This window comes from Nocardia vaccinii NBRC 15922 (assembly GCF_001613305.1).
Classification (GTDB): domain Bacteria; phylum Actinomycetota; class Actinomycetes; order Mycobacteriales; family Mycobacteriaceae; genus Nocardia; species Nocardia vaccinii.
Map to the genome: position 1 here is coordinate 1 of NZ_BDCC01000073.1, position 57,671 is coordinate 57,671.

The following is a 57,671-nucleotide window of genomic DNA, read 5'->3' on the forward strand; positions in this document are numbered from 1 at the left end:
CAGGCGCGACGACAAAAGTGTAGAACACCGGATTACTGGTCCCACCAACCGAAGTCACGGTAACCGCAGCAGTACCCGTACGCGCAGGCACGACCGCAGTAATCTCGGTATCGGACACCACCACGAACGACGGAGCCAGGGTTACACCGAACTGCACGGCGGTGGCACCGGTGAATCCGGTGCCGGTCAAAGTGACTGTGTTACCACCGGTTTCGGGCCCCTCGCTGGGCACGATCGAAGTCAATGTCGGCGGGAGGGCATAGGTGTAGGGCACCGGAACGCTGGCGCCGCCCGCGGTGACGACGGTAATGCCCACCGCCCCGGCTCCGGCGGGAGCGACCGCGATGATCTCGGTATCGGACACCACCGTGAACGACACCGCCGCATTCGGACCGAAAAAGACCGCGGTCGTACCCGTGAATCCCGTACCGGTGAGGATGACGGTGTTGCCACCGGTTTCGGGCCCCTGGTTCGGGCTGACAGTCCCCACAGCGGGCGTTGGGACGAAGGTGTAGGTGACCGGGTTGCTGGTGCCGCCAACGGTCGTGACGGTCGTGTTGACCGAGCCCGTCCCCGCGGGCACGACCGCGGTGATCTCGGTATCGGACACCACGGTGAACGACGTCGCCGGCGACGCGCCGAAGTGCACGGCGGTGGTACCGGTGAAATCGGTGCCGGTCAAAGTGACCGTGTTGGCACCGGTTTCGGGCCCCTGATTCGGCGTGACAGCGTCCAGAACAGGCGCGGCGACAAAGGTGTAGAGCACCGCGTTGCTGGTGCCGCCGGGAGTGGTGACGGTGACCACGACCGTCACCGGAGAGCCGGCGGGGACGACGGCGGTGATCTGAGTGTCGGACACGACCGTGAAGGAGGTCGCCCGGGTGGTTCGGAAAGTCACCGCGGTGGCCCCGGTGAAGCCGGTGCCGGTCAATGTGACGGTATTTCCGCCCGCCGCCGGGCCGGAATCCGGTGCGATGGTCGCGAGGGTTGGGGCAGGTATGTATGTGTAGGTGACGCCATTGCTGGTGCCACCAGATGTGGTGACTGTGATACCGACCGTGCCCGTCCCCGCGGGCGCGACGACCGTGATCTGGGTATCGGACACGACAGTGAACGACACCGCCGGAGTTCCGTCGAAGTCGACTACCGTGGCGCCGGTCAGATGCGTGCCGGTCAGCGTAACGGTATTGCCACCGATCACCGGACCTTGGTTCGGAACCACCGAAACGAGTGTCGGCACAGGCACATACGTGTAGCCGAGACCATTACTCGTGCCGCTGGGTGTGGTGACCGTGACATCGACGGTGCCGGTACCAGCCGGCGCCACCGCGGTGATCTGGGTATCGGACACCACCGTGAACGACGCCGCGGCAGCACCGAACCGCACCACGGTCGCCCCGCTGAATCCCGTTCCGGTCAACGTGACCGTATTGCCTCCCGCCGACGGGCCGGAGTTAGGAGACACCGAAACCAAGCTGGGAACCGGCGTCGGCGTGTAGGTGTAGATCACGCCGTTGCTGGCGCCATACGGAGTCGTAGCGGTGACCAGAACTGTGCCGGAACCAGCGGGAGCGACAACCGTGACAGCGGTATCGGAGATAACCGTGATCGACGTGGCCGCGGTAGCACCGAAACGCACCGACGTAGTACCCGTCAAGTTCGTCCCGGTCAAGGTAACCGTATTCCCTCCCGCACCAGGACCCGAATTCGGCGAGAGCGAGATCAACGTGGGAGCCGGCGTGGTGGTGTAGGTGTAGGACACCGCATTACTCGTGCCGCTCGGTGTGGTGACCGTGACGTCGACGGTGCCGGAACCAGCGGGCGCCACCGCGGTGACCTGGCTGTCGGAGACAACGGTGAACGATGTCGCCGGCGTGGCACCGAACCGCACCGCGGTCGCCCCGGACAGTCCTGATCCGCTGAGGGTGACCGTGGTCCCACCCGGCCCCTGGGCGGGACTGATCGTGGTCAGGGCCGGACCGGCGACCCCGTAGGTGTAGGGCAGCGCATTGCTCGTACCGTCCAGCAGGGCGGCGACCGTGACCTGCACTGTCCCGGTCCCGCCAGGGGCGATCGCGGTGATCCGGGTATCGGAATCGATGGTGAACGTGGTCGCCGTCGCACCGAACCGGACGTTCAGCGGACCGACACCGCTGAATCCGCTGCCGGTGATCACTACGCTGTTCCCCCCGGACGTCGGGCCTGATATCGGCGAAACCGCAGTGATCGTGGGCATCGGGGCCGCCTCCAACCTTGCTACCGGTAAAGAATCACGGTGCCGACTCGGCGCGTGTCTCTCCAGTAGTCCTCTGCGCGAGGCGTTGTCGCAAGGTATAGCCAGTTCGTTTCAGTCCGTTTCCCAAGATGGCTGTGCCGCAGCATGTTCGACGCCCCTGTGACGCGTCCGGCTCGGACGCGGTGCAGCCGAACGCGGAGGCCGACCGGCGACCGCACCCATTGTCCGAACACGCGGTGGCGGAGGAATTACGGCATCCCCGCGCACCTGCGCGAGCCGCCGCGATGTGTCGGTATGCTACAAGTTTGCGAGCTGCGTGGCACGGCGGGCGATCTCCGGGCGCGCGCCCGTTTCGGAGCGAAGTAGGCCACTGGTTCGACAGCTCGATGCCACAGGAAAGGCCGCCGGATGTCCAGCTATTTGTATCGCTCGGCGAAATGGTGCCTGCACCATCGCAGACTGGTGCTCGCTGTGTGGTTGCTGCTCGCGGTGGCCGCGATCGTCCTCGGCACGGTGAGCGGCGGGAAGACCAACGACAACTTCACGATTCCGGGCACCGAATCCGATCGTGTGGCAACACTTCTGACCCGGGAGATGCCCGCGGCGGCCGGTGGGCAGACACAGCTGGTACTGGCCACGCACGGCAACGCGAAGATCACCGACGCCGAAAACGTGGCCTCGATCGGCATGATGGTCACGAAACTGAGGGCGATTCCGGGCGTCGTCGCGGTCGGCGACCCCTTCCAGACCAGGATGATCTCACCGAGCGGACAGGCGGCCATCGCGACGGTGCAGTACGCGCAGGCCCCCGCGGACGTGCCGGACTCGACCTTCGGTGCCGTGCGCGCCGCGGTCGAACCCGCACAGGACTCCGGTGTGCAGGTGGAGTATTCCGGCAGCGCCTATCCCGGATGGCTCATCTCGGTATCCGAGGTGCCCGAAATCGTCGGCATGATCATCGCGTTCGTGATCCTGCTGGTGACCTTCGGCGCCTTCGTGGCCGCGGGCCTGCCGATCCTCAACGCGATCGTCGGGATCGTGGTCACGTTGATGGGCGTCACCGCGCTGGCATCGGTCATCACCATCGCCTCGGCGTCGACCACCGTGGCGATCATGCTGGGGCTGTCGTGCGGCATCGACTACGCGCTGTTCATCCTCTCGCGCCACCGCAACAACCTGATGACGGATATGAGCGTCGAGGATTCTGTTCCGCTGGCGGTGGGCACCGCGGGCAGTTCGGTGGTGTTCGCCGGGATCACGGTCATCGTCGCGCTGTGCGGGCTCGCGGTGGCGGGCATTCCGTTCCTCACGGTGATGGGGCTGGCGGCGGCGGCCGCGGTCCTGGTCGCCCTGCTGATCTCGCTCACCCTGCTGCCCGCGCTGCTGGGCTTCGCGGGGTGGACGGTGGCGAAATTCCTGCAGTCCCCACTGCGTCCGGGGCACCCCGAGGCGATCGCCCGCCAGGCCGTCGAACGGCCCGAACGCACCGCGGGCGCGGTCTGGGCGAGATTCGTTGTGCGGTGGCGGTTTCCCGTTCTCGTGCTCGGCATCGCACTGCTCGCCGTGATCGCGGCGCCGGCGACGCAGATGAATCTCGGCCTGCCCAGCGGATCGTCCAAACCGACCTCGGACACGCAGCGCCGGGCCTACGACATCGTCGCGGAGAATTTCGGACCGGGATACAACGGGCCGCTGCTGGTCGTCGTCGACAAGGTCACCGATCCCGCCCAGCTCACTCCGATCGCGCGGGCTCTGAGCAAGCTGCCCGATGTCGCGGCCGTCATTCCCGGACCCGCCGGCGGCGTCCTGCACACGATCCAGGTCATTCCGAACTCCGGCCCGAACGATCCGAGGACCGCCGATCTGGTGCACTCGATTCGAGACCAGCGCACCGCGATCGAGGGGTCCACCGGCACCAGGATTCTGGTGGGCGGGCCGACCGCATCCAATATCGACGTCTCGGCCAAGTTGTCCGCGGCGCTGCCGCTGTTCCTGGCCGTGGTGGTCGGGCTGGCGTTCATCCTGCTCACCTTCGCCTTCCGCACCATCTGGGTGCCGATCAAATCGATCATCGGCTTCCTGCTCTCGGTGGGCGCGGCGTTCGGGGCCGAGGTGGCGTTGTTCCAATGGGGTTGGGGCCAGCGCATTTTCGGTATCGCGCCCAGCGAGGTCATCAGCTTCCTGCCGATCGTGATGCTCGGCATCATCTTCGGATTGTCCAGCGACTACGAGGTTTTCGTCGTCTCCCGGATCAAGGAGGATTTCACCAAGAACGGCGACGCGCGCCTGGCCGTCGAGCGCGGCACCGGCTACTCCGCGCGCGTCGTCACCGCCGCCGCGTTGATCATGTTCTCGATCTTCGTGGCGTTCGTGATCAACAAGGATCCGACCATCAAGGCGATCGGTTTCGGCTTCGCGGTGGGTGTGCTGCTGGACGCCTTCGTGGTCCGCCTGACCCTCGTCCCCGCGGTGATGGCGATCGCGCATCGCCAATTCTGGTATCACCCACAATGGTTCGCGAAATACGTCCCGGATCCGGATATCGAGGGCGAGCGGCTCGAGCAGCGACTGGCCGCCGCGTCCGAGCGTTCCGAGAAGCCGGACGCGGTCGCACCGTAACCTCGGAACCATGAGCTTTTTCGCCCATTCCCCCGACGATCTGGTCGACCGCGCGCTGGCCGGTTTCGCCCGCGCGCATGCCGGCCTGGTCTCGCATACCGCGGACCCGGGGTATCTGAGCGCCGTCGACCCCGCGCCGGACAGAGTGGTCGGCCTGGTCTCCGGCGGCGGTTCGGGACACGAGCCGATGCACGCCGGATTCGTCGGCCGCGGCATGCTCGACGCCGCATGTCCGGGAAGGATTTTCGCCTCACCGCATAATCGGCAGATCTACGAGGCGTCTCGCGCCGTCGCGAAATCCGATGGGGTGCTGCACATCGTGAAGAACTACACCGGGGACCGGATCAACTTCGGCATCGCCGCCGAACGTCTACAGCACGATGGCATCCCGTGCGAACGCGTGCTGGTGGACGACGACGTGGCCACCGACTCCGAGGATATCGCGGTGGGGCGCCGCGGGACCGGCGCGACGGTGATCGTGGAGAAGCTGCTCGGCGCCGCCGCCGACGAGGGACGCTCGCTCGACGAACTGGCCACACTGGGCAAGCGGATCGTCGATGCGAGCCGCAGTATCGCGATCGCCTCGGCCGCGCAGACCGCGCCCGGCACCGGCCGACCGGCATTCGAACTACCAAGCGGCGCAGTCGAATACGGCGTCGGAATTCATGGCGAACGTTCGGAGCGAGTATATCCGGACGCCGAGATCGACGCACTGGTCACCGAGATGACCGGCGCACTGGTGTCCGCGCTGAACCTGGCGTCGGGGTCCACCGTGATCGCCCTGGTGAACGGTCTCGGCGCGACCACGCCGTTGGAGCTGTACGGCGTATTCGACCGTCTCGCAACGGTTCTGGCGCGAGATGGCGTCGTACTCGAGCGCCAACTGGTCGGATCCCTGGTAACCGCGTTGGATATGGGAGGCTTCTCGTTGTCGTTGACCCGCACCGATCACGAGCTGACCCGGCTGTGGGACGCACCGGCCCACACCGCCGCCTGGACCACGAACCCGCGACCCGGCGAGGACGTACGATGACCGCAGCCACCGCCCGCGATTGGATCCTCGGCTTCGCCGACCGGGTCACCGCCGCCGAACCCCAGCTGACCGCCTACGACCAAGCCGCCGGCGACGGCGACTTCGGCAACAATATCTCCGGCGCGGTCGCGCTGGTTCGCACCGAACTCGCCGGCCTGTCCGAAAACGCCCCCGCGAGCGAGGTTCTGAGCACGACCGCGACCGTATTCCTGGACCGGGTCGGCGGCACCAGCGGCCCACTGTTCGGTCTGCTGTTCCAGGCCCTGAGCGGGGCCGTCGGCGACACCCTGACTTCCGCGGCCCTGGCCGAGGGCGCGAGCGAGGGGCTGGCCGCGATCCAGCGCGTCGGCGAGGCTCAGGTCGGGGACAAGACCCTGGTGGACGCGCTCTCCCCCGCCGTCGACGCCCTCGCATCCCTGGCGCCGGACACCGGATTGGACAGGGCATTCGAGGCCGCTGCGACGGCAGCGGTCGGCGGCGCGCGCAGCACCAGGGGTATCCGCGCCCGGCGAGGCAGGGCCAGCTACGTCGGCGACCACGCCGTCGGCGTCCCCGACCCCGGCGCGGTCACCATCGGCCTGCTGTTCGGCGCGTCCGAGGTCGACTGAGCTCGCCACCGCTTCGGCATTCGACACCAGTTCGCCTGTGGTGTAGTGGGATTCGACGCACCGGTGGGCTGCGCGCGGTCCGGCGCTGATCATCCGCGGGCTGGTTACGATGATCGCGCCGGGTACCGGGCGGGCCGCAATCGAGCAGGGGGCGACAGTTCGGTTCGGGGACGGCCCACACGATCAGTCGCCCAGCGCACGCCCCGAATCGCCGATCACGCCGACGGGTCGCGCGGGCGCGGGCGGGGGCCGATCTGGTCCAGCAGGGCGTTGACCTCGTCCGGGAAACCATTGGTGACCGGTTTCGCGGTCTTGTGCGGAAACCGCCGCGTGACATGCTCTTCCGCCGCCGAACCGGACAGTACGTAGACCGGTTCCGCCTTGTTCTGCAGAGGGCGCACGACCTCATCGAGATGTTCTCGTCGATTGTCCAGGAAGGCTCCGATGACGTCCTCGCCCGCCGGGCACACCGCCATACAGTAGCCGGCCTTGTAATTGGGCTTGAACGACAGGCTCTGCCACATCGAGAACGATTCGCCCGTGGTCACCCGCTCTCGATACTCGTCGCGGTCGGCGCTGTCGGCGATGGTCTCGGCCCAATCGGTGAAGCCGCCCATGAACTCCCGGTAGTTGTGGGTATAGCACGCCTGGAAGTCGAAGCCGCCCTCCTCGGCGATCGCGCCCACCGGGCAGGCGGATACGCACAGTTTGCACTCTAGACACGGATTGAATTCCAACGCCGCGCTCGGCTCGTCGACCACCGCATCGGTGACCACGGTGCCGAGCAGGATGAAGTTGCCGAACTTCGGGTGAATCACGTTGCGGTGAATGCCCATGACGCCCAGTCCGGCGGCCTCGGCCACCACCTTGTGCGCGATGACCCAGATACGTCCCGGGAACTGGTCGACCTCCATCGGATACCCCGGCGCGGGATACACCGCGCGGTATCCCGCATCCTGTAGCGCTCGGGTGATCCGGCGGGACACCTCGTTGGTCTCGTCGTCGGCGTGATTGAACTCGGCATTGGCCAGGCTGCGCATCGGGGTGCGCAGGTTGTCGCGGTTCATCCGCACGCAGAACGACACGAAAGTCTTTGCGGTGGGCAGAATCCCACGCGCATGCTCCAGTTCCGGAGCCACCCGCGGATCATCCACGGCAACGAATCCGGCATCGTCCGCACCGGCCTCCCGGCAGATCTCACGCAGCCGCGCGGCACTCAGCACGGCAGCGGGCCGCGCCCTCTCCCGCTCGGCCATCCGCCTGACGGTCGGATGCTCCGCCAACCGCCGCGGTCTCGTGGGTTCGGAATCCATCACCATCAGGGTCCTCCTCGCCTGTTTCCCCGAGACCGTCACGGCCTCAACGAGATAGACGCCGCGGCGCGCGGAAACTCATCGCTCGCGAGTGGGTCGGATCGCCACTCTTGTTTATTGCAATTGCGATTACCCATTGACGAGAGTGATATTCTCGTCGCAATCGCATCCACGGAGAGCCGCTGGCACGCGTCGAAGCGGCTCGGCGAAAGGACAAGGGACAGTGAGTAACGCCATCGAGGTCGATCCTGCGGTCGAAAGCCCGAACTCCGGGATCATCCCGGTCTACGACCCTTCCACCGAGGAGTTGATCGCGGAGGTCCCCGATTCCGACCAGAAGGCCGTCGACGAGGCGGTGGCCCGGGCCCGCGAGACGTTCGATTCGGGTGTGTGGCGCAAGCTGCCCGCCGCGCATCGCGCCGACGTGCTCTTCCGGGCCGCGAACATCATCCGGGACCGCATCGACGAACTTTCCGAGCTCGAGGCCCGGGACAACGGCATGAACGCCACGGCCGCGAGCCACATCATCAAGGTGTCGCTCGAGATGCTGGTGTACTACGCCGGTTGGGTCGGCAAGATCCACGGCGAGTCGGCGAATCTCGTATCCGACGGCCTGCTGGGCGAATTCGAGACCTACCACACGTTCACCCAGTACGAGCCGGTCGGCGTCGTCGGGCTCATAATCCCCTGGAACGGGCCGTTCTTCGTCGCGATGCTGAAGGTCGCCCCGGCCCTGGCGGCCGGATGCAGCGCCGTACTCAAGCCCGCCGAGGAGACGCCGCTGACCGCACTGAAGCTGGAGGAGATCTTCCGCGAGGCGGGGCTGCCCGACGGTGTGCTGAACGTCGTCACCGGCTACGGCGAGACCACGGGTGCGGCGCTCACCGCGCACCCGGACGTCGACAAGATCTCGTTCACCGGCTCGACCGAGGTCGGGCGGCTGATCGTGCACGCGGCCGCCGGTAATCTCAAGCGCCTCACGCTCGAACTCGGCGGCAAGTCACCGCTGATCATGTTCGACGACGCCAATCTGGACAAGGCGATCATGGGCGCGGGTATGGGCCTGCTCGCCGGTTCCGGACAGAACTGCTCGTGCACCTCGCGCATCTACGTGCAGCGCGGCATCTACGACCGGGTGGTGGAGGGCCTGGCCGCCTTCGCCCAGATGCTGCCGATGGGCGGCAGCGACGACCCCAATTCCGTTCTGGGACCGCTGATCAGCGAGAAACAGCGCCAGCGCGTGAAGGGCATCGTGGACGACGGCGTCGCCGCGGGCGCGCAGGTGGTGACCGGCGGGCAGCCGCTCGATCGCCGCGGCTACTTCTACCAGGCGACCATCATCACCGGCACCACGCCCGATATGCGCCTGATCCGCGAGGAGATCTTCGGGCCGGTCGGTTCGGTGATCCCGTTCGACGACGAGGACGAGGTGATCGCCGCCGCGAACGATACGCACTACGGGCTCGCCGGTTCGATCTGGACCGAGAACCTCGGTCGCGCCCACCGCGTCGTCAACGAGCTTCGCGCGGGCCAGATCTGGGTGAATTCCGCCCTCGCTTCGGACCCCTCGATGCCGATCTCCGGACACAAGCAGTCGGGTTGGGGCGGCGAGCGGGGACGCAAGGGGATCGAGGCCTACTTCAACCTCAAATCGGTCTACATCGGACACTGATGACCTGTTCGGGGACCGCCGCGCGACGGCGATCCCCGAACACCTCTCACGTCCGCGCCCGGAATACGGGTGGATCTACTTCGGCTCGACGGCGAAGTCGGCCAGCGCCGTGGAGATCGGCTCGGGGCGATGGTTGTTCTGCTCGGCCGAAGCGGTAAGCACATCCAGATGGTGATAGCCGGGCGCGACGACCAGGCGGCCCGAATGCGGTGCGCCGTTGGAGATCACCAATCCTGAACCGCCGAGGAGATTGATCGCCGGATTCGCCGTGACGCCTTCGGGATGGACGAGCAGCCGCGATATCTGCGGATCGTCGACCTGGAAGATATCGGTCGCCAGCTTGGTCGGGAAGTAGTCCTCGGTGAACGGCAACGGCTGCTCGGCCAGGCTGCGCGCCAATTCGCCGATATCGGTCACCTCGGTTTCCGGTGTGGCGTAGGGCTTTCCGGCTCGGCTGCGGTAGACCGGCGCGCCGGGCGCACCGATCCGGTCGTAATTGCGCCAGGTATACAGCGGAACGTACGGCCGATCCGGGATGCCCAGGGGGTCCGGGCCGAGCGCCGCGCTGGTCAGCGGGGTGAGCGCCGGATTGTGCGCGAGATCCTGGGGTAGTGGAAAGTCCTTGTCGCGCATCGGTCCTCCGTCGAAGAAACCGGGACTGGTCTGCAAGAAGGCCAGCGGTTGGGAGGCATTGCCCAGGAGCGCGCCCAACACCGCGGCGTTGGTGAGCCGGAATTGCCGGACCGAGGGCGATCCCGTGGCGAACGCGGTCGCGTCCCGGGAGAACAGGAATCGCAACGTAGTGTCCAGATTCGGGGTCAGCGGCAATGCCGTGGCGAGGTGACTCTGCCCCTCGGGGTCCACGTCGGCGGCCAGGCCGACGATGCCCAGCAGGGTCATGGTCTCGGGGCCGATCAGCACCGGCAAATTCAGTGTGCGCGGCGCGGCGCCCGAACGCAGCGCGGCCTGCGTCGCCTCGTAGTCCAGGCCGCCGCTGGGCAGGATCGCCGACGGCGACGGCAGCCCCGACAGCGCGGACAGTGACGGTGAGATCGCGGTGTCGAGTGCGAAATAGCCCGCGCACTGCCGGTAGCCGGGAGTGCCGCCGAAATCCGCGTCGGCGAAGAACGCCGTCACCACCCCACCCAGGGAATGCCCGCCGCACAACACCTTCCGTTCCCGCAGCGCGGGATCGGGCAGTTCGCGGACCAGCAGGTCGTACTCGTCGGCGACCGTCTGCGCGATTCCGACGTTCGCCAGCCAGCCCACCTGGTCGTTACCGAGGAAACCCGCGAAGGTGTGCCCGTCGACCGGCCGATGGTGATAGTAGTAGTCGACCGCGACGTCGTAGTTGTGTGCGGCCAGGCCCGCGCGCACACCGCTGTGATCGTCGAGACAGTTGGAGCGCCGGTCCAGCGCCCAGAATTCGATGTGCCGGCCGCCTCGGGCGGCGGCGGCCACGGTGTTGCGGGCGACGCTGTCGAATGCCCCGGCACCCTCCAGGATTCCCGGCTGGGCGATGAGAATCCGATCCGCGGCGGCCGAGGCGGACGGTCCGTCCGCATCCCGATATCGCAGATAGGACAACCAATCACACGCGGCGGGATGCGGGCCGATCGATTCCGGCAACGGAATGCGCACGCGCACAACCGATTCGTCCACGGAGGTGATCGGTGACGTGATGTGCACCGGCGTCTCCGCCCGATCCGCGCCCGGCGGCTCGGCCCCGGCACCGGGAACGACCGGTAGCGCGGCCGCGATCACACTCGCCGCAACGACCAGACGCCTGGACACCGGCCCGGTGATGCCTCGTCGCATCGCGCCACACTCCTCATCGCGATCGTCACGGGCTTCGCCCGCCGCGGCCAGCGTACGATCGACGGCCCCGGTAGCGGTCCGGAGTCCCGCGCTGCTGTCGGATCCCCGGACGAGGCTCCCCGCCACTGTGATCCGCCACAAACCGCGCTCGACGGTCAGGCACCGCCGCCAATCTCGATGCGCCACATGAAGACTCTCACCGCTCGGCTGCTGTCCAACCGCGGCGCCCGGGTGACGGTCCTGGTCATGCCGCCCTCCCGAGGGTCTCGATATCGGTGTTGCCGTGGTATTCGACGGAATCCCGGGACAGGTCCATGACCGCCTGCTCCAGCGAGACGGTCCGCGCGGTCAGCTCGTACAGTGCGATGCCGTGTTCGGTAGCCTTGGATCCGATTGCGCGCGTAAACAATCCACTCACCTACCGGGTCTCCGAGCCGGTTCGTCCGGTGACCCGCACTCCCGGTGCGGCCAGCGCTTCCCGCAACCGCGCCGGGTCCGCGCCGGCGACGGTGACGGTATCGCCACCGGCCTGGCGGACCAGATCGGCCACAGTGGTGTCGGCGAGCGGTCCGCCGACGATCATCCGCATGGTGGTGGATTTCCCGGCACCGTTGGCCCGAGGAATCCGGTCACCACCCCGGGACGGACGGTGAAGTCCAGCCCGTCCACCGCCGTCCTCGCGCCGGATCTCTTCGTGAGCCGATATGCCTCGATCATCGCGCCCTGTGTCCACGCGGTCCGGACGATCCGGCTCGCCTCCATATCCCGAGGTAGGAGCGCCGCGGCCGCGGTCGGTGGTACCACGGCAGGAATTCCGGGCGGGGTGTGGCACCGCGGTGCGACGTGTCACTGCCCGGCCACCGCGTTCACCGAGTTCCGGGGCGGGGATGTGAGGGCGGCCGGCTCGGACCCGAAATATCCGGCGCGAGCGGGTAATACGGGTGTGTTACGGGATAGGCGTATTCGTGGGGAGGTTGACGAAGCTGGGGGCCGCCGGGTCCAGGTCGAGGTGTTGGGGGGCGAGCTCGCTGGCGTTCAGCAGGGGGCGCAGGGCAAGGGATTTGGGGAAGTTTCCGGCGAAGACATCGATGCGCAGGCGGTGGCCGGGCTGTAGTACCGCGTCGGTGGGGATGACGGCGATGTCCAGCGGAGTCGGCTGCCCTGGCACGGTGGGGCGCAGGCTGTCGAGGGTGAGCAGGTTGTAGGGCTGGGTGTAGTCGCCGTTGGGTGAGCGCAGGCTCTTGGCATCGTCGGTCGCGCGCAGGGACGCGGTCAGCTGGCCGGTGGTCAGGACGGTGGAGGTACCGTCCGGGGCGACGTCGTCGACGGTGACGTCCCAGTATCCGTCGGTGGTGTCCTGCACGGTGTTCAGATGAATGCTGATCGGTCCGGAGATCACCGTCGCCGCGGCCACTGGTCGGCTGGTGAACGTCAGACCGTTCATCTCCGCGACGCGATTGTCCTTGGCGCACAGGTCGAGTACCGCGGTGATGCCCATGAAGCCCTGCGCGGCGTCACGCGAGCACACGTTGGTCATGCCGGGCGTCACGGTCAGGCGGGCGGGGCCAGGGGCGGCCGGGGCCAACGAGCCGTCGTGCACGCTGCGCGGCGCGGTGCCGCTGGCCGCCGCCGACAGGTAGACCCGCCGATATTCCATGCCCGGTTCCGGGAACTGCCTGCTGGTCACCCAGCCGCCGCCCTGCCGGCGCATCGTTACCGGACCGAACGAGGTGATGCCGTTGTCGACGCCTTTGAGCCAGTGGTCGAACCACGCACGCTGCAGCACGTCCAATGACGGTGGCCCGCCGGGCATCCCGGTGCCCGAGCCGGGATTCATGTGATAGGTGTCGCCCATCAGGAACTGCTTGTCGCCCGCGGGCAACGTGACGGCGTTGTAGATGTTCGCCGCGCTGTTGGCGAAGATGTCGTGCCACCCGTCGTAGACGAACGTCGGCACCGTGATTCGCTCCGGATGCCCCAGAACCCCTTGGCGGAACGGGGAATCGGAGCGCAGCAGGGTCGCCAACGTCGGCGGCACGGCATCGATCGACGGCACGGTGAGCGCAGCCAGCAGGGCGTCGAACATGGTCAGCGGATCGGCCACCCGGTCGGCCAGCCACTTCCAGTCGAAGGTTCCGGTCACCATGGACCGCAGGTCCGGCACGAGTTTGACCACGTTGACCAGCGACAGCCACAGCGGCATGAACGTGGTGCCCAGGCCGCCGCCCGGGGCGACCACGTCGCGGACCAGATCGCTACCCGGTTCGACCGGGAAGATCGCCTTCAGCGACGCGGGCGCGTTCTCGGCCGCCTGCAACTGGTTGATCCCGGAATACGACATGCCGCTCATGCCGATCCTGCCGTTCGACCAGGGCCGGCGGGCGGCCCAGTCGATCACCTCGCGGGTGTCCAATTGCTCACGCGCACACAGTGTGTTCCAATCCCCCTGGGAGAAGCCGGTTCCGCGCACATCGGCGACGACTACCGTGTAACCGCTGCGGATCAGGTTCCGGTCGACGCTGAAAACCGTGATCGCGCCGCCGTTGATCGCGTGCACCAGATCGCCGAAGCCGCTGATCGGCGTGCCGGTCAGGTTGATCGATCGGGCCAGTTCGACCGCCAGCGGCTGCAACTTCGGCACCGCCATCGCCGAATCGACCAGATTGGTCACGAGTTTGGTGTACGGCGTCATGTTCACCACGGTCGGCAACGGATCGGACACGATATGACCGGCCGCGTCCATGGGGCGATAGATGTTGGCTTTCAACACCACTCCATCGCTCATCCGGATCGGCACATCCCAGTCGATGTGTACGCCGGCGTAGCGCTGCGGCCCGCTTGCCGTGGCCGTCCACGCGGCCGATCCCGTGGAAACCGGCGACGCGGATGCGGCCCGCAAACCCCAGGCCCCACCCGCGACCAGCAGCATCACACACGCCAGCACACCGACCCGACCTGCCACCCTGCGACCGGAGGTCGAGCGAATTGCCCACCGCGACACCATTGTCTCCTCGTCCCCTCCCCGGCACGCTGTCCAGGCAGCGGGGAGCGATCAACCTGAGATTTGCTCGAACCTAACGTCAGGTCCCCGAGCCACATACCTCCAGCGCGACAATTGAGTCCATTCCTTGCCGTGCGTCGGAAACCTTGGCGTCACTCACAACGGCCACCGCCCCGCAGCCCCCTAGAATGCGCCGGTCCCACCCGACCGACTCAGCCACGCTCGGCCGAAGCCTCAGCGTAGTCGCGGAACATCCGCACCGCCGGTGATAACGGACGATCCGCGGACCAGACCAGACCGATCTCCCGGAAAGCCGCTGGACGCAAGGGGATCTCGACCGTGCCCGGGTTGGGCAGCGGTTCGGACTCCGGGAGGATCGCGACACCGAGATGGGCGGCCACCATACCGCGCAAGGTATCGGCCTCCTCCCCCTCGAACGAGACCCGCGGCGTACAGCCCGCCTGCACGAACAGATCGTCGATGATCCGGCGCAGGCCGAAACCCGGTTTGAGCGAGACGAATTCCGATTCGGCGAGTTCGGCGAGCCCGACCCGCCCGCGGGCGGCCAGTGCATGTCCGGTCGGAACCACGGCCACCAGTGGCTGTTTCGCGATTGCCGAGGTCTCGAAGCCGGGATCCTCGACCGGCAGGGGCGCGGTGAGGACCAGATCCGCCTCGCCCATACTCAACCGCTGCAACAGGTCCTCGCTCGCCCCCTGGACCAGGGTGAACCGGACGTCGGGATGGGCGGTGCGGAATCCGGCCAGCAGTTCCGGGACGCGCACGCCTCCCATGGTGTGCAGGAAGGCCAGCGAGACATGTCCCCGCTCCGGATCCGCCTCCGCGAGCGCAGCCCGCAGGCCCAGCCGCAGCTCACCCGCCGCCCGCCGGGCGGATTCGGACAGTTGCCGGCCCGCGTGGGTCAGCCGGATGCCCCGGCCGATGCGGCTCACCACGGGAGTCCCGAGATTCTCGGCCAGTTCGGCGAGCCAGCGGCTCGCGGTCGGTTGCGGGACGCCGACGAGCGCGGCCGCGCGAGTGAGGTTGCTCTCATCGACCAGGGCCTCCAGCAGCGCCAGGCGCGGTGCCAGGGATATCAGGTTCGTGGTCAGTGCGTCGTCCATCGAAATAATCCACCAATGGATGGTTTAAGGGATTTCTGCGTATTGGACGAATAATATGTCACTGCTTACGGTCAGTACACGTGAGAAGTACGCCTGCCCAGCCCACCGCGCTTCGCCACCTGCACGGCACGCCCGGTTTCCGCCGCATCACCCTGGCGCTGTTCGCGTCCGGACTGGCGACTTTCACGACGCTCTATTGCGTACAGGCGCTGCTGCCCGCGCTGAGTGCCCGATTCGGGCTGACACCGGCCGAGTCGAGCCTGGCCGTCTCGCTGGGGACCGCGGGGCTCGCGGTCGGCGTGATCCCGCTGACGGCACTGTCGGGAGTGATCGGGCGGACCTTCATGATGACCGCCTCCCTGTTCGCCGCCGCGGTGCTGGGGATCGCCCAGGCGTTCAGCCCGACGTTCGCGGTGCTGCTGGTCCTGCGCGCGCTGCAGGGCCTGGCCCTGGCCGGACTACAGGCCACCGCGATGTCCTATCTGGCCGAGGAGATCGACCGCCGCTCACTGGGTTTCGCGATGGGCCTGTACATCGCGGGCAACGGCATCGGCGGGATGGCGGGCCGTCTGATCGCGAGTTTCGTTCTGGACCTGTCGAATTGGCGCTGGGCGCTGGCGGTGGTCGGAGTCCTCGCACTGCTGTGCGCGGTGGTGTTCCGGATGAATATCGTGCCTTCGGCGAATTTCGTCCCGAGTCCGCCGCGCGTGCGGCATCTGGCCGGCGGGGTGGGCCGCTCCTTCACCGATTCCGGTCTGGTCCGCCTGTTCGCCTGCGGCTTCCTGCTGATGGGCTGCTTCGTCACGGTGTACAACTACCTCGGATTCCGGCTGCTGCGCCCGCCGTTCGCGCTGGCGCCGGTCATCGTCGGATTGATCTTCGTGGTGTATCTGGCCGGTTCGGTCTCATCCACCGTCGCTGGACGCCTGGTCGACGTTCTGGGACGACCGCGCATGCTGCCGGTCACCGCGCTGATCACCCTCGCCGGTATCGCCCTGATGCTGCCGTCGAACATCGTGTTCGTCGTGATCGGACTGGTCGTCACCACGGCCGGTTTCTTCGCCGCCCACTCGGTGGCCAGCGGCTGGGTCGGTCCGCGCGCCGCGACCCTGAACGTCCAGGGCCCCGCGGTCTACCTGTTCTGCTACTACCTCGGCTCGAGTGTCGGCGGGTCTCTCGGCGGCCTGGCGTACGGTTCGTGCGGTTGGCCGGGCGTCACCGTCTATGTCGGCGCGCTCGTGCTCGGCGTGCTTATCCTGGCGTTCACCCTCCGCAAACTTCCCCAGGCACAACCTCGGCGACTCACGAACTCCGATGTGGGGCAACGGTCACAGTGACCGCGAACCGCCGGCGATCGTCGCGCCGGACACCCCGTCCGTAACGACCGAACTCGGCGGCCCGACGCGGATGCCTTTACGATCGGTCACCGAGTGCCCGGACATTGCGGGCCCGGCGGACAGAGGTAGGTCGCGTTCTCGTGGGCGACGGTTGTCGCCTGTTTCATCAGCGGCTCGTCGCTGGACGGCCGCAGATGGTTGCCGAGCCAGCCGAAGACCGTGGGATACATGGCCTGCCAAGTTCCCCAGTTGTGGCCGCCGTCGCGGAGGATGAGCGGGGCGGCGACGCGGGTGGGTGTCCGGGCGGCCTGGAACAGGTCGCGAGCGTTGGCCGGACTGCTGGACGGGTCGTTCGTACTGGTGGCCACCATGATGGAGACGGGTGCGCCGCGGGCGGCCAGCTGCGTCGGATCGTTGGCCGCACGCAGCGCCGGATCGTCGATGACGGCGGGATCGCCGTGGAAGTCGTCGGGGCTCAGTGCGAGTCCGGTCGCGAACACCTTCGGATACTGCAACGGCAGCTTGGCCGCGCAATAACCACCCGTGGAGTCGCCGGCCAGGGCCCAGCCCTTCGAGTCGGCGCGAACCCGGAAGTGGCGGTGCATCATTCGCGGGACGTCATGCGCCAGCCAGGTCGCGGTCTGGGCGCCGCCGGGAACGTTGATGCAGTCGGTGTTGCTGCCCGGATTGATTCGCGGCATGACCAGTATCGCGGGCGGCAGCGTCCCGTCGCGCATCAGCGCTCCGATCAGTTCCGGAGCGCGGCCGCCCCGCACCCACGCCAGCGGGCTGCCCGGCACGCCGTGCAGCAGCATGATCACCGGAAACCGGTGGTCGCGGTAGGCGGTCTGATCGTATTGCGGTGGCGTCCAGACCAATACCTCACCGGTGAGCCCGGATTCGGGACCCTCGTAGTCGGTTTCGACAACCCGGTTGTCGAGATTCCGGAAGACCACCGGCGCTTCCGCGGTGGCATCGGCGGCGGTCACCGTCGGCACCTGAGTCCGGCCCAGCAGGTCGTTCCACGAGGTGTACAGGCCGTTGGCGTCGTTGACCCAGACCGCGACCGAAATCACCGCGGCAGCCTGACAACACACGATCATCGACAGTCGGGTCAGCGACCGCACCGCGCGGGGCCCGCGCAATCGGTTCCATCCCACCAGGGTGACCCCCACCGCCACCACCGCCGTGACGACGACCGTGTAGAACAGCGCGTCACCGGTCAAACTCAACACCACAAGCCTCGCATCGATGCACTCGGGCTGCCCGGCCCAGCCGATGATCGTCGCATGCGGACAGCGGCCCGCATAATACCGTCCTCGACCGGCGCTCGGACTTCTCGATCCTCGTCCACCCGAATCCGATGCGCCCCGATGAACTCGCGCATCGAAACTCCGCGGGGGCACGCCCGGCGAACCGCGCGTCCCGCAAATCTGTCTCCCCGGGACCGTCCGGCCGGGTCAGCGCGCCGTCAAAGCCGTTGCGCCGCAGAGGTGCACGGTGACTCCCAGCGCGTCGAAGCATGCGGCCTTGGCCAGCAGCGCCTTGTCTGCCGTTTCGGCGTCGGGTGCGTAGACCACGTTCGCGTGATTCGCCTTGTGGCGGGCCATGAACTGGTCCCGGGTGACGCCGTGCAGCACCGCGTTCATGATCGGCCACTCGGGATTGGTCGCGTTCTTGCGCCGCAGACTCTCCGCCAGCGGAAGCTCGACCACGGTTCCGCGCCCGATGTCCACATTGAGTTGCCCCTCGGCGAGATACACACGGGACCACACGATTTCGCCCGGTTTGGAGATGCCGTTGATCGTGGCGCCGCCCGCGGGGAAGAACATGTGTCCCTGCCGCCAGCCCTCGGCGTCCGCGTAACCGTTCGCGAAGTGCGACGGCGGCACCGAGCCGGAGATCTCGAGCACCCAGACGAACTGCCCGTCGTATTCCTCGCCCCACCGGATGTCGTGCAGGGTGGTGGCCGGGTCCAGCCCCATGGCCGTCCAGATCCGGTTGGTCACCAGCGAGTCGACCGCGACCCCCTCGTCCACCTCGTTGAAATTCGGAATCGCCCGGCCCTGCCACAACACTCGCAGCCCGTCACGACTGCGCACCGGTGGACGCTCGACGTTGTTCATCAGCCCTTCGACCAGGTCCGAGGCCGGGGCGAGATCCTTCAGGCCCTGCTGATATTGAATTCCGACGGCGTCGACGCCGAAGTCGTCGGCGATCCGCAGTGCCGCGATGTACATCTTGTACTGCAGGTCCAGTTGATCCTGAGTCAGTTCGGTTCGCGGGTCCGCGCCGAGCACGAAGGTCATCCCCGCGTCGAGCAGCCAGCGGCCGATCTCGGCGGCCTCCTCGTCGCCCACGGTGAGCATCTCGGCCCACAGCGCGCTCTGTGACAGGCGCTCCTTGTAGATGCCGATCCGGTTGAGCACCTCGTCGTCGAAGATGGCGTTGTACATACCCATGCAGCCCTCGTCGAAGATTCCGATGATGGCCTTGTCCCGCAACAGTTGCCGGGCCAGCGCGACGCCGAGATCGCGTTCGGGGCACTCGGGCAGTTCCGGCAGCGGATGCACGTGCGACGCGTCGTGCACGATCGTCCCGGTCTCGATCCAGCTGCGGATCCCGTCGCGGAACCACTGGTCGGTGCCGTCCACCGTCCAGATCGTCGAATACGATCTCCCCATCTTGGTCAGTCCGGCGTTCAAATTCAGCAATCCGACCAGCCCCGGCCACTTACCCGCGAAATTCGCCACCGTCAGGATCGGTCCCTCGTGCGTCCGCAGCCCGGCCAGCACATGGTGGCTGTACTGCCACACCGCCTCGGCCACGATCAGCGGCGCATCCGGCGGAATCGTGGCGAACACATCCAGCCCCATCCGCTGACTGCTGATGAACCCGTGCCCGGTGTCCGGATCGATCTCGTTGCCGCGCACCACATTCCAGCCGAACTCCGCGAACGCACCGCCCACGATCCGTTCCAGCTCGACCTGCGTGGGCCACCCCATCTCGTTCGCCGCCGGCCGCAGATCCCCACTCGCGATCAGATACGCCGTCCGCGCCGGAGCCGGCGCGGGAGTCTCGACGGCCGGAAAAGTGTAGGAACTACGCACACGAACTCCTCTGCGGATCGAGAACGCCGACGCGAACACCGACGCCGAGAACTACCGTCGCTGTGACACAAGACACAGTCCCAGATATCGCTTACCGCCGCAATACCACTTGGCCGAGATCGACACCACGCGGTCATCGGCTCCGCCCGGGCACCCCGCTTCTGCCCTCGCCACCGGCATACCGTTCGCGTGCCGAACCTGCCGCCGGGGAAATTCTCCGCCGCCGCGCCGGTCGCGCATTCTGTTGCGCCGCATGCGTTGACGCATGCCCGCCCGACTCCGGGTTGCCGGCAGCGCTCGAGCTACCTCGCCAACCCGATTCCGGATTCCCGCACTACCCCAACCACATTGCCATCCGCCCCCGCGACCGACCGATGCGGCTGGCCGTGCGAGCAATCCCGCCGATCAAGGTTGCCGCCGACTCAACGGCCTCCGTGCCGATGTCGGCCCCATCGCCGCAGAGCACGAGATCACCCGCGGATCTCGATCCCCGGCCCGGACGTCCCCGCAACGTCCGGGCTCGGCAGATCAGGTCAGCGAGTCGCCGGACGCCGCACGTAACGGCCCTCGGGCCGGCCGATCACCTTGCCGTCGGCGAAGATTCGCGTGCCGCGCAGGAAGGTGTCGGTGACCGTGGCACCGACCTCGAGCCCGCGGAACGGGCTGTATTCCTGGGTGGATTCGGAATCCTCGGGCCGCACGGTCCACGAGAGGTCCGGGTCGACCAGTGCGATGTCCGCGTCGAAACCGGGGGCGATGTCGCCCTTGGTGTGCAGGCCGTAGCGCTGCGCCGGATTCCATGCGGTCAGCTCGGCGACCTGTCGCATCGACAGACCGCGCTTGCGGCCCTCGCCGACGAGACCGGCCAAGAGGTATTCCGCGCCGCCGAATCCGGACTTGGCCTCGAAGATGTCGGTCGGGTCGTCGCCGAACTTGGTGGCCTCCTTGCAGCATGCGTGGTCGGAGACCACCCAGCTGATGTCACCGGCGAGCAGGTGCTCCCACAGCGCCTCGACGTCATCGCGCGGGCGCAGCGGCGGGTTGACCTTGCCGCCGACACCGTCCGCGGTGGTGATGTCGGTGAGCAGGTGCCCGATGGTGACCTCGCGCCGGAAGTCGACGTGCGGAAAGGTTTTCGCCATCAGCATGGCGGCCTCGAGCGCCTTGGCCGAGGACAGGTGCAGCAGGTTGATATTCGGCAGCTGGGTCTCGTGCGCCAGGTAGGAGGCGATGGTGACCGCGAGTCCTTCGGAATGCGGCGGCCGCGACGCGCTGTACGCCTCGAGCCCGGACAGCTTGCCTTCCCGCTCCACGATCTTCGTGTAGGCCGTCATGATCTCGGCTGTCTCACAGTGCAGCGACAACGAGATCGAGTCCGCGATCTCCGGGAAACGGTCGCGCGCCGCCTGCACTCCGCGCATGACGAATTCGAAGTGCGCGATGTCGTAACGCTCGCCCTCGGGAATCATCAGGAACGAGTTCTGGTCGTTGGAGGCGCCGTGCAGGCCGTGGCTGCCGTAGAACATGAAGATCTTGAACGAACTCACGCCGTGCTCGGTGATCAGCTCCGGGATCTCCGCGATATGCGAGGACTGCATCGGCGCCAGGTGAAACGCGTAGTCCACGAAGGACTTTCCCTCGGACGCGGCCAGCACCTCGGGGAACACCTCCGAGTAGTTCCCACCGCGATCGAGGTAGTACTGCCCGGTGCGCATGTAGATCAGCGAGGTGGTGACCCCGCCCTGTGCGCAGGCGCGGCTCTCGGTGCGGGTGTCCTCGTCGAGCGGGTTGTAGATGCCCCAGTGCTGGTGGGCGTCGACCACGCCGGGAAAGGCCAGCTTGCCGCGGCCGTCCACGACCTCGCGGGCCGACGAGGCGTCGAGGTCCGGACCGACTGCGGTGACCTTCCCGTCACTCACCGCGATATCCGCGAGCGGGGTGTCGTCCACCCCGGGACGGACCACGCGTACATTGCGGATGATCAGGTCGTGGTTGGTCATGACTTACCTTTCGCTGGGAAATTCGGCCACCGAGTGCGTGGCCGCGAGGTAGGCGAGGCCCAGCGCGGGCAGCAGCCCGTTGCCGGCCAGATATCCGGCCGCACCATGGCCGGAGATGCCGACGGCCGCGCCGCCGGAGGCGTAGAGGCCCGGAATCGGACGGGCGGCGGCGTCCAGCACACGCGCGTGTGCGTCGACCACGAGGCCGCCCTGGGTGTGGAACAGCGCGGGCACGATTCGCACCGCATACAGCGGCTCGGCCAGCGGTTGTTCGAATCTGTTGCGGCCGAACCGGTCTCGCGATCGGCTACCGCGTGCGACGGCGGACGCCTCGACGAGTTCGGCGGCCAGGGCTCGCGCGGGAACGCCGATGGTCTCCGCGAGTTCCCCGGCCGACTCGCCGTGCCGCACCGCACCGCTGTTCACGACGTCGATGTAATCTCCGAAAGCCATTGTGGCACGGTGGATTCGCTCGTCGTAGATCAGCCATCCGGATGCGCCGGGCTGCGCGGCGAGCACCGCGGCGTACTCGGAGTAGCCGGTGGATTCGTCACCGAATCGGCGGCCGTCGGCGGCGATCACGAAACCACCGTGCATCACCACGGTCCAGGTGACCAGGGTGCGCGCCTCGGCCGAGAGCCCGGCATGGCCCTGGTACGCGTCCAGATAGGACGTCGCGGCACCGAAGTCCGCGCCGATCCGCAGCGCGTCTCCGGTGGAGTACTCGCTGCCGTGGTATTCCGCGTCGGCGATCTCGGGCAGATGTTCGGTGACCAGGTCCCGACTCGCACCATAACCGTTGGTGGCCAACAGAAGTGCGCCGGTGGAGATCTCTTCCTCGCGGCCGTCCGGATAGGCCACCGTGACGCCCAGATCGTTCTCGGCGCGGCGTGCCGCGGCGACCCGGCCGGGAATCAACGTATCGATCCGCGACTCCTTCGCCACCGCGTCGGCGAGGTGGCGCAGCAGCCGCGAACCGTGCCGTCCGGGGATGGAGTGCACTCGCTGCGCGCTGTGGCCCGGATAGTCGAAATCGGTGGGCAGTTCGATCGGCAGTCCGACGTGATCGGCCAGCCACTCGACCAGTTCGGCGCTCATACCGGCCAACGCCCCGGCGACGGGTTCGGCGAAGTCACCGTGCGTCTTGGCCGCGATGTCGCCGAGGAACTTCTCCGGGGAGTCCTCGATTCCGGCGGTGCGCTGCCAGCGCGAACCCGCACCCGGAATCATCGCGGTGGACATCGAGGTGTTGTTGCCGCGCAGATAGTGTTCGTTCGGCTCCACGACAAGCACCCGCGCACCCAACTGCGCCGCCCGCAGTGCCCCCGCGAGCCCGCCGCCCGCGCCTGCCACCACCAGATCAACGTCGCTCATGCGGTCTCCTGCACAGCCAGTGTGGCAGCCTGCGTGCTGACGCTTCGCCGCAGCCACCGGCGCACACCGCTCGGACCGTGTCCTTTGCGGCACAAACGCCGGCCCCGCATGACGGCACGTCGCTGCCGCATACGGCCCGGACCGCCCACGCCGGATCCCTTGCAGCACAGGCGCGGAGCCGGTGTCGCGACGCTGCGCTGCCGGTATTCACCGCTCATGCCGACTCCGCCAGCAGGCGCAGCGCATCGGCGACCGGATCGACCACGAGTGGGCCGCCGTCGACAGGTTCGACCTCGACCGCGGAACAGCCGTTGATCACCGCTGTCGCGCCCTGCCCGGCCAGATCCTCCAGCGCGGCACGCATCGCGGCGTTCCAGCGTGCGCCGTCGGCGACCGCGCCCAGATCCAAATCCAGCACCGAAACACCGAGAAATGCTTCGCCACAACCATATTCGCGCACCTTGCGAATCAGCTCGTCGGCGATCACCTGATTGCGGGTGACCGCGGCGACCCGGTGTCCGTCGGCGACGAGCCGCTCCACCACCACCTGCAACATGCCGCGCTCCCCCGCGGGCACGCCCGGATCCAGCACGCAGTCCGGCATCCGGAAGTCGTAGCCCTCCGCAGTGGCGAACGCGGCCGCGACGGCCCGCTCCGAGGCCCGCAGATCGGCGTCGCCGGCCAGTTGGAGGGGTGCGTCGAGCCCGGCGTCCACCAGTTCCACGGCAATTCCGTCCGGCGCCAGCTCGTTGTAGCGGCGGCGCCGGCGGTTCAGTTCCTCCGGGTCGACATGGATCGGCGTCACCGAGAAGATGCGGCGCATCAGAACTCCTTCGTGCGATGGAACGGTCATGCCGCGAGCGGGGCGAGCAGGGCGCGGGCGCCGGGGGCGTCGATCATCCCGTCCACTGCCGCGCCGATCGTGCGAACTGCGTTTCGGTCGAGCAGCCCGGTGAACAACGCGGCGAGCCGGTCGCGATCGAGGGGCTGAAAGTCGGTGTCGCCGACCGGATTTCCGACCTCGGCGGTATGCGTGCGCCCGTCCGCGAGGCGCACCGAAATCCGCGCGGCGCGATTGTCCGGGAGTTGCGCGGTGAGTTCGGTCGCCTCGCGGATCCGCACTCCGGCAGCGACTTTCGCGATCTCTGGTGCGTCGTCCGGGAGCAGTGCGGTGTAGCGGGGCGTGACCTCGCCGTACAGCAGGGCGGTAGCCGCGACGAAGGGTACCGAGAACATCGCGGACAACTGGTTGTGCCAGGTCGTGCGGTCGAGACCGGCGGCGAGCAGGTGCGTCTCCACCTCGATTCGCACTGTCGCACCGGCTATTTCAGTAACCTCGGCCTGCGTGCCGAACAGCGCGGCGCGGGCGTCGATCAACAGGTCCGCTACGGGATGGGTGTACGAACACGACGAATGCCGCTTGAAATAGTTGCCGGTGATATCGAAGCGAGCGCCCAGCTGATCGATCAACGCCTCCGGCATGAAGCTGCCGAGCAATTCGCCGAGTGAGCGGGCGGCGGTACCGGTATTGCGCGCCGAACCGGCCAAGGCGAGCCGGGCCGCGGCGATCCCGGATGCGTTCGCAGCGCCCAACCAGGCGTCCCGCACCGGATTGCCGTCCAGCGCCGAAGCGAAATGCCCGGCCACGGGCAGTCCGGAACCGGCGTCGATCGCGGCCGCGGTGCGTTCGGCATCCAGGCCGAGCAGCCGGGCGCACCCCGCGGCGGCCCCGGCGACCCCCCAGTTCCCGTGCGGGTGGGTGCCACGGCGCAGTGCCGTCGCGCGGCCGAATCGCGCGGCCACCTCGTAACCGGCCAGCAGCGCCGCGGCCAGATCCGGTCCGGGGACATCGAGTTCGGCGGCCAGTGCGAGAACGGCCGGGAACACGTGCGCGGCCGGATGCCCCTTGGCGTATTTGTTGCCCTCGTCCAGTTCCAGGCAGACCGTCGCGGGACCGTTGAGCCAGGCCGCGGTGACCGGGTCCGTCAGCAAGGCGCCGCCGACGACCGGGCTGTGTCCCGGCGGCGCGGGCCACGCCGCCCGCAGGGCGCGCTGCCCCTCGGTGCGCGCACCCACCGCATTCGCGGCCAGCACGTCGAACAGCACCGTGCCCAGTCGTTCGGTCACGGGTTCGGGCACGTCGCTCCAGCGCAGCCCGGACACCCAGGTTCCCAGTACCGTAACGGATTCGGTAACCGAACAGGCCATCTGCGACCTTCACCGCCTTCCAGAATTTCAGTCGTACCGCTCAGCGGACCACTGCATACGCCTTTGATCCTGACACTTAGCGCGACTAAACGTCAACCACTAGCTGGAAAATTCGAAACACACACTTGACAGGGGTGGTCCACCTGATGCTTTGCTGGAAAGCGACAACGTTAAAGCCGTTCCGATGAACGGTACGACTTTCCGGGAGAGTCATGACCGAGCCCACGCCGGGCACCGAGGCCGCCGCACGCGTCGCCGATGTGCTGTTGCTGTTCACCGACGGGCCGTCCCGGCTTGGAGTCAGCGCGATCGCCCGCGAGCTGGGCCTGAGCAAGGCGGTGGTGCACCGCATCCTGCAGTCCCTGGCCACTCGCGGCATGGTCGCGCTGGATCCCGACAGCAGGCAGTACCGGCTCGGCCCCGCCGCCACCGCCCTGGGGGCCCGCGCGTTCCGCGACTCGGATCTGCGCGCGAGCGCCCTGGATCTGCTCCGGGCGTTGCGCGATGACACCGGCGAGACCGCCACCCTGACCGCGCTGGTCCCCGACGGCCGCATCTACCTCGACCAGGTCGAGGGCACCCACGAGATCAAGATGACCGTCGAGCTGGGCCGTCGTTTCCCGCTGCACGCGGGCAGTTCCGGCAAGTGCATGCTCGCGTTCCTGCCCGAGGACGCCCGGCGACGGGCCCTGGCCGGACCGCTCGCCGCGCTGACGCCCAGCACCGTGACCGATCCCGATTCGCTCGCCGCCGAACTCGACGAGGTGCGCGAACGCGGTTTCGCGCAATCCGGCGGCGAGCGTCAGCCCGACGCCGGTTCGGTGGCCGCGCCGATTTTCGGCATCACCGGCGAGGTGATCGGCTCGATCTCGGTGTGCGGGCCGCGCTACCGGGTCACCGAGGAATTCGTGGAGAAGATCGCGCCGCGCGTGCTGGACACCGCCGAGCGCATCTCCCGCCGAATGGGCCATCGCGGCTGAAAACGCCGCTGTACGAAGGGAAATAGATGACTGTGCAAGCGCTGGCCGGGATCAAGGTGCTCGATGTGGCCACCCTGTTCGCCGGGCCGATGGCCGCGACCCTGCTGGGCGACCACGGTGCGGAGGTGATCAAGGTCGAGCATCCGCGCGGCGATCCGTCCCGCACCCACGGGGCCAGTAAGGACGGGGTCGGGCTGTGGTGGAAGATGTTGGGGCGCAACAAGAAATCGCTCACCCTCTATCTGGGCTCGGCCGAGGGACAGCGCCTGTTCCGCGAGCTGGCCGCCGATGCGGACGTCATCGTCGAGAACTTCCGGCCGGGCACGCTCGAACGGTGGGGCCTCGGCTATGACGCACTGGCCGAACATAATCCGGGACTGGTGCTCGCCCGGGTCACCGGATTCGGCCAATCCGGACCGTATTCCGCGCGGCCCGGTTTCGGCACGCTCGCCGAGGCGATGAGCGGATTCGCCGCGCTCACCGGTGAACCCGACGGCCCGCCCACCCTGCCGCCGTTCGGCCTCGCCGACGGCGTCGCGGCGCTGACCACCGCGTTCGGCATCATGACCGCCCTGCACGCCCGCCGGGCCACCGGCCGCGGCCAGATCCTGGACATGGCGATCATCGAACCGCTGCTGACCGTGCTGGGCCCGCAGATCACCGCATACGACCAGCTCGGCGTGTTGCAGCCGCGCACCGGCAACCGATCCACCAACAACGCGCCCCGCAACACCTACCAGTGCAACGACGGCAGCTGGGTCGCGGTGTCCACCAGCGCGCAGTCCATCGCCGAACGCGTGATGCGCCTGGTCGGCCGCCCGGAACTGATCGAGGAGCCCTGGTTCGCGGCCGGCCGCACCCGCGCCGAACACTCCGACGAACTGGACGGGGCCGTCGGTTCGTGGATCGCCGCGCGCGGGCGGGACGAAGTGGTCGCCGCCTTCGAACAGGCACAGGCCGCGGTCGCCCCGATCTACACCGCGGCGGACATCATGGCCGATCCGCAGTATGCCGCGCTCGGCAGTGTGCTGAAGATCGAGGATCCGGAACTGGGTCCGCTGAAAATGCCCAACATCCCGTTCCGGCTCAGCGACACTCCGGGCGAAATCCGTACCACCGGACCGCGACTCGGCGAGCACACCGCGGAGATCCTGGCCCGCTTCGGCATCGAGGAGCACCGGCTGGCCGAACTACGCGAGCAGGGTGTGGCGTGATCGGCAAGGCACGCAGCTGGCTGTACGTCCCGGCGCACCGCCCCGAACTGCTCGCCAAGGCGATGGCCGGTCCGGCCGACGCGGTGGTGTACGACCTCGAGGACGCGGTCGCCGTACCGGACAAGGCCGCCGCCCGCGCGAATGCCATCGCCGCCGTGTCGCGGATCTGGCCCAAACCGCTGTGGATCCGGATCAATTCACCGCAAACCCCCTGGGGCGAAAGCGATGTCGAGGAACTCGCCGGGCGCGGCGCCGCCGGAATCCGGGTGCCGAAATGCGACGATCCCGATGCCGCGGCACGTATCGCCGACTGGCTCGCCACTCCCCTGCACCTGCTCGTGGAATCCGCGCTGGGCGTGGAGAACGCGTTCGGGCTGGCCGCCTGCCATCCGCTGATCGCCTCGGTCTCCCTCGGTGAGGCCGATCTGCTCGCCGATCTGCGGGTACGCGACAACACGGCGCTGGACTGGGCGCGCCAGCGGGTGATCACGGCCAACCGCGCGGCCGGACTGCCCAGCCCGCCGCACGCGGTCTGGACCGATGTCGCCGACCTGCACGGATTGAGCGTCGACAGCGCATCCGCCCGGGACCGCGGCTTCTTCGGCCGATCGGTGGTGCACCCGAGCCAGATCGAACCGGTCAACGCCGTGTTCACCCCGAGTCATGCCGAGGTCGACGACGCCCGACGACTCCTGAACTCCTTGCACGGCAAGGATTCCGCCGCCTGGCTCGACGAGCAGGGCCGGTTCGTCGACCCGGCCGTCATCGCCCGCAGCCGCTGGGTGCTCGACCTCGCCGAGCATTTCGAAACAGAAGGGACCACATCATGACCGACGCCGTAACCGGCGCCCTGCTCGAGGCCGTCGCGAAAGGCCTACGCACGATCGAACTGGGCCAGCCGCTGTTCACCGGAATGCCGTGCTCGCCCAACCACCCCGGCTTCCGGATGACGCTGGCGCGCCGGCACGGCGATATGACACGCCCCGACGGCGGTTCGGCGAGCAACGAGGTGATCATCACCGGCGGTCACGTCGGCACCCACATCGACTCGCTCTCGCATGTGAGCCACAACGGGAAACTGCACGGCGACATCGACGCCGAGGCCGCCCAGCGCGGCGGCAAGTTCAGCGAGCACGGCACCGAGAAGATCCCGCCCATGATCACCCGCGGCGTCCTGCTGGACGTGGCCGCGGTCAAGGGGGTGGACATCCTCGAGCCCGGTTACGGGGTGACCGAGGCCGATCTGATCGCCGCGGCCGAGCGTTCCGGAGTGCGGCCCGAAGCCGGTGACGTCGCCCTGGTGCGAACCGGCTGGGCACGCAATTTCGACGATGCCACAACGTATCTGGGCCACGACACGGGCGTCCCGGGACTCACCGTGGGTGCCGCGTCATGGCTGGCCGCCCGGGGCGTCGTCGCCACCGGCGCGGACACCACCGCGTACGAACAGATTCCCGCCGGGGCCGGGCACCGGGAACTGCCTGTGCACCGAGTTCTGTTGGTGGAGAACGGGATCTACATCATGGAACATCTGAACCTGGAGCAGGTCGCCGCCGAAGGGCCGGCCGAATTCCTGTTCGTGGTGGCCCCGCTGCGCATCGTCGGCGGCACCGGCTCCCCGATCCGGCCGGTCGCGGTGGTAGGCGCGTGACACCCACTCCGGCACAGCGACTCGGCGCACTGGCTGCCCGAGTTCACACCGACGGCCTGTCCGAGGACCTGCGAACCGACCTGGCCGGACGCGTCCTGGATCTGCTGGGCAACTGCCTGGCCGCACTCGGTGAGAAACCGGCCGAGGTCATCCGCGCGGTGGTCGCCGACTGGGGTGGCCGCCCGGCAGCGACCGCACTCGGCATCGAGGGCAGGCTGCCCGCCCCCTCGGCCGCTCTGGTCAACGGAACCCTCGCGCACAGCCTGGATTTCGACGACACCCATCTGCCCTCGGTACTGCACCCGTCCTCGGCGGTGATTCCGGCCGCGCTCGCGGTGGCCGAGCACACCGGCGCGAGCGGTCCGTCCTTCCTCGATGCCGCGACCGTCGGCATCGAGGTGACCTGCCGGCTCGGCATGGCCGGCTACGACGAGGAGAACGCCAATTCGGTGTTCTTCGATCGCGGCCAGCACGCCACCGCGATCTGCGGGGCGGTCGGGGCCGCGGTCGCCGCGGGCATGCTGCTCGGCCTCGACGCGGAGCAACTGACCTCGGCCATCGGTATCGCCTGCAGTATGGGTTCGGGTGTGATCGAAGCGAATCGCACCGGCGGCACCGTCAAACGCGTGCACTGCGGATGGGCCGCGCACGCCGGTGTGGTCGCGGCGCAGATGGCGCGGCACGGGCTCACCGGGCCGCCCACGGTGCTGGAGGGACGGTTCGGATTCCTGCGGGCGTTCTGCGGCGACCGGTTCGATATCGACCAGGTCACCCGCGGCCTCGGCGAGCACTGGGAAACTCCCGGAATCTTCTTCAAACCCTATCCCTGCAACCACTTCACCCACGCGGGTGTGGACGCCGCGCTGCGGCTGCGCCGCGCGGGTATCGATCCGGCCCGCATCACCGAGCTGACTCTCGGTGTGCCGGAACCGGTTCTGCGCACCATCGGCGAGCCGATCGAGGAGAAACGGCGGCCGCGTTCGGGTTACCACGGGGCGTTCAGCGGTCCGTACACCGTCGCCGCGGCTCTGCTCGGCGGCGGCGGACTCGGCGTATTCCACGAGGATTTCACCGACACCGCCGCGCGAGACCCCGCACGACTGGCGATCGCGGACAAAGTGAACGTCATCGCCGACGCGGAATGCACCCGGATCTTCCCGCGCCAGTTCCCCGCCGTGCTCACCGTCCGCCTGGACGACGGAACCACTCGCACGGAACGGATTTCGCAGAATCGGGGCGGCCCGGCGAATCCGCTGTCGGCCGAGGAGCTCACGCTCAAATTCACCTCGAACGCGGCGCGGGCGGTTGCGGCGAAGACGGCCGAGCGGCTCGCCGAGGCGGTCTGGCGGCTGCCCGCGGGCGGCGCGGTGGGCGATATTCTGCAGAACGTTCCTATCAGCGGAACATAATCGGCGCAATTTCCCGAATTCATCGGTAAGTTACGCGAAAACGCTGTGCCGAAACAATTCATCACGCATAGTTTCAGCACCTTTTATTCAATATGTTCCGCCAAGCGGAACGGTGGACAATGAGGTAACCACCATGCGTCAACATTTCCGCTGGGCCACGGTCGCGATGATCGTCGTCCTCGTCATCATCAATTACATCGACCGCAGTGCGGTTTCGTATGCGGTGAAACCCCTCGAGGCCGAATTCGGCATCGACTCCGCCGATTACGGCGTCATCAGTTCCGCGTTCTCCATCGGGTACATGGTGTTCGCATTCCTCGCCGGCCCACTGGTCGACAGATTCGGTCCACGCCGAATTCTGTTGGTGGGCATGGTTTTCTGGTCGGTCGCCACCGCGATCACCCCGATCTCCGGTGGTTTCACCGGTCTGCTGCTGATCCGCATCGTGCTCGGTGCGGGCGAGGCGCCCGGATTCCCCGCGGCCACCCGGGTGATCAGCCGCTGGCTGCCGAGTGTGGAACGCGGTTTCGCCCTGGCGCTGATCGGCGGCGTCGCGGTGTCGGGGAGCCTGCTGATCGGCGGGCCCATCGTCACCCAGCTCATCGCGAGCCTGGGGTGGCGTGGGATGTTCTGGGTGCTGGCCGTGCTCGGCGTGCTCTGGGCTCTGGTCGCGATCGGCCTGCTGTACAACACCCCGGCCGCATGCCCGCGGGTCTCCGAGGCCGAACGCACGCACATCGAGTCCGGGCAGCTGGCCGAGGAGACCTCCGAACATCAGGAGAAGGTGAACTGGCGGCGGATCTTCGCCAATCGCAATCTGTGGATCGTCGGGATCGGCTACTTCGCCTGGGGTTACATCTTCTGGGGGTTCATGTACTGGCTGCCGGAATACCTGTCCACCTCGTACCATCTGAGCGTCAAGCAGGTCGGCGCGTTCACCGTCGCGCCCTGGGCCGCGGGTGTGGTCGGCGCGCTCATCGGCGGTGTGCTGGTCGACAAGGTGTACGCCCGCACCGGACGGATCCGCAGCCGGTTCACCATCATGGGTATCGCGCTGCTGCTGGCCGGCGCCGCGCTGATCCCGATCGTGACCGCGCCCTCGCTCGTGACGGCCGTGGTGTTCATCTCGATCGGTGTCGGCTGCGGCTTCGTCACCGGCGGTATCTGGTGGGTGGCCGCGATCGACGCCGAACCGAGTCAGCCCGGCAGCGCCGCCGGATTCGCCGACGCGTGCTTCGCCCTGTCCGGTGTGGTCGCCCCGCTGGTGATGGGCTTCATCGTGCAGAGCACCGGAACGTTCGCCAGCGGATTCGTGGTCATGGTGGTGCTGGCGCTGCTCGGCGCGGGGCTGATGCTGTTCGGCACCCGGGAACCGGTGCGCGAGCCCGAGGCGACCGGAGTAGGGGCCACCACCATCTCGTGATCGCGGTCGACTCCGGGTGATATCCCGAAAACCCGGGCAGTGCCCGGGTTTTCGGGTCGAGCGCGATTCAGCGCGTGGCGATGATCGCCGAACCGTGGCCGAACAGGCCCTGGTTCACCGCGATGCCCGCCCGAGCATTCTCCACCTGACGCCCATCGGCCTGACCGCGCAACTGCCAGGTGAGCTCGCAGATCTGCGCGATCGCCTGCGCCGGAATCGCCTCACCGAAGCTGGCCAGCCCACCGCTGGGGTTCACCGGCACCCGGCCACCCAAAGTCGTTGCACCACTGCGCAACAACTCTTCGGCACCGCCGACCTCGCACAGCCCGATATCCTCGTACCAATCGAGCTCCAGGGCCGTGGACAGGTCGTAGACCTCCGCGAAGGACAGGTCGGCGGGCCCGAGACCGGCCTCCTCGTACGCGGCGTCCGCGAGCACCGAGCGGAACGCACGCGGCGGCGCGTCGAAGGCCACGGCCGAATCGGTCGCGAAATCGGGTAGGTCCAGAACGGTTTTCGGGAACGTCGGCGTGACCGTGGACAGGCCGCGGATGCGGACCGGATCACTGATGCCACGCCGGCGCGCGTACTCCATCGAGGTCAGCACCAGCGCCGCACCGCCGTCACTGGTCGCGCAGATGTCCAGCAGCCGCAGCGGATCCGAGACGACCGCCGAGGCGGCGACATCCTCGGCCGAGACCTCCTTGCGGTAGCGGGCATACGGGTTGTTCAGGCCGTGGCGGGCGTTCTTCACCTTGACCGCGGCGAAATCGTCCAGCGTGGCGCCGTGCAACGCCATCCGGCGACGGGCATACAGCGCGAAATAGATCGGGTTGGTGGCCCCGAGCAGGTGGAAGCGCAACCAGTCCGGATCGTCGCGGCGTTCCCCGCCGACCGGCTGGAAGAAACCCTTCGGCGCGGCGTCCGCGCCTACCACCAACGCCACATCGGTCAGTCCGGCCAGGATCTGGGCGCGCGCGTTCGCGATGGCCTGCGCACCCGACGCGCAGGCAGCGTAGCTGCTCGAGATCCGCGCGCCCGACCAGCCCAGCGCCTGCGCGAAGGTCGCCCCGGAGACGAAACCGGGATATCCGTTGCGGATGGTGTCAGCGCCCGCGATATAGCCGACGTCGCGGTGGTCGACTCCGGCGTCCGCCAGTGCCGCACGCGCCGCGACCAGCCCGTATTCGACAAAATTGCGACCCCATTTACCCCACTGGTGCATACCCGCACCGAGAACGGCGATATCGCGATCATTCGTATCAGGCATCGACGGGCCTCCACATCCACACCGTGTGCTCGGCTTCCTCGTCCTCGTACAGCACGCCGAGGGTCAACTCGACCGGCATGCCGACGGCCAGATCGTCCACGGTCAGTCCGCGCACCACCTGCCCGAGGATCACCATCTGCTCGACCTCGAGTTCCACCGCCGCGACGACGTAGGGCTCGAACGGGTCGGGCGAGACGTACGGCGCGGGCGGCTTGTACCGCGCATCGGCGTACGACCAGATCCGGCCGCGCGTGGAGAACAGGTATTCGGCCAGCTCGGAGCCGTCCTTCGGACTTGCACACTGCGGATTGCGGCAAGCCAGCGTGTTCCGCGGGAAGTACGGCGTGCCACACACCCCGCACCGACTTCCCACGAGACGCACCACACCGTCGTCCGCAGTGAACCAATCTGCCACCGCAGGGCGTTGTTCTTTCTGCACACCCCGACGTTATAGGAACACGTTCTACTTTGGCGAGCCCCTCCCGCTCCCGCGATCCGCCGCGGCCCCTGCCGAAGCGCGAGACCCACGCTATTGCGGGTTCCGAATGAGGGCGCTCGGCCTCATGGAATCCCACTGAGCCAGGACCGTGCGCACAGTTGCGACGAGCGGAAGGGGCTGATCCAGCATCGGATGATGGCCTGCCTCGGCCAATTCGACGACCGTCGCACGGCGATCGAACAGCCCGGCTATCTCCGATGCCCTCTCCCGGCTCACCAACCCGCGCTCACAACGGATGTACAACACCGGTGTCCCCCCGGCATCCGCCGCCGTCATCACCTCGTCGGCCCAGCCCTCGATCGGGTATCGGGATCGTGTGGCGCTGTCGCCGTGGCCGGACAAGTCCACGGCCACCACACGACGGGTCGTGCCGAGCAGCGGAGCGATGTGATCCCACCAGCCCGAATGCGCCGACCCGCCATGCACCAGAACCACACCGGCTGTTCCGGCTCGTCCCCAGCAGCGCAGATGAATCGCACGCCCGGCGACCTCGACCTCGCGATGTTCCGGCAACTCCGCGAGAGCTCCGGTGAACCATTCCGGAACCGCGACAACCGACTCCGCCGTCACCGCCATCGTCTCCTCCGTCGCAGACCTACTCCACTGACCATATAGCCGGCAGGCTGTGCCGTGATCGCCAGGAGTCGCCGATGCCCGCGGTGATCATCCGGCCGTTCGGGAGAACACCGCCACCAGGAAATCGGATGCCGGGGTGAACGGGCGCAGGTCCCACGTGGACAGCAGGACGTCGGGGTGCAGGCCGACCGATTCGGCGTCGGCGAGGAAATCGTCGAAGTCGTAGCCGCGGCCGCTGCCGAATCCGATGACCACGCGTCCGTCCGGAGCGGTGTGGCGGGCGAATCCGGCCAGGACGTCGCGTCGGGTGGAGACGGCCACGAAGCCCATCACATTGCCCGCGCACAGCACCGCGTCGAACTGTTCGGCAATGCCCTGGGCGGGCAGATCCAGCTCGGCCAGGTCGCCGACCAGCCAGCGGGGGCCCGGGAAGTCCAGTTCGGCCGCCTCGATCAGCACGGGGTCGACATCGACGCCCACCACCTCGTGTCCGGCCCGATGCAGATATCCGCCCAGTCGCCCGGCGCCGCATCCGGCATCGAGCACCCGCGAACCCCGGCTCAGCATCGCATCGATCAGGCGTGCCTCGCCGAAGATGTCCTTGCCCTCGGCAGCGAGCGTCCGGAATCGCTCGGCATACCGCACCGAATGCGTCGGATCGGCAGCGGTGATCTCCTCCCACTGACTCAATACGCGCGAACCCATCGGCTGCTCCTTCCACAATCGACCCGTCGGCGAATCGTGCGGGTATACAAGATTGTGCGCGATCGCCTCGAGCCGGCATTCACCGCTGTCTAACCACTGAGCCGCGCACCGGAGTCGAATCCCCAAAGCGCCAGCGTGAGAAGTAGATTCACGCAGATCATCACCGTGATACTGGCCCGCATCGCGCGACCCGCTGCCACGCCGACTCCTTCCGGGCCGCCGGTGGAGTAGTACCCGTAATAGCACTGGATCGTCGTGGTGATCACCACGAACACAACGGCTTTCGACAGCGAGTACAGGATGTCGGTCCCGCTGAGCACCATCCGGAAGTAGTGCTCGTAGGTGCCGGGCGACCGGCTGCCCGCGACACCGATGGCGATCTGGACGGCGATGAAATTCATCGCCAGGCATACCAGATACAGCGGGACGATCGCCGCCACCGCGGCCATGAGCCGGGTGGTGACCAGGTACGGAATGGATCGGATGGCCAGCGTCTCCATCGCGTCGATCTCCTCGGAGATACGCATCGCGCCCAGCTGCGCGGTGAAGCGGCATCCGGCCTGCGCGGCGAAGGCGATGGACGCCATGATCGGAGCCAGCTCACGGGTGGCGGCCGTCGCGGAGATCAGCCCGGTCGCAGGGCCCAGGCCCAGCAGTTTCAACGCGCTGTATCCCTCGATGCCGACCAGCGCACCCGCGCTGGCGCCGAGCACGATGATGATTCCGGCAGTCCCGCCGCCCACGATGAGCGATCCGTTTCCCCAGGACACCACCGACACCAGGCGCAGGAACTCGTTGCGATAGTGCCGCAGGACCACCGGAATCGAGACCACGGCCCGGACGAAGAAGCGCCCCATATGCCCGAACCGCATGACCAGCCGCAGCGGGGCGGTGCTCATCCGCACCAGACCGCCGAACCCGAGCGGATAGTAGGGTGCCGCCATCGCTACAGCGCCTCTCGCGGAAACAGCAGTGTGTAGATCTCGGTGAAGCCGACGTTCACCACCATGAGCAGCACGATCGAGGCGACGACCGCGGCATTGACCGAATCCGCCACACCACTCGGCCCGCCTTTGGTGCTCAGGCCCTTCTGGCACGCGACCACCGTCACGATGAGCCCGAACACGACGGCCTTCACCACTGCCAGGTACATATCCCCGATCGTCGCGAAGGAGGAGAAGGTGGCCACGAAGCTTCCCGGCGTCCCGCCCTGGACGTAGACGTCGAACAGATACCCGGCGATGAATCCGACGAAGGCGCTCAACCCGGTCAACCCGACCGCGACCACCACACCGGCCGCCACCCGCGGCACCACGAGCCGATGGATCACCCGCACTCCCATCACGGTCATGGCGTCGATCTCCTCGCGAATCGTGCGCGAGCCGAGGTCCGCGCAGATGGCCGACCCCACCGCCGCGGCCAGCAGCATCGCCGTGACCACCGGCGCGGCCTGGCGAATGACCGCCAGGCCGCTCGCCGCACCCGCCAGCGAGCTCGCACCGACCTGTCCGGCGATCAGCCCGAACTGGATGGACAGCGTCGCGCTGATCGGCAGGGCGACCGCGATGGTCGGCACATACGAGGTCTTCACCATGAACGCGGCCTGCTGCACGAATTCCCGGAACGCGAACCGGCCCGTCGCGATATCGGAGATCAGGTACTGGACCGCGCGAATACCAAGCACGAATTGGGATCCCACGGTGTCGAGCGATGCGATGGGATGCCGCCGCAGGTAACCGCGCCCCCAGCCCCTGATATCCGTTGCCGTGATCGTCATCAGGCCATCTCCACCTTCGCGGCCAGCCACCGGCCGCCGACCGATCGCATCGTCATGACGATGCGGCTCCGATCCAGCCGCGGATCGGGGCTCACCGCATTGGTGATCTCCTGATCGACGAACAACATGACCACGACCTGATCCCCGGACGCGCTCCGCACGCTCGCGTCCACGACCTTTCCCACGCTGCGCGCCTTGTTGTCGATCAGCATCTTCTTCAACTGGTTGCTCGACTGCGCGTACATATTCTTGAAATCGCCGGTCGCCCCGGCCGATACGTGGCTGTAATCCTCGTCGATGTGTTGGAAATCGATGCTGGTGAGCGTGACGGCGTAGGTCTGCGCGGCGGACAGCGCCTCCCGGGCCGCCGCGTCGACCTCGTCGCGCCGGTGTAGTTTCCAGCCGAGGATCCCGGCGAGTACCGAGGATGCGAGCGCGATGACGACGATCAGCGCGGCACAGGCACGCAGAATCCGGCGTCTGGAACCGCTGCGTCCACCGACATCGTCGGATGCCCCTGCCTCCGATACGGTTTCCGCGGTGTCCCGCTCCGCGTCCGAGCGGTGACCGCCGTCGGATTCGTCGTTCGCGGTGACGGTCTCGTCCGGATTCGTCTCCGCGACCTCCGCCGCCGACTCCAACTGCGATGTCGACATCAGCGACTCCTGAAATACATTGTCGGATTCATCATTTGGGCGGAACGTAGGGTTCGTTCACACCGCCGTAGGGTGTGGGGATCGACCATCGCCCCCGCGGTGTCGGGTCGGTGGTCGCGAGCGGATTCACCCCGGGCGGTGGATGAGCCGTGTCGTCGCCGGGAGGTTGCGGCGCATTGCGCGCGCCGCGTACCACCAGACTCGGGTCCGGATCCGTGCAGTAGGTGTACAGGTACGGCTCGGGGTAATTCGGCGCGGTGATGGGTTTGCGGGGCAGGTTGTAGTCACATTGTTTGCGGGGGTAGAGATTCACCAGCGCCCACACCGCGTTGTCGTGAAAAGCCCCGGCCAGCGCGTCCACCGCCGAGCCGGGGCGCTGCTTCGGGAAGAAGAACTCCCGCATCGCCGGTACGTGCAGATACGACATCTGCGCGACGGTGGCCAGACTGCCGAGCAACTGCGCCATCGTGGGTGAGTTGTCCGCGATGATTTCATCCATGGTGTGCAGCGCTCGCGGGCTCTGCGTGACAAGGGTCCGGTATCCCCCGGTCATGCGCTCCACTCCCGCAGCGGTCCGGTCCAGATCGGCGGCCGTGGCGGCCAGGCCCGGGGACAGATCACGAACCGTCGACAGCACGATCTCGCTGTTGCGCAGCAGGCTCACCGTCTGCGGCAGAACAGAACCCAGCGTCGTGATCATGAAGGTGCCGCCCTGGATGATGGCGGCCAGCTTCTCCGGGGCCTGCGGACTCCCGCCCAGTTCGTGCACGATCGAGGCGAGTTTCGCCGGATCCAGTTGTACGACAGCGCCGTTCATATCACCGAGCAGCTGCGCCAGCGTCACCGGCGCCGAGGTCCGGTCCACGCCGACGGTCGCGCCGTCGACCAGATACGGCCCCGCCGAGGTCCGGGGCACGAAATCCAGGTACTGCTCACCCGCGGGCGAGAGCGCGGCCACCCGGACCGCACTGTCGGCGGGTATCCTCACCGAGCTGTCGATCGCGGCCGCGGCCACCACGACACCATCGGCGATATCCACCGATTTCACCTCCCCGACCCGCACCCCGCGCACCGTCACATCTCGATTCGGTTGCAGCCCACCCGATTCGGCGAACCGAACGCGGACCACGTACGTCGACCGGAACGGATCGGCCTGCAGCGAGCCGAAAACGAGGTATGTCGCCCCCAGCACCGTCGTCACCACCAGCGCGATCCACGAGACGGTCGAACGGTGGCGGAAGAGGTACGTCAGCATCGCACCGAGCGCGACCATCGACCGCTCCCCCGGCCCCTGCGCCGGCCGCTTCCCGGCGGTCATCGTCCGGGTCCGATCACCCGATCGTGCAAGCGCTGCAAGGTGTACGCCAACGATCCGACGAAGTTCGTCCAGTCGGTCTGCTCCGGAATCCGGGCATCGGTATTTCCGGGAAAGCCGGGGTCGGGCACCGCGCCGACCGCGATCCTGGTGACGTCCGCATCGGCGCCCGCGCCGGTGGACGAGGCCACCTTGCCCCCGACGATGCCGATCGCCGCGTTCAGGACGTTCAGATCCAGGCCCGGTTGGCCGGCCGCGGCGTTCAATCCGGCCGACAGGTTGTCGATATCGGTGATGAGACTGCGCTTTCCGGTCCCGTTCACCGATGGGAATTTCTCGAGTTCCCCGGCGATGCGGCTCAACCGGGCCGCCAGGTCGACGATGTTCCGGGTATTGCCGCCGACGGCTTGCACCGCGGGAGCCGCGGCTGCCACCGCCGCATCCACCGTCGACTGCTGCGCGGCGATCGTATCGGTCAGCAATCCCGTGTCCCGGATCGCGGCCCGGATCTGATCGGATCGCTGTGACAAGGACCGCACCAGCATCGTGGTCTGGGAGATCAACTCCGCCAACCGATTTCCGCGACCGTCCAGGTCGGCTCCGAGCCCGTTGACGACCTCGGCCAGATCGCGGACCGCACCGCCGTTCACCAGCAGGGCGGCCCGGCTCAGCACGGCCTCGATCGTCGACGCGTCCGAGGTCGTGGACTTCGGGATGACCGAACCGTCGTGCAGCAGTGCCGATCCCGCGCCAGCGGGTGGCGTCAATGCCACGAACACATCGCCCATCGGTGTGGCCGAACGCAATTCGGCCGTGGTGCCGACGGGAAGACGCACCCCGGACCGAATACGCAGGGACACCACGGCGGTGAAATCGCGTGCGCGCATTTCCTCGACCTCGCCGATATCGGCGCCCTGCAATTTCACTTTCGCCTTGGTCGGAAGATTCAGCGCATCGGCGAATTCGGCGGTGATCAGATAAGTCTGCGCGCCGACCGACGGCGCTGGTAGCGGCAGCGAATCCAGTCCGGCCGAACACCCGGTCGCCAGGAGCACACCAGCCACGGCGGCCGCCCGCAGGCCGCCGCGCAGTTTCCAGGTACCCTTCGCCGTCATCACCGGACGCCCGCAATTCCGGCCAGCATCGCCGTCACCCCGAAATCCGGTCCCATATCGGACGCCTTCCCGGTGGCACATCCCAACCGCTTCAACTGCAGCAGATTGCACACCTGTTTCACCATCTGGCCGTCGAGCGCGATCTTGTCGACGTTCACGTGCACGCGTCCGGCGCCGGCCTGCTGATCGATCGCGTTGTACGCGTTGTCGGTGACGAGCGGGAACAGGTCCAGGAATTGGCCGATGCTGCGCTGATAGTCCGCGAGGCTCCGCAGCAACACGTTCGCATCGGAGGCGGTTCCGGACAGCGTGCCGCGCTCGGCCTGCATGAGATCCGCTGTCTGCGTGAGGATCTGGTCGAACTTCGCACCGGTGTCAGCGGCCCCGAGGTCGAGATCGGCGAGCATATCGCTCATCTGGTGCACGGCTGCGGCGAATGCGCGGACCTTCTGGTCGTTGTTCGCGGCGGTGGTCGTGAGCGCGTCGAGATCGCTGACGATCTCGGTGATGGCGTTCTTCGTCGCGGCGCCGCCGTCGTCTCCCATGCGCAGCGCACGGGACAATTCCTCCAGGGCGGCCTTGATGTCACCGCCGCGGTGCGTTGTTACCGCTGCGCCGAGATCGACCATATTCGCCAGGGGCCCATTGCCTTTGCCGTCACCCCCGAGTGCGCGGGACAACCTGTCCGCGGTGGACAACAGGCTGTCGAATTCGACCGGCGTGCGAGTCCGGTCGAGGGACAGCACGGTTCGGTCGCCCAGCGCCGGACCCGAGCGATAGGCGGGGGTGAATTCGATATGCCGATCGGTCAACACCGAATCCGGCACCGTCACCGCCTTCGCGTCCGCCGGGATCCGGATCGCCCGGTCCACGCTCATCCGGACCTCGACGAAATCGCCTCGCTGCGTGATGCTGTCGATCTTGCCGATCCGGATGCCCAGCACCTCCACCGGATTTCCGGTGTACAAACCGGCACCATCGGCGAATTGTGCTGTCACCGTGATGGTTCCGCTTCCCAACTGGCTCAGCGGGACGCTCGCCACAGCGGCGATCACGGCGACCGCGAGGACGGCGGCGACCTTCACCCAGCGCGGCGCACCCGCGACCCGCACGACGCTCATCGGCACTCCTGCGAATACGGTGAGATGCGCGCCTGCGGTGCGCGGCCCACGAGCGCGCACATGAACGAGTCGACGAACGCCCCGGAGGAGGCGGTCGCGTCCAGCTCCGGCCCGGTGCCGGTCAGGTTCGCCCAGGACTGCCAGGGAACCGGCAGGACCTGCAGGATATTGCGCAGCAGATCGTCATGGCGGCTCAGCATGGCCGTGATCTCCCGCAAATTCGCCAGCAGCGAACGAATTTCGGGTTGATCCCGCACCACCGCCGGAGTGAGCCGGTCCACGAGCGTCGTCGTGGCGGCGACCATGGATTCGATGGCCTGTTTGCGGCTCAGGAGTTCGCGCAGCAGATCCCCGCCCTGATCGAACAGGGCGCCCAGATCGGTCTGCTGACTGTTGATCACGCCGGTCAACTTGCTGGTGGAGGCCAGCAGCGCGCCGATCTGCCCGCGGCGTTCGGCGATGACCGCGGACAGGGCTCGAACGTTCTGCATCACCGACGGAACCAGTTCGGGCAGACCGTCCAACCGGCCGGACAGATCCGTCAGCGCCTTGGCCACCTGATCGGCGTCCACCTGACCGAAGGTCGTCGTGGCGTCGGCGAGCGCGGACTCCAGATCATAGGGCACACTGCTGTGCTGCAAGGGAATTCGATTCGAACCACCGACACCTGCCGGGTCGAGCTCGACGTATCGGTTGCCCAGCAGAGTGGTGAGTTTGATCGCGGCCGTGGTACCGGCTCCGAGGCGCACCGAGCGATGCACACTCAACGTCACCGCCACATGCCCCTCGGTCAGGCGGATGGTACCGACATGCCCGACCGGCACCCCGGCAACGGTCACCCGATCCCCCGCGCCGAGCTGGGCCGCCTGCGCGAAATCGACTTCCACATCCTTGTCCCCGAAGTTCATCGAATCGACCGTCAGGGCGATTACGATCGCTACCGCCAGCCCACCGATCGCGAGCAGACCGAGCGATACTCGGCTGTACTCTTCGAGCGGTTTCGGCCGCCAACGGATTACGTTATGCGGCAACCTCTTACGCAAGCTGTCGAGCTGTCGTCGCATCCGGCTCACCTGCACTTGGCGGTATGTTCGACGACTCCGCCCGGAGTCAGTGCGGCGAGAATCCCCGGAACCAACGGCGACATGCCCGGAGCCAGGGAGAAGGTGACGTCACAGATGTCCGCATCCGCATAGCCGCCTTCCTGGGTGATGCGCGCCAGCCCCTTCAGAATGAACGGAAGGTTGAAGCCCATCACACCGAACTTGTATTTGTTGTCCAGAAGATGTTGTGCGAATCCGGGATTCCGGTTCAGGAAGGCTTCGAGCGCGGGCTGATCGGCGTCCGCGATCCGCGACACGCGATCGACCACCCGCGAGAGATGATCCACCGATCCGAGCAGCGAATCCTTGTTCCGTTGCAGCCCTTCGAATATCGCGCGGGTCTGATCGATGACGGTGGTGAGGTTGCCGCTCTGCGCGGCCAAGCCGGTCACGATCGTGGTGAGGTTGGTGATCACCCGTCCCAGCACCTGATCGGGACCCGCGAAGGATCTCGCGAGTTCGGTGGTCTCGGCGACCAGGGCGGTGAGTGATCCGTTGCCGCCCTGCAACGCCTTGATCAGGGCTTCGGTGATGTTGTCGACCGCGCTGCGGTCCAGCGTGCCGAACAGCGGCTCGAAACCCTTCAGCAGCTTGGAGATATCGAAGGACGGTTCGGTGTTCGGCAACGGGATGACCGCTCCCGGGCGCAGCGCCACCGGGGAGCCGCGCATCCCCTGGGACAGACCGAGATAGCGCTGACCGATCAGGTTCTGATAGGTCACCGAGACCACGGTGGTACCGAAAAGCGTTTGGTCACGCTGGATTTCGAATCCGACCCGGGCCACGGCGCCGTCGAGCTCGATCGAATCCACCCGGCCCACCCGCACACCGGCCACCCGAACATCGTCGCCGGTGCTCAGCCCCGAGACATCGGTGAACATGGCCGAATACTTCGTCGTGGCGCCGCTCACTCCGCGTTCGAGCGTGACGATCACCGTCCAGGACAGCAGCACCGATGCGACGACGAATACGACCAGCACAAGCAGGGACCGTCGGTAACTCATCGGCCCCCTCCGCTCGGATCCGCGGCCACCGCGACGGTCGCCCCACGTGCCAACGGCCCGAACAGAATGTCGGCGGCGGCATTGGGCGCTCCGCCCAGTATGTCGGCGATCTGCTGTTGTTCGGCCGCGCTGCCGACCGGGCCGATATCGGTCATCGGCCAATCCGCGGGGCCGAACCCGTTGGGCTGCACACTGTCCGGCTCCGAAGCCGGCGCGGCGGAAGTCTCCGGGGCGGTCGCACAGCTGGTGCCCGCGAGCGTTCCGTAGCGCGGACAGTCGGCCCGGGTGTACTGCCGATTCGGGGTCAGCTGCACGATCACCTTCGCGGTCACCCGCTGGACGCGCGGATCGAAGGTTTGATTGAATTTCCCGCTCATCCGGATGACCGAACTGCTGATCTGCGGGAAGTGGCTCGCCCCGTCGCCCAGCACGTCCAGTGCGGGCGACAGCTGGGTGGTGATGGAGATCAGCCGATCGGTGTTGTGGCCCAGGGCATTTGCGACCGTGTCGAAGGTACTCACCCCGCCGGTGAGCAGATCGGTCAGCTGCCGGCGCTCCCGCGCGACGGTCAGCATCGGCTCGATGGTGTGGTGCAGCGTATCGAGCAGTTCCGGTGCGGTCGTGCGCAATTCGCGCAATGATGCCGACAGGGAGTCGAGTGTGGACGGCACGGCTCGTACCGATATCACCCGGTTCAGTTCGATGACGATCCGGCGCAGCTGTGCCCCCGCCTCTTCGAGTGACTCCCCGCGCCCCGAGGTGGCCTCGGCCAGGGTCTCCAGCATGCCGACGGCGGCATCGGTCCGATCACGACCGACCGCGGCGAGGATCCGGCGCAACTGATCCAGCGAGGTCTGCAGGCGCACGGTGGCCTGGCTGCGATCCTGCCGGATCCGCGCGTTGCTGGTCAGCGCGGGCGCGGATCCGTGGTAGAGCAACTGGATCGACGGCACGGCGAACACATTGCTGGGCACCACGCGAGCGGTCACCGACCGCGGAATCTGCCCGGCGTACCGCGGGTCGAGCCGAATGTGTACATCGTTCATTCCCGGCTCGGGAGCCGGAGCGACCGTGGTCACCGACCCGACTCGAACGCCCAGGTACTTCACATCCGATTTGACCGGCAGCCCATCGCCGACGTCGGCCAGCACCGCGGTGATCGGTACGGTCCGGCGGAACGCACCGCGCGAGACCGCGACCATCGCCGTGGCGACACCGGCGACGACGACCAGAAAGCAGAGGCCGCTGAGCAACAGCCGCACTGCCGAAGGACCCCGCCCATCGGGCTCGAACAGGATGGACACGCCTCACTCGCTCCCGTGCTCGCGACGCGCTCTCATGACGGCGATCCGCCGAGCGAAATCGCCAGTGTCGGACAGGCATCCACGGCCATGCGCACCTGCGGTGCCACGTCCTCGGGCGGATTCGAGTCCACGACCGCGGCCAGATCGTCCGCGCCGACCTCGAATACGCTCGGCGCGATACTCGCGCACAGTGCGTGACCTTCGCACCTGCGCCGATCGATATGTATCTCCATAACTCCTCCGAATACCGATCCGCCGGATGCGCGGGCCGTTCAGATGTACAGGCCGCCGTTGACACCGATGAGTTGCCCGGTGACGAAACCCGCACTCTCCGAACACAAATACGCGCATGCGGCCGCCACGTCCTCGGGTGTGCCCACCCGGCGCACCGGCGTCATCGGCGCGATGACCTCGACGCCGGGGAAGAATCCCGCCTCCGTTGCCTGCCGCGCCATCGGCGTGTCGATGATCGAGGGCGGAATGCTGTTGACGGTAATGCCTTTCGGCGACAATTCCGCCGCCAGTGCCTTGGTCAAACCGATGACACCGCCCTTGGAGGCGACATAGTGCGCCATATTCTTGGCTCCGGATTGCGCACTGGACGAGGAGATCGTGACGATACGTCCCCAACCCGCCGCGACCATATCCGGCACCGCCGCCTGAATACACGCGAACGTCCCGTTCAGATTGACCGCCAGCACGCGGTCCCACTGCTCCCGGGTGATCTCCTCGAACGCCGTGTACTCCTCCACCCCCGCGCTCGTGACCACGATCTGCACCGGCCCGAAATCCTTGCGCACCAAGCGAACCGACGCTTCGATCGAATCGGCGTCGGTCACATCGACCTGGTAGGCGATTGCGCGCAGACCCTCCGCGGCCAGTTCGGCCGCCGCTTTTCGCGCGGCCTCCCCGTTCCGGTCGAACAGTGCCACGCGGTGGGATTCCCGCGCGAGCTTTCGCGCAATCGCCAGACCGATGCCCGAAGCAGCACCGGTGACAATTGCCACGCGCGACGGATTTTCGCTGCGGTTCGTCTCGACCATGGGTATTCCTCGCTCGTCATCTCTCGCCCGCGGCGACCGGAGTGAACTCGATGTGCAACGAACTGAGCCCGCGCAGGACATAGGTCGGCTCGTATTCGAAATTGCGCGCACCCGCCGGGCCGTGTTCGGTTTCGGAAATCCGGATGTCCCGCATCCGACGCAGGATCCGTTCGAAGCTCACCCGGGATTCCAAGCGCGCCAACGGGCCTCCCGGACAGGTGTGGATACCCCGGGCGAACGAGATGTGCTCTCGGGCATTGGGGCGATCGAGGACGAATTCACCCGGATCCTCGAATCGCGACGGATCGCGATTGGCGGCCCCGGGCAGCACCATCACCATGCTGCCCGCCGGAACCTCGACACCCCCCAGCGTTGTGGCCTGGCAGGCGAGCCGGAAATCGGTCTTGACCGGTGCTTCCAGCCGCAGACATTCCTCGACGAAACTGCCGATGCGGTCGGTGTCCTCGCGCAACGCCTGCTGAATGTCCGGATTCTCCGCGAGCACCCGCAGACCGGCGGTCATCAACTTGGCGGTGGTTTCCTGTCCGGCGGCGAACAGGAACGACGCCAGGTGGACCAGATCGGAGATCTCCGGCAGCGATCCGTCCGGGAATCGCGCGGAAGCCAAGGCGGACAACACATCCGCACGTGGCTCACGCCGACGTTCCTCGAGATAGCCGGTGAAGCGGCCGGCCAGGAATTCCAGCGGATTGCCGACCATCACCTCCTCATCGATCGCGCCCGGCGGTGTGCTGTTGGACAGCACCCGCCGGAAATCGGTGTAGTCCTCCTCCGGCACGCCCAGCAGATTGGCGATCACCAGCATTGCGAAGGGCTGCGCGTAGTGGCGCAGGAATTCGGTCCGGCCCTGCTCGGCGAATTCGTCGAGCATGCGATCGGCCTGCACCCACATGAACTCCTCGTTCTCCCGCAACCGCCGCGGCGTGAACAGCGCTTTGAGCAAGTCGCGATGCATGGTGTGCTTCGGCTGGTCGAAGGTGACCATGTGCTCGTGCAGCGGGAACGCTTCGCGGTGTTTCTCGATCAACGCGCCGATATCGCCCTCGGCGGGATCGAACGGCAGGCCCGGGAAGGGCCCGGTCGGGGCGATACAGCTCGAGAAGGTCCCGTGATTGCGGTAGACCTCCACGGCTGCGTCGTACCCGGTCACCGCCATCACGCCGTGGTGCGGCTCGCGCGCCACGGGGCAGCGCGACCGCAGCGATTCGAAGTAGGGATAGGGGTTCTCGACAATCGATTTGTCGGTGAAGAAGTCGATCTCATCGAACATGCTCACGACGGACTCCTGGTGAAGAGGCAGCATCGGCACTGTCGCCGGACGTGGCAGTCGCCTTCGTCCCGGAAGCCGCCCGAGGCCGAATGCTAATCAACTGCTCAGCAATGCTGAGCACATGCTTAGCACACTCCGGCGAGCGCGGTCAAGGTTTCCGGCCCCGACCAGGGTCGCCGGAAGAAGCGCGAAAGTTACTCGTCCACAGCCGTTTCCGTCGGCGGGTCGCCCAGGCGGGCCAGGTGGTCACGCACGAAGGAGAGGGTTTCCTCATGCGCGATCGTCATCCCGAGTGCGCCTTCCAGCGCCATGGTCCGGGACACGCCCGCCATCACGAAGGCGACCACCTCGGGGGGCCAGACGTCCGGATCGATGCGGTGTCGCCGCAGAACGGTTCGCACGATCTCGATTTCGGCCTCGCGGAAGCGACGCGAATAGTCGACCAACGCTTCACGAATCACCTTGCGATGGTTGGCCAGGGCGACGAACTCCATGGTGAGCGCGCCGCGCGAGGCCGCGTCGAGGTCGAACTTCCACAGCGCGCGCAACGGATCCTTCGCAGCCAGAATGGTGGCCTGACGTTCGAGGCCCTCCTCGGCGCGCCGCTGGAAGACCGCGAGGAACAGATCGTCCATGGTCCGGAAGTAGTAGTACACCAGCTGATACTTCAGGCCCGCTCTACGCGCGACATTGCGCGAGCTGACCGCGGCATAGCCCTCCTCGAGCATGAGCTGTTCCGCCGCGTCCAGCAGCACCGTCCGGTTCTTCGCATCGGGCGAACCGATCCGCCGCGTCGATGTCATCGTCCGACCTCCGAATTCCACGTCACCGGAATCCATGATCGCGGCGCACACCCGCCGACGTTCGGCCGGGCACCCGGGGACCGCATTTCCGGCAACGTCACCTATCCGTCGTAGCATGTCCGGCTGCGCTCGGCGGACGCCCCGCCGGACCAGCGACAAGATCACCACACAACTTCCGCAGCCGCCCGAGACACGAGTGCGGAGACACGATCGCGTACCGCTCGGCCGATGACAGGCGTGCTCAGAGAGGATCCGACGACACCGGAATATCGGACCGGGTGCGTTCTCCGTCGACGCCCGTCCCCGGCCACAGCCCGGCGCACGGAAGTGGCGGCAGATCGGGATTCAGATCGTGATCGATCGTGACCGAGGCGTCGGGATGGGCGCGCATGCGCTCGGCGAATTCCTCGGCGACCGCGTGCGGGCACTGGTAGTCCAACTGAATTCCCACCGAACCGAAGACGATGTGCACATGCCGGCGCGAGGTACTCAACACGTAGCGGCCCGCGTCGACCAGGACTTGTAGCGCCGCGCGCCGCGCCCGGCACTCGGTGCCCGCGCAGACTCGGTGACGCTGCATGACCAGGTGGGCCTCGGTAATGGTCAGATCATCCCGCCCGATCGCACACGCGACAACCCGACCGGGCCGCGACTCGCGCGAGCCGACGCCGGATTCGTCCTGCGCGCGAGTCGGCGCCGGTGTGGTGGCGACGTCTGCGGGGTCGATCGTCGCAGTAGTCGCCCGCGGTACGGCCGGGCTCCCGGAACTTTGATGACACATATCGTTCTCTGGCGGGGTGACCGGCTTCGCGCACTCTACGGAGTGCGGTTCCGGCAGGTATAGCGAGGGAGGCTACACCTGACCCGTAGGACTGTCCAGACAGGAGTCCATCGCACTATTCCGTCGACTGGCGTACCGGTTGGTTTTCGGACCGACGTAACAATACTCGTTTCGTCCCGGATCGCAGCCCGGCATCCCACTACGTGGAAGAGATAACGCTCACAGCCCGCGCCGCGTGCTCGACTCCGGCGCCCCTGAGCTCCGACGATCGGTCGTCCTGTCCGCGTCGACTGCCCTATTGTGGCTCGATGAGCGAAACCTCGCGGCGCATGTGGGAATTGATGGAGCCGTACCACGCGGTCACCTACTTCGCGCCGGAATCCCAGCAGGTATGCGAGGCGCTCGGCGCCAAGGGCTTCTGGATGAGCTACTTCGCGCTGCGGGCCGCACCCCTGGGGCCGGTGCCCGCCGAGGTGGTCGTCGCGACGTTCTACAACTTCCATCCGCGCAAGGTCGGGCACGCCATTCCCGCCGCGTGGGCGGCCGCCTCCCCCACGGACTATCTGCGCGCGCGCCGGGAAAGCGTCTCGCAGATCCTGCACCGTATCCTCGGCGACGAGATTCGCTCGCCTCGCCTGACCGAGGCCGCGGAGCTGGCTCGGACGGCCGCCCTCGCGGCTCCGATCGCCGGCCGCGCACTCGGCGCCGCGAACGCCGCCCTGGACTGGCCGAGCGAACCGCATCTGATCCTCTGGCACGCCCAGACGATCCTGCGCGAATCGCGTGGCGACGCCCACGTCGCCGCACTCCTTGCGAGCGGCCTTGATCCGTGCGAGGCCCTGGTCGCATTCGCCGCCGACGGCAAGGTCACGGCCGAGCGCATCCGCTCCTCCCGCAGCTGGACCGAAGCGGAATGGAGTTCGGCAACCGACCGTCTCCGCGAACGCGGCCTCCTCGACGACTCCGGCGCCCTGACCTCTGACGGCCACGCGCTGCGCGCCCGGGTCGAGCACCAGACCGATCACGCCTCCCAGCAGCCGTGGAACACTCTGGGCCCCAATGGAACCGAACGCCTCGCGGAACTGGTCCGCCCGCTCGCCCACACCATCGCCGGCAGTAACGCCTTCGCCGAAGACAATCCGATGGGCCTGCCGAAGCCCGCCCGAACCAGCCCTCCCGAGACCGACACCGAACGGGAATAGCCTGCGCCACACCAGTAACTGCCCACCCAACCCCGGACTCCATACCCCCGCGTGGTGGTGACAGCGCTGTCCCGCTCACCCGGCTCGGCGACCGCGGCGGCATCCGCGACGGTCACCCGCACCACGACCGCGAACAGTCACACGATCACCGATCCCGTCAGCGCGACGGAACCGTTGGGCGCGGAGCCGGCACCGATGCCCCAACAGCTGTGAACACCAGATGCGTGGTAATGAGGTGACGACGAGGGCCGCCCCTGGCCGAACTGCGGCCCGAGAGCCGTTCGGGTAGACCCGTTTCCGTCACTATCAGCCGAGTTCGGAGGGTACGCGCGGACTCGACCGCGCGGGACCTGGTGTAATCGGCTGTACGGCAGTCGATCCGCGACGGAGCTGCCGCTGTCCGGTCGTCGCCACTGCACCGCCACTCGCTTATTGCGCTGTGGCACAATCGAAGCCGGACTTCCTAGGCTTGGGGAAGAGTTCGAGGGAGTCGGCGGTGCAGCAGCGGTTTCTTTTTCTTCTGATAGCGATCATCGTCGGCGCGTCGATCTATGACTACGGCAGGAGCGCGGGACACTACGGACTGGTGGTCGTGGGCGGGGTGTTCGCGCTTTTCTTGCTGGTTGACAAGGTCATCGGCTGACCGGCGTCGCTCGGCGGGCCCGAGACCGCGATCGGCCAGGGCTGCCCCGGTGTCGGCCGGGTCGGTGCGCCTCGGCGAACATGGAGCCATGGCAACTGTGTTACCGACCTTCGAGCAGGTCCTCGCGATACCGGATCCCACCGAGGCGACCGTCACCGCGGACCTCATCGATCTGAACGGCCACATGAATATCGTGCACTACCTGTACCAGGGGTCGGTCGGTGCGGACGCGATCATGCAGCGCTCCGGATTCGATCAGTCCTATCGATCGGAGCGGGGCATGGCCCTGTTCACCGCCGAACACCATCTGGCCTACCTCAGCGAATTGCGCGAGGGCGACAAGTTCTCGGTGCACGCGCGCATCCTCGGACGCACGGACAAGGCGGTTCACCTGATGACGTTCCTGCTCGATCGCACCCGGGAGCGGCTGTCGAACACCCTCGAGATCATGCTGGTGCACGTCGACCTGACAACACGCCGCGCCGCCGCCATACCGGACGATATCGCAGCGGGACTGGACAAGTACATCGACCGATCCGCCGCCCTGGACTGGGCCGCGCCGATCTCCGGGGCGATCTCGCTGCGTCGGTGAATACGCTGCGCGGCCTCCCGGGTTCGGGCGGCTCGCTCGACCTACGAATCTACGACGCCCGACCGGCATAGCCCGCTCGGACCGACGGATCCACCGATGGCATCTCGGAATCAGGCCGTGGGCACGGCGATTCGATCGCTCGGGTCCGAGTTCGTGGTCGTCGCGGCCGGCTCTCGTCCGGTCCGGCGGTCGGATTGCCGTGCGATGACCGGGATTCCGCCGGGACCCGGAGCGAACACATCGGTTGGGGCAGACCCTACCGTCACGGTCGGCCGGTTCGGACCGCCCGTGTCCACGCGGCGCCCCGCAGTAGCCGCAGACCGTTCAGGCCGACGATGACGGTGGAACCTTCGTGGCCGGCCACACCCAGCGGCAGAGGCAGTGTGCCGAACAGATCCCACAGCACCAGGATGCCGATGAAGATGGCCGCGATGATCAAATTGGCGACCACGACGCGACGGGCTCGCCGGGACAGGGCGATGACAGCCGGCACGGTGGTGAGGTCGTCCCGGACCACGACGGCGTCCGCGGTCTGCAGGGTGAGATCGGACCCCGCGCCGCCCATCGCGATGCCCGAGTGCGCCGTGGCGAGGGCCGGGGCGTCGTTGATCCCGTCGCCGATCATGGCGATCCGCGTCCCGTCTGCCTGCAGGGCGCGCACCGCCTCGACCTTGCCTTCGGGAAGCAGATCCGCGCGAACGTCGCTGATCCCGACCTGTTCGGCCAGGCGCGCGGCGGTGGCGGCGTTGTCCCCGGTCAGCAGCACCGGAGAGCCGCCGGTCACGCGTGCGGCGGCAACGACGGCGGCCGCGGCCTCGGGGCGCAACCGGTCACTGAGGGCGAGCACGCCGATCGGCCGGTTTTCGCAAGTCACCACCACGGCCGTACAGCCGCGGGCCTGGATCTCCGCCACTGTCGTGGCGGCGGCATCGAGCCCGTCCGTCCCGGCGGGCAGCGAGGTCATCGATCCCACGGCGACGCGTCGTCCGGTCACCAGCGCCGAAACGCCTCGTCCGGGACGAGCGGCGAATTCGTCCACCGCGGGCAGTTCGAGCCCGCGAGTGCGGGCGGCACGGACGACGGCCGCGGCGAGCGGATGTTCGCTGGGATGCTCGACCGCGGCGGCCAGCCGCAGGATCTCATCGTCAGTGAACGTTGTTTCCACACAGTGGATTTCGACCAATTCGGGAGTGCCGTGGGTGAGCGTGCCGGTCTTGTCGAACACCACCCGGTCGACGGTGCCCAGCTGTTCCATCACCACCGCGGATTTGGCCAGCACGCCGTGCCGGCCGGCATTGGCGATCGCTGCCAACAGCGGCGGCATGGTCGCCAGGACGACCGCACACGGGGACGCGACGATCATGAACGTCATCGCGCGCAACAACGCCCGCTGCACGGAATCCCCTGCCAGCAGCGGAATCACGAATACCGCGATCGTCACCGCCACCATGCCGAGCGAATACCGCTGCTCGATCTTCTCGATGAACAGCTGGGTGCGGGCCTTGGTTCCGGCGGCCCGATCGACCAGGGCGGCGATCCGCGCGACCACCGAATCCTGCGCGCGTCGGTCCACGCGGATGCGCAATATGCCTGTGCCGTTGAGAGTTCCGGCGAACACCTCGTCACCGGTGGTCTTGTCCACCGGTAGCGGTTCGCCGGTGATGGTGGCCTGATCGACCTCGCTACCGCCGCCGATCACGGTGGCGTCCGCGGCGACGCGCTCACCCGGGCGCACCAGCACCACATCGCCCACCTCGAGGTCGGCCACCGCGACCGTCTCGTCCGCGCCTCCGACGCCGACGCGGGTCGCGGTCTCGGGGGCCAGATCCAGCAGTCCGCGCACGGAATCCTCGGTGCGCGCGGTCGCCAGGGCTTCCAGGGCGCCAGAGGTGGCGAAGATGACGATCAACAGCGCGCCGTCGGTGATCTGCCCGATCCCGGCCGCGCCGATCGCGGCGACCACCATGAGCAGATCCACATCCAGGGTCTTGTCCCGCAGGGCTCGCAGCCCGGCCAGGCCCGGCTCCCACCCGCCCGCGACGTAGCAGGCCAGGTAGAGCACCCACCACGACCAGGACGGCAAACCAGCCAGCTGCGCCGCCAACCCCAGCAGGAACAGCACCGAAGCCGCAGCGGCCCAACGCATTTCCGGCAACGCGAACAGTCTCGTGCGCCGCACCGGAATCCGGTCGGCGGCCGGGGTCGCGCGAGGCGGGGAAAGTATCGGTGCGGCCACGGATCACCTCCAGGAGCGGGTACTGCCGACCGAGCCCACCATAACAGAAAATATGAAGATGTCTTCATGTGTGCCGGGTCGGAGTAAACTGCCTCGGCATGGGACACGGAGTCGAAGGACGCGACCGGCCCGTGACGCGTCTGGACGCCGATGCCGCCGCCCACGTGGCCAATACCCTGCAAGCCCTCGCCACACCGAGCAGGCTGCTGATTCTCACCCAGCTGCGCCAAGGTCCCCTGCCGGTCACCGAACTGGCCGATGCGGTCGGCATGGAACAGTCCGCGGTCTCCCACCAGCTCCGCCTACTGCGCAACCTCGGCCTGGTCGTGGGCGCCCGCGCCGGACGCAGCATCATCTACAGCCTCTACGACAACCACGTCGCCCAGCTTCTCGACGAGGCCGTCTACCACAGCGAACATCTCCGCCTCGGACTCAGCGACCGACCCGAGACAGCTGGTTGACCCCGCCCCGGACGCGCAATCCGTCCGAAAACGCCCCGAAGCCCTCCCGACGCGGCACATTTCGGACCCAGCGGGCGGGCGAAGAGCCACTTACCCCGCCGTAGTGCATCATTCAAGTGCACGACCCACCCGGCCGGGCGGCGCCGGCCGCACCCCGGACCGACAACCGGAGCCCAGGAGAACCGATGCTGCAAGTAGGCGACACCGCGCCCGATTTCGAACTTACCGATCAGCACGGCGAGTCCGTGCGACTCGGCACGGTGCTGGAGAAGGGGGCCGTCGTGTTGTTCTTCTATCCGGCCGCGCTCAGCCCGGGATGCACCAGGGAGGCATGCCATTTCCGCGATATCGTCGGCGAGTTCGCCGACCGTGGCGCGACGATTCTGGGGATCAGTGCCGACGATGTGGCCAAGCAGAAGCGATTCGACGACGCGCACAAGTTGGGCTATCCGCTACTGGCCGATGTCGGCGGGGCGGTCGCGCGGGAGTTCGGGATCAAGCGGCTGATTCCCGGCCTGCCCGCCAAGCGCGCCACCTTCGTCATCGGCGCCGACAAGAAGATTCTGGCCGCGGTGCACAGCGAGGTCAATATGAACGTGCATGCCGACAAAGCCCTTGCCGCCCTTGCGAAGTAGTCGCACAGCCCGATGAGCGGGCCGATCGCCGTGCGGCCGCGACGAACACCCGCCCGCACGACGATCGCAACGCTCGAACGACTCGTCTACTCGCCGGATTCTATTGAACTGGAGAGTGTTTCGCGTCGATCGGGCAGATGGACGAGGATCAGTCCGACGGCGGCGATCAGGAAGTTCTGCAGGGCGGCCGAGGAGGCGTCTACCTGCTTGTTCGCCCACATCCGGAACCATTCCCCCGCCACGGTCAGGAATCCGCCGACGAACAGCAGGGTCACCATGATCCAGCCCAGGCTCGCCAGCTTCGCCGAGGTCGCCAGACCGGCTCGCCGACCGCGGGCCAGTCCCCACCAGCCGTTCGCCGCGGCGGCCAGCAACACGAAGGCGATCAGGTACTCCCAGACGACGATCAGGATGTAGGCGACCAGGGCGACGGTGCCGTTGGTCACCGACCGCCAGTCGGTTGCCGGGTTGTGAATGGTGCGGCGCATGGAGAACACTTCGGCCACCGCGTGCCGGTTGGTGTCGGTATCGGTGCAGTTGGTCACCGCGACGATGAGATAGTAGACCCCGGTAATCGTCGCGAGCACCACCACCGCCATGTCACGACTACTCACCACATCGAGAAATCGCTTGCCGGGCAGGCTCATTCGTTCACCTTCCGATTGCTGACAGAACTTGCGGACGCAGCATCGTAGCCACGGCCGGGCCTGCTTACCGTTGCTGACAACAGCAACGGTCCGTGCGGCGGGGCGAGCGCTCGGACTCAGGGCATCGTGATGTGCTCGTTTCGCACGTTCAGCGGGGCGGTGGCCGGGAAGGTGACCGGCAGGGCGGTCAAGGCGCGATGGAAGGGACCGGGGCGCCAGGAGGGTCCGCCCTCGGAGGCGTCGAAGCGAATCTCGGGGAGAGCGTCCAGGAGTTGATCGATGGCGTCCTGGGCGATCAGGTAGGCCAGCGACTGGGCGGGGCAGGCGTGCGGGCCGATACCCCAGGCCAGATGAGCGCGGTTTCCGGTCATTGCGGCCGAGCGGATGGCCGGATCGTTGTTGCAGGCGGCCATGCTGATCACCACCGGTTGATGTGCGGGCAGCCAGATGTCCTCGATCAGGATCGGCTGCCGGGGGTAGCTCACCAGGAAATTCGCCAGCGGCGGGTCGTTGAACAGCACCTCGTCCAGCGCATCGCGCGAGGACAGGTTCCCGCCCAGCACACTGCCGCCGAAACGGTCGTCGGCCAGGACCAGCAGCAGGGTGTTGACGATGAAGTTCAGCTCGAACTCGATCCCGGTCCCGTACACCTGCGAGACGTGGTGCGAGACCTCCACATCGTCCAGGCCCGAAGGGTGCTGCTGCAGCGTCGAGGTGATGTCGTTACCCGGGGTGTTTCGTTTGAGCGTCACCAGATCCATCAGCGCCTGGCCGAGCATCTGACTGCCCTTTTCCGCGTCGACCCCCTCGAGCATGGCCGCGGTGCCGGCGGCGACCTGCTGGCCGATCTCCGGCGGGCAGCCGAGCATCGCGTTGACCACCTCGAATACCAGGGGGTAGACGTACTGGCTGATCAACTCCGCGCGACCGTCCTGGCAGAAGCCGTTGATCAGCGGAATCGCGATCTCCTCGACGATATCGTGCATCGCGTACAGATCCACCGCCTGCACGCTGGCGGTGATGGCGCGCCGGTACCGGTCGAATTCGGCTCCGGCGCAACGACTCGCCATCGGACGCCATTCCAGCAGCGGCAGGACCGGGCAGTTTTGCGGCACCGTCCGCTGCCACGTTCGCGGATCGGCGGGAAAGTGTTCCGGATCGTTCAGGATCCGCACCGCGGCGCGATAACCGATCACCAGCGTCGCCGGGACGCCGGGGGCCAGTTCGACCGGGGCCAGCGAGCCGTATCGCTTCCGCATCTCGGCATAGACGCGGTGCGGGTCGTCGGCGAATTCGGGGGTGTGCAACGGAACTCGGGGACCGTCGGTATCGGTCGGTGAACCATGGGCGCGCGAATCGTGGGCGACGGGGCACGATCTGGCGCGCTCCTGGGACTGCGGCGTACTCAAGGACAACTCCAGACTTTCGGATTTCACATCTGCTGCAGTACTGCACCGGGTCGAATCATTGCTGCGGCGATCATCATCGAACGCTCCCCGGCAACGACCGGTCGATGGTACAGCCGGGTCCGCAACTATGCGCAAAGGCATCAAAACCGGCCTGCCGGAATCTTTTTCCGTCTTGTCGTGTCATATCAGCAAATGTGCAGGTAACGATGCGGCGCGGTGCGCTCACCGCACCCCCGCCGCTGTCTCGATTGTGACCAATGGCCGATATGTGCAGGGGCACAAGATCTTTACGAGGAACGGCATCGGCGCACCCGCGAGGTGCGAGTGCGCCGATGCCGTCGCGGAAGGGAATTCAGACGCCCAACGCGCCCAGTGAGTCGTGGTCGTCGATCGCGGTGGTGATGCGTTTCAGCAACGTCAGACAGGTCTCGTTCGACTGCATCCTCGGCTGATACGCCGCACGGCCGATCGTGAAAGCCCAAGCGGCATAAGCGAACATCGACTGCTGCCGATACAACAGCCAGGCATCGTCGAACGAGGGCGCGGCGCCTCCGGCCCGCGCCAGCTCCTCCAGATACGCCCGCAACAGTTCACGATCCCAGGCACGCCGGTCCTCGGGCTCGCAGCCGGAATTGACGGTATAGGCGAAGTCGTGCGCCCAGCCGCCGCGCATCACCACCTGCCAGTCCACATATCCCATCCGGCCCTCGCCGGTCCGATACGTCTGCCCGATGTGCGGATCGCCGTGCAGCAGTGTCGCGGGCATATCCTCGGTCGCGATCGCGATGGCCCGCTCGACACCGGCCCACAGCCGGTCCGCCTGTCCGTGCAGGCTCTCGGGGACGACCTCCTGCGCCCGGCTCAGGCCGACCTCACAGCGTTTGCGCATATCGATTGCGGCGAGGTAGGCGTCGAGCATGTAGGCCGGGGTGTTCAGCACCCCGATCGCCGGATTCTCCCAGAACGTCCCGTGCAACCGGGCGAGATTGCGCACCAGATCCTCGATCTGGTCGCGGGCGATCGGCGCGGTCGGCTCGCTGAACACCGCGCCCCGGGTGGCCGCGATATCCTCCATCAGCGCGATGGAGCGCCAGGACGCCGGATCCGACGCGCCCCAGTAGCCGATCGGCGCCTCCATCTCCACGCGCGGCCGGAAATCCTTGAAGAACCGGGTCTCGCCGTCGATCATCTTGCCGCCCCCCAGCAGAATGCGCTGACTGAACGCCGGCGTCGTCTTCGCGAACAGCTCCCGCGGCAAGCCCGCCTCGGTTCCCGCATCGTTGTACTCGACCCGGATCGCCACACGCGTGGACGTACCGCGGCTGCCATTCGAGGTGTCGAAGGACAGCACTC

51 protein-coding genes and 1 pseudogene (1 of these 52 running past the window's edge) are annotated in these 57,671 nt (G+C 67.3%); 16 read left to right on the forward strand and 36 right to left on the reverse strand.

The features are described from left to right. A partial coding sequence (locus tag NV1_RS36575) for a beta strand repeat-containing protein (RefSeq protein ID WP_245714109.1) occupies positions 1–2,176 on the reverse strand: 2,176 nt, incomplete at its 3' end. Positions 2,177–2,644: 468 nt separating this feature from the next. Here NV1_RS36575 and NV1_RS36580 point away from each other — a divergent pair. Genes NV1_RS36580 through dhaL form a run of 3 tightly spaced genes read left to right on the forward strand, consistent with a single transcriptional unit; the run spans position 2,645 to position 6,496 of the window. Further along, positions 2,645–4,855, forward strand: a complete 2,211-nt coding sequence (locus tag NV1_RS36580) for an MMPL family transporter (protein WP_067902442.1) — start codon at positions 2,645–2,647, stop codon at positions 4,853–4,855. A 10-nt stretch (positions 4,856–4,865) separates the two neighbouring features. Beyond that, complete coding sequence (locus NV1_RS36585) at positions 4,866–5,888, forward strand: dihydroxyacetone kinase subunit DhaK (RefSeq protein WP_067902445.1); 1,023 nt, start codon at positions 4,866–4,868, stop codon at positions 5,886–5,888. Continuing rightward, positions 5,885–6,496, forward strand: coding sequence for a dihydroxyacetone kinase subunit DhaL (gene dhaL / locus NV1_RS36590; protein ID WP_067902447.1), 612 nt, complete (start codon positions 5,885–5,887; stop codon positions 6,494–6,496). Before NV1_RS36585 ends, dhaL begins: the two co-directional genes overlap by 4 nt. Positions 6,497–6,711: 215 nt before the next feature. On the opposite strand, the gene NV1_RS36595 is transcribed toward dhaL, so the two are convergent. Then, positions 6,712–7,752, reverse strand: a complete 1,041-nt coding sequence (locus NV1_RS36595; RefSeq protein ID WP_245714110.1) for a (4Fe-4S)-binding protein — start codon at positions 7,750–7,752, stop codon at positions 6,712–6,714. 280 nt (positions 7,753–8,032) lie between these two features. On the opposite strand from NV1_RS36595, the gene NV1_RS36600 reads away from it, so the two are divergent. Beyond that, positions 8,033–9,481, forward strand: coding sequence for an aldehyde dehydrogenase family protein (locus NV1_RS36600; RefSeq protein WP_067902452.1), 1,449 nt, complete (start codon positions 8,033–8,035; stop codon positions 9,479–9,481). Positions 9,482–9,556: 75 nt separating this feature from the next. Here NV1_RS36600 and NV1_RS36605 read toward each other — a convergent pair whose 3' ends face one another. The 6 genes and pseudogenes from NV1_RS36605 to NV1_RS36620 all read right to left on the reverse strand — a co-directional run bounded on the left by NV1_RS36605 (position 9,557) and on the right by NV1_RS36620 (position 15,424). Beyond that, entirely contained in the window at positions 9,557–11,299 is a 1,743-nt protein-coding gene (locus tag NV1_RS36605; RefSeq protein ID WP_067902574.1) for a hypothetical protein, read from the reverse strand. Between the two features lie 244 nt (positions 11,300–11,543). Continuing rightward, entirely contained in the window at positions 11,544–11,708 is a 165-nt protein-coding gene (locus tag NV1_RS46145; protein ID WP_245714111.1) for a hypothetical protein, read from the reverse strand. 9 nt (positions 11,709–11,717) lie between these two features. Continuing rightward, a complete protein-coding gene (locus NV1_RS46150; RefSeq protein WP_245714118.1) occupies positions 11,718–11,888 on the reverse strand; it encodes a hypothetical protein in 171 nt (56 codons plus the stop codon). Continuing rightward, a pseudogene (locus tag NV1_RS46155) lies at positions 11,871–12,016 on the reverse strand (ATP-binding cassette domain-containing protein); the annotation flags it as partial. The pseudogene NV1_RS46155 and the gene NV1_RS46150, both read right to left, overlap by 18 nt. A 229-nt stretch (positions 12,017–12,245) precedes the next feature. Next, a complete protein-coding gene (locus tag NV1_RS36615; RefSeq protein WP_067902577.1) occupies positions 12,246–14,228 on the reverse strand; it encodes a CocE/NonD family hydrolase in 1,983 nt (660 codons plus the stop codon). A 284-nt stretch (positions 14,229–14,512) separates the two neighbouring features. Further along, on the reverse strand, positions 14,513–15,424 hold the full coding sequence (locus NV1_RS36620; protein ID WP_157117613.1) for a LysR family transcriptional regulator: 912 nt from the start codon (positions 15,422–15,424) through the stop codon (positions 14,513–14,515). An 80-nt stretch (positions 15,425–15,504) separates the two neighbouring features. On the opposite strand from NV1_RS36620, the gene NV1_RS36625 reads away from it, so the two are divergent. Continuing rightward, positions 15,505–16,761 carry an MFS transporter gene (locus NV1_RS36625; RefSeq protein ID WP_067902460.1) on the forward strand — a complete coding sequence of 419 codons (1,257 nt, stop codon included), beginning with the start codon at positions 15,505–15,507 and terminating at the stop codon, positions 16,759–16,761. 86 nt (positions 16,762–16,847) lie between these two features. On the opposite strand, the gene NV1_RS36630 is transcribed toward NV1_RS36625, so the two are convergent. The 6 genes from NV1_RS36630 to NV1_RS36655 form a co-directional block, all read right to left on the reverse strand. After that, positions 16,848–17,993 carry an alpha/beta hydrolase gene (locus NV1_RS36630; protein ID WP_084526390.1) on the reverse strand — a complete coding sequence of 382 codons (1,146 nt, stop codon included), beginning with the start codon at positions 17,991–17,993 and terminating at the stop codon, positions 16,848–16,850. A 228-nt stretch (positions 17,994–18,221) separates the two neighbouring features. Further along, positions 18,222–19,871 (reverse strand): fucose isomerase, encoded by a 1,650-nt coding sequence (locus NV1_RS36635; protein ID WP_067902468.1) that lies wholly within the window; start codon positions 19,869–19,871, stop codon positions 18,222–18,224. Positions 19,872–20,404: 533 nt separating this feature from the next. Then, on the reverse strand, positions 20,405–21,871 hold the full coding sequence (locus NV1_RS36640; RefSeq protein ID WP_067902471.1) for a dihydroorotase: 1,467 nt from the start codon (positions 21,869–21,871) through the stop codon (positions 20,405–20,407). A 3-nt stretch (positions 21,872–21,874) separates the two neighbouring features. Further along, on the reverse strand, positions 21,875–23,245 hold the full coding sequence (locus NV1_RS36645) for an FAD-dependent oxidoreductase (protein ID WP_067902474.1): 1,371 nt from the start codon (positions 23,243–23,245) through the stop codon (positions 21,875–21,877). A 214-nt stretch (positions 23,246–23,459) separates the two neighbouring features. Continuing rightward, positions 23,460–24,068, reverse strand: a complete 609-nt coding sequence (locus NV1_RS36650) for a hypothetical protein (RefSeq protein ID WP_067902477.1) — start codon at positions 24,066–24,068, stop codon at positions 23,460–23,462. 26 nt (positions 24,069–24,094) lie between these two features. Next, positions 24,095–25,453: an MmgE/PrpD family protein gene (locus NV1_RS36655; protein WP_084526374.1), complete on the reverse strand. Its 1,359-nt coding sequence runs from the start codon at positions 25,451–25,453 to the stop codon at positions 24,095–24,097. Between the two features lie 212 nt (positions 25,454–25,665). Here NV1_RS36655 and NV1_RS36660 point away from each other — a divergent pair, with 212 nt between their 5' ends. The 6 genes from NV1_RS36660 to NV1_RS36685 all read left to right on the forward strand — a co-directional run bounded on the left by NV1_RS36660 (position 25,666) and on the right by NV1_RS36685 (position 32,130). Continuing rightward, positions 25,666–26,433: an IclR family transcriptional regulator gene (locus NV1_RS36660; protein WP_067902484.1), complete on the forward strand. Its 768-nt coding sequence runs from the start codon at positions 25,666–25,668 to the stop codon at positions 26,431–26,433. A 26-nt stretch (positions 26,434–26,459) separates the two neighbouring features. After that, on the forward strand, positions 26,460–27,647 hold the full coding sequence (locus tag NV1_RS36665; RefSeq protein WP_067902490.1) for a CaiB/BaiF CoA transferase family protein: 1,188 nt from the start codon (positions 26,460–26,462) through the stop codon (positions 27,645–27,647). Then, positions 27,644–28,477, forward strand: coding sequence for an HpcH/HpaI aldolase/citrate lyase family protein (locus NV1_RS36670; RefSeq protein WP_067902493.1), 834 nt, complete (start codon positions 27,644–27,646; stop codon positions 28,475–28,477). The genes NV1_RS36665 and NV1_RS36670 overlap by 4 nt, the downstream gene beginning before the upstream one ends. Continuing rightward, complete coding sequence (locus NV1_RS36675) at positions 28,474–29,298, forward strand: cyclase family protein (protein ID WP_067902495.1); 825 nt, start codon at positions 28,474–28,476, stop codon at positions 29,296–29,298. The genes NV1_RS36670 and NV1_RS36675 overlap by 4 nt, the downstream gene beginning before the upstream one ends. Beyond that, on the forward strand, positions 29,295–30,707 hold the full coding sequence (locus NV1_RS36680) for an MmgE/PrpD family protein (protein WP_067902498.1): 1,413 nt from the start codon (positions 29,295–29,297) through the stop codon (positions 30,705–30,707). The genes NV1_RS36675 and NV1_RS36680 overlap by 4 nt, the downstream gene beginning before the upstream one ends. A gap of 133 nt (positions 30,708–30,840) precedes the next feature. Continuing rightward, positions 30,841–32,130, forward strand: coding sequence for an MFS transporter (locus NV1_RS36685; RefSeq protein ID WP_067902580.1), 1,290 nt, complete (start codon positions 30,841–30,843; stop codon positions 32,128–32,130). Positions 32,131–32,197: 67 nt separating this feature from the next. Here NV1_RS36685 and NV1_RS36690 read toward each other — a convergent pair whose 3' ends face one another. The 18 genes from NV1_RS36690 to NV1_RS36775 form a co-directional block, all read right to left on the reverse strand. Continuing rightward, entirely contained in the window at positions 32,198–33,400 is a 1,203-nt protein-coding gene (locus NV1_RS36690) for a lipid-transfer protein (protein ID WP_067902501.1), read from the reverse strand. Next, on the reverse strand, positions 33,393–33,839 hold the full coding sequence (locus NV1_RS36695) for a Zn-ribbon domain-containing OB-fold protein (RefSeq protein ID WP_444543732.1): 447 nt from the start codon (positions 33,837–33,839) through the stop codon (positions 33,393–33,395). The genes NV1_RS36690 and NV1_RS36695 overlap by 8 nt, the downstream gene beginning before the upstream one ends. 90 nt (positions 33,840–33,929) lie before the next feature. After that, complete coding sequence (locus tag NV1_RS36700; RefSeq protein ID WP_067902504.1) at positions 33,930–34,475, reverse strand: alpha/beta fold hydrolase; 546 nt, start codon at positions 34,473–34,475, stop codon at positions 33,930–33,932. 87 nt (positions 34,476–34,562) lie between these two features. Next, a complete protein-coding gene (locus NV1_RS36705; RefSeq protein ID WP_067902507.1) occupies positions 34,563–35,180 on the reverse strand; it encodes a class I SAM-dependent methyltransferase in 618 nt (205 codons plus the stop codon). An 89-nt stretch (positions 35,181–35,269) separates the two neighbouring features. Beyond that, the gene (locus NV1_RS36710; protein WP_067902510.1) at positions 35,270–36,124 is read right to left on the reverse strand and encodes an ABC transporter permease; all 855 of its coding nucleotides are present in this window, start codon (positions 36,122–36,124) and stop codon (positions 35,270–35,272) included. 2 nt (positions 36,125–36,126) lie between these two features. Further along, the gene (locus tag NV1_RS36715) at positions 36,127–36,957 is read right to left on the reverse strand and encodes an MlaE family ABC transporter permease (protein WP_067902511.1); all 831 of its coding nucleotides are present in this window, start codon (positions 36,955–36,957) and stop codon (positions 36,127–36,129) included. Next, positions 36,957–37,613 (reverse strand): Rv1363c family protein, encoded by a 657-nt coding sequence (locus tag NV1_RS36720; RefSeq protein ID WP_067902513.1) that lies wholly within the window; start codon positions 37,611–37,613, stop codon positions 36,957–36,959. The genes NV1_RS36715 and NV1_RS36720 overlap by 1 nt, the downstream gene beginning before the upstream one ends. A gap of 31 nt (positions 37,614–37,644) precedes the next feature. Then, on the reverse strand, positions 37,645–38,886 hold the full coding sequence (locus tag NV1_RS36725) for an MlaD family protein (protein WP_067902583.1): 1,242 nt from the start codon (positions 38,884–38,886) through the stop codon (positions 37,645–37,647). Between the two features lie 41 nt (positions 38,887–38,927). Then, the gene (locus NV1_RS36730) at positions 38,928–40,043 is read right to left on the reverse strand and encodes an MCE family protein (protein WP_067902515.1); all 1,116 of its coding nucleotides are present in this window, start codon (positions 40,041–40,043) and stop codon (positions 38,928–38,930) included. Then, positions 40,043–41,164 carry an MCE family protein gene (locus NV1_RS36735; protein WP_084526378.1) on the reverse strand — a complete coding sequence of 374 codons (1,122 nt, stop codon included), beginning with the start codon at positions 41,162–41,164 and terminating at the stop codon, positions 40,043–40,045. Before NV1_RS36735 ends, NV1_RS36730 begins: the two co-directional genes overlap by 1 nt. Then, complete coding sequence (locus tag NV1_RS36740; RefSeq protein WP_067902589.1) at positions 41,161–42,228, reverse strand: MCE family protein; 1,068 nt, start codon at positions 42,226–42,228, stop codon at positions 41,161–41,163. Before NV1_RS36740 ends, NV1_RS36735 begins: the two co-directional genes overlap by 4 nt. A gap of 5 nt (positions 42,229–42,233) precedes the next feature. Then, a complete protein-coding gene (locus NV1_RS36745) occupies positions 42,234–43,271 on the reverse strand; it encodes an MCE family protein (RefSeq protein WP_067902518.1) in 1,038 nt (345 codons plus the stop codon). Continuing rightward, positions 43,268–44,575, reverse strand: a complete 1,308-nt coding sequence (locus NV1_RS36750) for an MlaD family protein (protein ID WP_067902520.1) — start codon at positions 44,573–44,575, stop codon at positions 43,268–43,270. Before NV1_RS36750 ends, NV1_RS36745 begins: the two co-directional genes overlap by 4 nt. Before the next feature lie 32 nt (positions 44,576–44,607). Beyond that, a complete protein-coding gene (locus NV1_RS36755; protein ID WP_067902523.1) occupies positions 44,608–44,808 on the reverse strand; it encodes a ferredoxin in 201 nt (66 codons plus the stop codon). Between the two features lie 39 nt (positions 44,809–44,847). Continuing rightward, on the reverse strand, positions 44,848–45,618 hold the full coding sequence (locus NV1_RS36760; RefSeq protein ID WP_067902525.1) for an SDR family NAD(P)-dependent oxidoreductase: 771 nt from the start codon (positions 45,616–45,618) through the stop codon (positions 44,848–44,850). A gap of 16 nt (positions 45,619–45,634) precedes the next feature. After that, complete coding sequence (locus NV1_RS36765; RefSeq protein ID WP_084526394.1) at positions 45,635–46,915, reverse strand: cytochrome P450; 1,281 nt, start codon at positions 46,913–46,915, stop codon at positions 45,635–45,637. A 188-nt stretch (positions 46,916–47,103) separates the two neighbouring features. Next, on the reverse strand, positions 47,104–47,712 hold the full coding sequence (locus tag NV1_RS36770; protein ID WP_067902592.1) for a TetR/AcrR family transcriptional regulator: 609 nt from the start codon (positions 47,710–47,712) through the stop codon (positions 47,104–47,106). 241 nt (positions 47,713–47,953) lie between these two features. Next, the gene (locus NV1_RS36775; protein WP_067902530.1) at positions 47,954–48,493 is read right to left on the reverse strand and encodes a hypothetical protein; all 540 of its coding nucleotides are present in this window, start codon (positions 48,491–48,493) and stop codon (positions 47,954–47,956) included. 308 nt (positions 48,494–48,801) lie between these two features. Here NV1_RS36775 and NV1_RS36780 point away from each other — a divergent pair, with 308 nt between their 5' ends. From NV1_RS36780 to NV1_RS36790, 3 genes are all read left to right on the forward strand, one after another. Further along, positions 48,802–49,695: an SCO6745 family protein gene (locus tag NV1_RS36780; RefSeq protein WP_067902533.1), complete on the forward strand. Its 894-nt coding sequence runs from the start codon at positions 48,802–48,804 to the stop codon at positions 49,693–49,695. A 496-nt stretch (positions 49,696–50,191) separates the two neighbouring features. Then, positions 50,192–50,338 carry a hypothetical protein gene (locus tag NV1_RS36785; RefSeq protein WP_157117614.1) on the forward strand — a complete coding sequence of 49 codons (147 nt, stop codon included), beginning with the start codon at positions 50,192–50,194 and terminating at the stop codon, positions 50,336–50,338. Positions 50,339–50,426: 88 nt separating this feature from the next. Further along, a complete protein-coding gene (locus NV1_RS36790; RefSeq protein WP_067902593.1) occupies positions 50,427–50,930 on the forward strand; it encodes a thioesterase family protein in 504 nt (167 codons plus the stop codon). A 262-nt stretch (positions 50,931–51,192) separates the two neighbouring features. Here the strand turns inward: NV1_RS36790 and NV1_RS36795 are convergent, their stop codons facing one another. Next, positions 51,193–53,166 (reverse strand): heavy metal translocating P-type ATPase, encoded by a 1,974-nt coding sequence (locus tag NV1_RS36795; RefSeq protein ID WP_067902538.1) that lies wholly within the window; start codon positions 53,164–53,166, stop codon positions 51,193–51,195. A gap of 98 nt (positions 53,167–53,264) precedes the next feature. On the opposite strand from NV1_RS36795, the gene NV1_RS36800 reads away from it, so the two are divergent. Continuing rightward, a complete protein-coding gene (locus NV1_RS36800) occupies positions 53,265–53,627 on the forward strand; it encodes an ArsR/SmtB family transcription factor (RefSeq protein ID WP_067902541.1) in 363 nt (120 codons plus the stop codon). Positions 53,628–53,815: 188 nt separating this feature from the next. Next, positions 53,816–54,262: a peroxiredoxin gene (locus NV1_RS36805; protein WP_067902597.1), complete on the forward strand. Its 447-nt coding sequence runs from the start codon at positions 53,816–53,818 to the stop codon at positions 54,260–54,262. An 86-nt stretch (positions 54,263–54,348) separates the two neighbouring features. On the opposite strand, the gene NV1_RS36810 is transcribed toward NV1_RS36805, so the two are convergent. The 3 genes from NV1_RS36810 to NV1_RS36820 form a co-directional block, all read right to left on the reverse strand. Then, positions 54,349–54,909 carry a DUF2165 domain-containing protein gene (locus NV1_RS36810; RefSeq protein WP_084526382.1) on the reverse strand — a complete coding sequence of 187 codons (561 nt, stop codon included), beginning with the start codon at positions 54,907–54,909 and terminating at the stop codon, positions 54,349–54,351. A 116-nt stretch (positions 54,910–55,025) separates the two neighbouring features. After that, positions 55,026–56,318, reverse strand: a complete 1,293-nt coding sequence (locus NV1_RS36815; protein ID WP_067902604.1) for a cytochrome P450 family protein — start codon at positions 56,316–56,318, stop codon at positions 55,026–55,028. Positions 56,319–56,670: 352 nt separating this feature from the next. Then, positions 56,671–57,671 carry the 3' portion of an aminoglycoside phosphotransferase family protein gene (locus NV1_RS36820; RefSeq protein WP_067902545.1) on the reverse strand. The gene runs 172 nt beyond the window's last position, so 1,001 of the gene's 1,173 nt are visible here — the last part of the coding sequence; the start codon falls outside the window, past its right edge; it ends in the stop codon at positions 56,671–56,673.

Excerpts from the sequence above, each read along its gene's own strand:
- NV1_RS36580 (WP_067902442.1), top strand. The coding sequence starts at position 2,645 with ATGTCCAGCTATTTGTATCGCTCGGCGAAATGGTGCCTGCACCATCGC.
- NV1_RS36585 (WP_067902445.1), top strand. The coding sequence starts at position 4,866 with ATGAGCTTTTTCGCCCATTCCCCCGACGATCTGGTCGACCGCGCGCTG.
- dhaL (WP_067902447.1), top strand. The coding sequence starts at position 5,885 with ATGACCGCAGCCACCGCCCGCGATTGGATCCTCGGCTTCGCCGACCGG.
- NV1_RS36595 (WP_245714110.1), bottom strand. The coding sequence starts at position 7,752 with ATGGCCGAGCGGGAGAGGGCGCGGCCCGCTGCCGTGCTGAGTGCCGCG.
- NV1_RS36605 (WP_067902574.1), bottom strand. The coding sequence starts at position 11,299 with ATGCGACGAGGCATCACCGGGCCGGTGTCCAGGCGTCTGGTCGTTGCG.
- NV1_RS46150 (WP_245714118.1), bottom strand. The coding sequence starts at position 11,888 with ATGCGGATGATCGTCGGCGGACCGCTCGCCGACACCACTGTGGCCGAT.
- NV1_RS36615 (WP_067902577.1), bottom strand. The coding sequence starts at position 14,228 with ATGCTGCTGGTCGCGGGTGGGGCCTGGGGTTTGCGGGCCGCATCCGCG.
- NV1_RS36620 (WP_157117613.1), bottom strand. The coding sequence starts at position 15,424 with ATGGACGACGCACTGACCACGAACCTGATATCCCTGGCACCGCGCCTG.
- NV1_RS36640 (WP_067902471.1), bottom strand. The coding sequence starts at position 21,871 with ATGACCAACCACGACCTGATCATCCGCAATGTACGCGTGGTCCGTCCC.
- NV1_RS36645 (WP_067902474.1), bottom strand. The coding sequence starts at position 23,245 with ATGAGCGACGTTGATCTGGTGGTGGCAGGCGCGGGCGGCGGGCTCGCG.
- NV1_RS36650 (WP_067902477.1), bottom strand. The coding sequence starts at position 24,068 with ATGCGCCGCATCTTCTCGGTGACGCCGATCCATGTCGACCCGGAGGAA.
- NV1_RS36655 (WP_084526374.1), bottom strand. The coding sequence starts at position 25,453 with ATGGCCTGTTCGGTTACCGAATCCGTTACGGTACTGGGAACCTGGGTG.
- NV1_RS36660 (WP_067902484.1), top strand. The coding sequence starts at position 25,666 with ATGACCGAGCCCACGCCGGGCACCGAGGCCGCCGCACGCGTCGCCGAT.
- NV1_RS36665 (WP_067902490.1), top strand. The coding sequence starts at position 26,460 with ATGACTGTGCAAGCGCTGGCCGGGATCAAGGTGCTCGATGTGGCCACC.
- NV1_RS36675 (WP_067902495.1), top strand. The coding sequence starts at position 28,474 with ATGACCGACGCCGTAACCGGCGCCCTGCTCGAGGCCGTCGCGAAAGGC.
- NV1_RS36685 (WP_067902580.1), top strand. The coding sequence starts at position 30,841 with ATGCGTCAACATTTCCGCTGGGCCACGGTCGCGATGATCGTCGTCCTC.
- NV1_RS36690 (WP_067902501.1), bottom strand. The coding sequence starts at position 33,400 with ATGCCTGATACGAATGATCGCGATATCGCCGTTCTCGGTGCGGGTATG.
- NV1_RS36700 (WP_067902504.1), bottom strand. The coding sequence starts at position 34,475 with ATGGCGGTGACGGCGGAGTCGGTTGTCGCGGTTCCGGAATGGTTCACC.
- NV1_RS36705 (WP_067902507.1), bottom strand. The coding sequence starts at position 35,180 with ATGGGTTCGCGCGTATTGAGTCAGTGGGAGGAGATCACCGCTGCCGAT.
- NV1_RS36710 (WP_067902510.1), bottom strand. The coding sequence starts at position 36,124 with ATGGCGGCACCCTACTATCCGCTCGGGTTCGGCGGTCTGGTGCGGATG.
- NV1_RS36715 (WP_067902511.1), bottom strand. The coding sequence starts at position 36,957 with ATGACGATCACGGCAACGGATATCAGGGGCTGGGGGCGCGGTTACCTG.
- NV1_RS36720 (WP_067902513.1), bottom strand. The coding sequence starts at position 37,613 with ATGTCGACATCGCAGTTGGAGTCGGCGGCGGAGGTCGCGGAGACGAAT.
- NV1_RS36725 (WP_067902583.1), bottom strand. The coding sequence starts at position 38,886 with ATGGTCGCGCTCGGTGCGATGCTGACGTACCTCTTCCGCCACCGTTCG.
- NV1_RS36730 (WP_067902515.1), bottom strand. The coding sequence starts at position 40,043 with ATGACGGCGAAGGGTACCTGGAAACTGCGCGGCGGCCTGCGGGCGGCC.
- NV1_RS36735 (WP_084526378.1), bottom strand. The coding sequence starts at position 41,164 with ATGAGCGTCGTGCGGGTCGCGGGTGCGCCGCGCTGGGTGAAGGTCGCC.
- NV1_RS36740 (WP_067902589.1), bottom strand. The coding sequence starts at position 42,228 with ATGCGACGACAGCTCGACAGCTTGCGTAAGAGGTTGCCGCATAACGTA.
- NV1_RS36745 (WP_067902518.1), bottom strand. The coding sequence starts at position 43,271 with ATGAGTTACCGACGGTCCCTGCTTGTGCTGGTCGTATTCGTCGTCGCA.
- NV1_RS36755 (WP_067902523.1), bottom strand. The coding sequence starts at position 44,808 with ATGGAGATACATATCGATCGGCGCAGGTGCGAAGGTCACGCACTGTGC.
- NV1_RS36760 (WP_067902525.1), bottom strand. The coding sequence starts at position 45,618 with ATGGTCGAGACGAACCGCAGCGAAAATCCGTCGCGCGTGGCAATTGTC.
- NV1_RS36770 (WP_067902592.1), bottom strand. The coding sequence starts at position 47,712 with ATGACATCGACGCGGCGGATCGGTTCGCCCGATGCGAAGAACCGGACG.
- NV1_RS36775 (WP_067902530.1), bottom strand. The coding sequence starts at position 48,493 with ATGTGTCATCAAAGTTCCGGGAGCCCGGCCGTACCGCGGGCGACTACT.
- NV1_RS36780 (WP_067902533.1), top strand. The coding sequence starts at position 48,802 with ATGAGCGAAACCTCGCGGCGCATGTGGGAATTGATGGAGCCGTACCAC.
- NV1_RS36790 (WP_067902593.1), top strand. The coding sequence starts at position 50,427 with ATGGCAACTGTGTTACCGACCTTCGAGCAGGTCCTCGCGATACCGGAT.
- NV1_RS36800 (WP_067902541.1), top strand. The coding sequence starts at position 53,265 with ATGGGACACGGAGTCGAAGGACGCGACCGGCCCGTGACGCGTCTGGAC.
- NV1_RS36810 (WP_084526382.1), bottom strand. The coding sequence starts at position 54,909 with ATGAGCCTGCCCGGCAAGCGATTTCTCGATGTGGTGAGTAGTCGTGAC.